The sequence below is a fragment of the Paenibacillus sp. NPDC093718 genome, assembly GCF_050279985.1.
In the GTDB taxonomy this organism is placed as follows: Bacteria; Bacillota; Bacilli; order Paenibacillales; family Paenibacillaceae; genus Paenibacillus_AQ.
The window spans coordinates 746,623-803,233 of sequence record NZ_JBNNUS010000001.1; the positions used below are offsets into that span (position 1 = coordinate 746,623).

Here is a 56,611-nt window from a genome sequence, read left to right on the forward strand (position 1 = left end):
ATTCCCTTTAACACCGGTTTCAGTTTTTATGGGAAAACTTAAATATACATTATTTTGTACTATAATATGACTAGATTTGTTATGCAGTTTTAGTGTGAACATGGTTCCATTGGATTCTTCTTTTTGTTCTTTTAGTTCTATACTTATTTTACCAATGTCTTCAGAAGTAACTTCATGGTTATTACTACAACCTACGCTAATTAGTAAGCATAAGATGACGGAAATAATGAATAATGGTTTTCTATCCACTTCCTGAATCCCTCCCAAATGTATATTCTTACGGTTCATATCACATCGAAATTATTTCACTTTGTAAAAATATGGACCACACATGTCTTCGTGAGTATTTACATACGTCCAAGTAAAGATTTTATCAAAAATATAGATATCTTGTTGAGAATCGAAATCCTCCGCCACTATTGCATTTGCATTACTGTATAGAAGTACTCTGGGAGAGTTTTGGTACATAATATATAACTCATCTTTACTTTCAGAATTAAAAGCATTTCTTGCTTCATGTTCTTTCAAACAATCTTGTATTTCATAACTAAAATATGCCACTTATATTGATCGTAATAAATGCTTTCTTTTACATGTCAATTAATTTTTCTTTATATAAATATTCCTTTTGAATAAATTTAATAGGCCAATATATTTTTTGCAGTTCTATTTCCGGTAAGCTATCTAAAATTAATTGAATCTCTTTTCTAATCAAGTGTTCTCCCCCTCGTTCCTATCATCTGTTCAACTTTTACTATCCATTCATGCTCTTTATCTGCTAACAGGGTCTTCCATCCCAATTCGTTAACTGGCTTTAGGTTCTTTTCCTGATCATCAATATAAACAACCGTTTGGCCTAAATCTTCAAATTGTTTGCTGACATGTTGATAAATTCGTATATCAGGTTTGCTTAAACCTACTTGATTTGAAATCGTTATGCTCTTTGTATGTGGTTCTACTCTTTCTAAAATCGGTTCCAACCATTCCTTGCAATGGTTACTTAAGATGTGGATATCTGCAATTTCACTCCACTCCGCCAAATAATTTAATCCAGGAAGCGGTTCCAGTGATTGAATTAATAACGCTCTGGCTTGCTCTTTGTCAATTTGCTTTACTCTCAGACTCATCCATTCCCAAAAGTCATCTTCTTTGATCTTTCCAGTCCATAGATCTTTTCGAATCTCATCAAATTGTTCTCGGATGTCTTGAAATGAGATTTCGGTACCCTTAGATAATTGGAGCCAAAATGTAGATGAAAAATTGCTTACTAATACACCAGCTAAATCTAATACCAGTTGTGGCTTTGCAGTCATCGAATCGTCTCCCTTATCTTATATACAAGCTTTACCGAGGGTTTAAGCGAAGTGGAGGGGCATCATTGAAATACTAAGAAGCATCGCTATTCTTTATGTCAATTGAAATTTGTTTCTTAAATCAGTAATGTATGCGTATGCATCATTAATTTCAGTAATTCCTTCAACAACATTCCACCTTAATTCCTCAATAAAAATTGAAATTCACTCTCTCGTGAATCTATGTCCTTCAAATAATTCTCGTTATAATCCTTGATAAAATCTGATTGGCCCTTATAATATTCAAAACGTTCTAGAACATAAATTTCCTTAAGGGTGATGAATAAAGCTAGAAAATCCCTAAGGTTTCTCGCAACCAAATGTACTGTTTTTTCAAACATAGGTTGTATAAAAATAATCGGGGCCTCTTCTAAATCTTTTAGAGATTGATTAAACGTGTAAAAAGCGAAGTGGTCCGCACCAACTCCTGTTCTGCCAAAAACTACAGCGTCCTCTGGCGTACATTCATACCTGTCATCATCATTATTAAAGCTAATATAAAAGCCTATATAATCATTGACAGTTTGCCCATGTAGTTGATGAAGTTCCTGATCCAATTGAACAAGCTTTTCTAATGTTTTTGGCCTTTTATAATTTAACGGCATCAAAAGGTTCCCCTACCATATATTATTTGTTGTATTTCGCATAACATTCTTTTTGTATTCACGAGCTACCTATTTTAGTTTTATTCATTTGTCTTATTAAATTCTTGATTTAACCTATCAATTTTATCTTCTATTCTTCTTAAGCTTTTTTTCGTATTTTTTGTATGTAGCATTACTCTATTTACAAATCGAAATAATGCTACAATAAACAGTAAAACTAATACAACAAAGACTATTTGAGATAGCGCCACCATCCAAAAAAAATCCACGATATTAGCCCCCTTATTAAACTAAAAACTAAATTATGGTCCATTGTCCCTTGCATCAATTGTTATTATTACTATTTTCAGGTGTTTCATATAAATCTCAGGTAACACCTTCCATTATTATACATCTGAATAACTAGCGGTGGTAGTCCAATAGTTTGAATACTGTGTTATAGGATGCTATTCCTTCTCAAATCAACTATCGCTCCTCACTAGTCAATCTTTTATCTACCCTTCGACGATTCTAGACCCGAGGGTACCACATATTCAATATCGTTCGATATACACGTTTCAGCCCATTGCTAACTGGGTAATAGAATTAAACATATTATTGCATGAGCAGTTATACGGTCCTACTCTAAGGGAATCGTTGCTTGCTTACGTATTTTGCATATATCCATTTGGGCCGAGGGAAGCAGTGAAACAATGACATTGCTGCTTGATTCGCGCAGGTATAACAGGGATTCATGTATGAGAACGCATATTTTCCTGAATACGAGCAGGGGCATACAGGCTTGGAATACTTCTTCGGATGGATGTAACAAGGGATTGCACCGTTTGGAAAGCTACATTGCATATAAAGGTGGAATTTTGGGTATGTAAGTCAAATCCATAACGAAGATTTTTAACTTAAATTGTTAGTACCCTCAGGGCTTCCCTCTTAGATCTTTCTCCACCCCTTAATCATGCGCTTATTCCTATTCCATTTTGATTTCTTTTAATGCTAACTTGCTTAGCTATTTTCCATTTCTACATAACAAGGCTGAAGCCTTCTCATATCTCTGGCACCGCGCTTTCCCCCTCAACAGTTTTTTTGGGTCCCCGATGGATGATATGCCAAATGCTCCTATAATATGGATACTGCTTGCAAAGGGGCGATTGAATGATAGTACTGGAGCATGTGAACAAGGTTTACGATAATGGCTTTCACGCGCTGAAAGACATTAATCTGGAATTCAAAAAAGGGGAAATTACCGTCCTCATCGGACCGAGCGGCTGCGGCAAATCGACTACCATGAAGCTGATCAACGCGCTCAATACGCCATCCTCGGGCAAAGTTCTGATTGACGGTAAGGATATCTCGAGATTGAATCCGGTTGAACTTCGACGCAATATCGGCTATGTCATTCAAAGCGTTGGTTTATTTCCGCATATGAATATCTCCAAGAACGCGGGCGTGGTTCCGCGTCTAAAGAAGTGGGATAAAGACAAAACAGATCAAAAAGTAAATGAATTGTTGGACATGGTCGGACTGGACCACACCATATATGGTTCGCGCTATCCATCCGAGCTTAGCGGAGGGCAACAGCAGCGTGTAGGCGTAGTGCGCGCGCTGGCAGCTGAACCCGATATCATCCTGATGGACGAGCCGTTCTCCGCACTGGATCCCATCAGCCGGGAGCAGCTTCAGGATGAGCTGATCCGGCTTCAACAGGAGCTCAATAAAACCATTATTTTTGTTACACATGATATGGATGAAGCTATTAAAATTGCGGATACCATCGTTCTGATGAAAGATGGAGAAGTAATTCAAACAGGCAGACCGGACAGCATTTTACGGCATCCCGCAAACGATTTTGTGCGTGACTTTATCGGTTCCAAACGTCTGCAGAATGAAAATGAAAGCGCCTATGAAATTCCGCTTGTGGATGAAGTGATGATTACGAATCCGGTCACGGCATTCCCGAGCCGGGGATTAGCCGAAGCCATCAAGATGATGGAAATGAAGCGCGTCGATTCGCTGCTGATTGTGGACCGTAACCGTCAGCTTCAAGGCGCGGTTTCGATCTACCGGGTACTCGACCAATACGGCGAGGAAGGCAAGACCGTGGCAGACGTTATGCATCCGATCCGTTTTTCCGTGGCATCGGGAAGCACGCTTCCACAGGCCATCGAGATCATGGACAGCCACCAGCTCAGCAACCTCCCTGTCGTAGACAGCAATAACCGGTTCCTCGGATTAATCACAAGAGGCAGCGTGGTTAAACATTTGGCCGAAGTCTATCCTACGATGGTTCCTCCGGTGCTGATCGGAGAGGATGAGTGATATGAGCGCATTTTGGAGTTTTATCACGGATCGTTATCCGGATATGCTAAGGGCATTGCAGGAGCATCTGGTCCTCTCATTCTCTGCCGTGCTTTTGGGGACTGTTGTTGCCATACCGATCGGTATCCTGCTCGTATACAACCGGGTAGGCTGGATTAACAGCATCGTATTTTTCATTACGAACCTGTTTCAGACAGTTCCGAGCCTGGCTCTTCTGGCAATTCTGATTCCGCTGCTCGGCATCGGCATGAAGCCGGCCATACTGGCACTGTTTCTGTACTCCCTGATGCCCATCCTGCGGAATACCTATGACGGTTTTCATTCCGTGGATAAAGGCGTGCTCAATTCGGCCAGGGGGATGGGATACAGCACCGCCCAAACGATTTTAAGAATTCAGCTTCCTTTATCTCTTCCTTACATCATGTCCGGTGTCCGCATTACGACCGTTTACATCATCAGCTGGGCAACACTGGCTTCCCTGATTGGTGCTGGCGGGTTGGGCCAGCTTATTGTATCTGGACTTGGTGTCAACAAGCCCGAGATGATCTTCATCGGTGGTATTGGTGCTATTCTCCTGGCACTTGTAGCTGACGGTCTGCTTGGCCTGCTTGAGGGCTGGCTAAGCAAACACTACCATCAGACACAGACCCGGGACGCTGCGATATGAGTAACCTCAAACGTAAACAGCGGGCCGGACGGAACAAGGAAGGCGTGATGAAACTGAAAAAGCTGAAGAGGATGCCGATGTTAGTCTGCATGCTGGCACTTATCGCTTTTACCTCCGCATGCGGAATTCAAAGCGACATGACCATCGGGACTCAAACCTATACCGAAACCAAGATTATTGCCGAAATGTATAAAGCATTGATTGAAGACCAAACGGATCTGAAGGTGGATATTATCCCGGATTTGGCCTCAAGTTCATTGGTCATCAATGCGATGAAACGAGACGACGTTCAGATGGCGACACTATATACCGGTGAGATTTTCAACAACCATTTCCCGATCAGCGGCACCAAAGACCGCGATAAAGTCTTGAAGGAAGCGCAGGATGGATTCCAGGAACACTTCGGGTTCACCTGGATGAACCCTTTGGGTTTTGAGAATACCTACGCGTTCACGGTAAGAAAGGATCTTGCCGAAGCCAACGGGTATACCAAAATCTCCGATGTCAAAAAAGACATGGACAACATGAAGCTCGGGGTGGATACAACATGGCTGGAGAGAAGCACGGATGGATATCCGGCATTCTCCAAAGCGTACGACATCAAATTCGGTCAGGTCTTCCCCATGGAAATCAGTCTGGTATACAGCGCGGTAGCCAATGAGCAGGTGGATATCGTATTAGCCTATTCTACGGATTCCCGGCTGAAAGCCTACCAATTGCAGACGCTTCAGGATGACCAGCAATTCTTCCCTCCGTATGATGCAAGTCCGGTATTGCGTTCGGACCTTTTGAAGAAGCATCCTGAAATTCAGGATACGATAGCGCCTTTAATCGGCCATCTGGATGCAGATACGATGATATCGCTTAATTATCAGGTGGACATTGAGAAGAAAAGCGAGCGGGAGGTCGCAATCGCGTATTTGAAAGAGCAGGGCCTCTTGAAAAGCTAAAGGAGGGTAAGCATGGAAAGTGAACATTTAACATTTGCCGACTTTTTGTCGTATATATCGCGAAATCAGGGATTGCTCTGGGAGTATTTCATCCAGCATATTACGATGGTCGTTATCGGTCTGGGCCTGGCATTCATCGTCGGAGTGCCGCTTGGCATCCTCTGCTCTAAGAGCAAATGGGCGGCCAAGGTCATTTTGTTTATCACCAACATCCTGCAGGTGGTACCAAGCTTGGCCATGCTTGTGGTTCTCATGTTATGGATGGGACTCGGAACGACAACGGTCATGGTGGGACTCTTCCTGTATTCACTGAATCCAATCGCACGGAATACGTACGTTGGGTTAAAACAGGTGGATCCCAGCTATCTTGAATCTGGAAAAGGAATCGGGATGAGCCCCTTCCAAATGCTCGTTAAAGTGCGTTTTCCGCTTGCGCTGACGTATATCATGTCGGGCCTGCGTATTGCGGCCGTTATCGCCATCGGTGTGGTAACGATTGCCCCTCTCGTAGGAGGAGGCGGGCTGGGAAGGGAAATCTATGCCGGACTGAACAGCAATAACTCCCTTCGGATCTTTGCAGGGGCTATTCCAGCCGCGGTGCTGGCAATCGTTGCGGATATCGTGCTCGGCATGCTGCAGCGTAAGATGGATCTAGCCAAACGAAAGTCAGGTACGGCTCCATCGCCTGCGAAAATGCAAAATATCAACTGAGGCTGGTAGAGGGTAAATTTTAAAGGGGCATCCCAAAAGATCAAAGATCTTTCGGGATGCCCCGATTACTTATTTAGAAATTCCATATATATCCTTACAAGCTTCCTTAATATCTCAATACTTTCCTCAACCTTATTGGTCTCAAAAGCATGATTTGCATTAGGAATTTCAATGACCTCTCTGACTTTGTCTATATTAATTTGGTTTGCAAGTTCCTTATTAAACACTTCATCTTCTGTTCCATAAACCACAAGTCCATTAAACTTGTTGATATAGTGAATGGTGTCTTTAATTGGTGTCAAAAATAAATGTTTTATAGGAATTCCAAGTTTCCCATGAACTTCTCCAGCCACGATTGTTCCTAAGCTCTTACTAATAAAAACAACTTGTTTATACTTGCCAATGATTCGTTGAACCGATTCGCGGCTTTCATCTATTACTCTTTGCAGATCATTAACATCCAAATTCGTTCTCGCAGCTTGATATCCATACTCCAGTACCATTAAGTCAAAACCACTTTGAAGTGCGGAAGTTCCAGCAAAATGTAGACTTGGTTTATCACAAGGATAGTTTTTTCCGGGAAACAGAACAACCAACTTGCTGTTTTTCTCATAAAGTTGAATATATTTTTGTTTCATTTCCGTTTTCCAATACGAGGGCACCGTTATAATCTCTAATTTCATTCTCTCCCATCCTTTCCTGTTTCAGACTCTATATAACCTTTGTTATAGGATCTCAGCGCCTACTGTGAAACATACAAATTGTTTTAACAACCTTGATGAGCTTTATAATAATTCTCCATCTTCCATTTGCTTTTCAATAAATTCATCCTTCGTTAAGCCAAACAAGATAAAGTCTAAATACTTTCCGTTTATATATACTACTTGGCGACGAACGCCTTCTTGCACACAACCGAGTTTTCTCATCATCTTCGCTGAACCTTCATTTCCTTCAAGAACACAGTCATTGAACTTATTAAGTCTTCGTTCTAGGAAGGCATATTTTAGTAGGATTTTCATAGCACTTGTGCCATACCCCTTAGCTCGGTGCTCCTTATCAATTACAATACCTATACTAAATGTCCCATTTCTCTCATCAATACTGTTTAAATTAATGCCGCCTATACTATCGCCATCCAGGTTTTCAATCGTGAACATGATTCGTCCATTTGTAGAAGAAAAGTGAGCATTTTCTTCTACGAACTTTTTTGCCCCTAATATGGTCGGCGGTAACTCAATCGCACATTCTAATAAAAGTCGAGCAGGAGTATCAAAATTACTTCTGTAACAACCTTCCCAGTCCTCATCCTGTATTGCTCGTAATCTAACTTTATCATCTTGCCAAAAATAATGTGTGTAATCTATTTCTCTCATGATAACCTCCAGATTTAATTATGTTTTTACGCTGCCGCTCATAAACTCTTAATATAGATCCCATTCATTAAACTTCTCAGAGAACCCAATGAATACCTCTATTTCACCAGGTATATATTCACTATTTATAAAATAAGCTGTCAATCGGGCATGACCTTCAAGTACAACTACTCTTGAGTTCTCATTCATCGATACAAATATGAGTCTTGGAAATACTCTGCCATTCTTGATTGCTAAAGAAATATCAAGAAATCCCTGGTTATTAACTCCATAAACTTCAATTTGATTCATAATATTTTTGGATGCATGGATAGGAAGTCTAATACGACTTGATAATTCATTCCAATAACTATAATTGATATACATTACTTCGCTTAGGTCTTCCTTCTGAAAACCTGCTTTATACCATTTAACTTCTGTAGGGAAATTCTCAAACAAATCCGTATTGCAGCCAAATCCCCTTGTCTTACCGAGAATATCTCTTCTTAATTGGTTCTCGGTTTGATCATTCAAATTAGGTTTAGTGCGACTATTCGTCTGATAACCAAGAGATCATTATGTAAAATTCGAAAATACGTTGTTATATGAATAAAGTCTTGATAAGACCCTCATTTTCATATAATATAAACGTCGCTCTCCCTTAGCTAGCTCCAATCTAAGAGAGAGCGACATTTATTGTACAGTATATCCCCATCTTAGTTCACATTGATTATTCTTTTACTCGATGATAATTTCCCCTTCACCAGTAGGTACTTCAAAACCCTTGAGGAAGGAAGATAATATTTCTTCTGTTATTGTAAATGCAGCATTAGCATCGAATCTCTGGCTCCGAATGCGAAGTCGTTCACGTAAATCACTAGGATGAACTTTCAAATAAATAAGCTTCCACTCTCCTCCTCCATCTTCAATTAGCTTCTTATAATCATTTCGTTTCTTACGTTGCCAGAAACTGAAATCAATAACCACATTGCGCTTTTCCTTTAACAGATTTACTAGTTCCTTATACAGCTTTAACTCGGCTTCAACTTTAAGTTGCTCATACATTTCAACTGGATAATCAATTCCGTATCGACCATTTGTAGACCATATTTCTTCATTTCTTCATCTATGGAGAGACGTACAAAGCCCCTCTGCTCTAGCCGTTGAGCAAATGTTGTTTTTCCTGATCCAGCGACACCACACATCATCACTACCGCTCACCCCACGGCCTGCAGAATGCCATCGCCAACAGGATGCCGGCCGCGGCGAGAACCATGGTGACCGCGTTGGCAATGCGCCAACTGGGGTCGCCCATTTGATCGGTCGGCATGAAGAGACCAAAGGTCCAGGCGATTTTAATCAGCAGATACGGCGACACCGCTACGGCGGCACCATACCCCCAAATTCTTCGCATCTTCGTCAATCGCGAGGCTTGATCCTCTGTTGTTCCTATCATGTCGTCATTCCTTACCTTTTTATTTTTTCGTTAACGTTTCATGGCACAGTTTCCTTAATCTTGTACGTTTCCAACATTTGAAAAGTTGCGTTAAGCTGCCTTCTCTAATGTTTATTCAGCTATCGTTCTCAGTTAGCACAATGATGTAATGTTCATTAAAGACAAAAGGAAACTTGAAAAATTTTAACTTAATCTTATCGTGGTGGAAAAATCTTCATTCGACAACCTAAACCCGGGTAAGCTTATCCGGGTTTCGTACGATGTAGATTCTGGCAAGCTTTCCGCATCGGCGTTGTATAAATATAGCTCCCACGGTTTCGGCCCCCGAGCGGGCTACTATACTGATCTCGCCGTTCAGACGGGCAACCTCGAAATGAAGATTTCCCTGATAATAGGGCTTTATGCCTTCGTACGCGGCGGCAAGGATTCGGGCCACGCTATCGCGCGTTTGTATCGGAACCGTAGCCGCGATTACTTTTCCGCCACCGTCGGAGACGAGCATGACATCTTCGGTCAGCAGGGACAGCATCTGATCGACGTTACCTTGCTCGAGGGATGTGAGGAACCGGCTAACCCATTCCAGTTCGACCGCTTCGGCCGCGACCGGCTCCTCCTCGGATATTCCCATCTTGCTTCTTGCCCGGCTCATCAACTTGCGGCAATTCGCCTCTTTCTTGCCGAGCAGTTCAGCTATTTCGGGATAATCGAAGCCCATCGCCTCACGCAGGACGAAAACCGCCCGCTCTGTGGGAGTCAACCTCTCGAGAAGTACGAGCATGGCATAAGACAGCAGATCGCGCCGGACTACCGTCGTCTCAAGCGTATCCGCCTCCGGCGTCCGAATCGGTTCGGGGAGCCACGGACCGACGTACACTTCCCTGCTCTTCCGCGCAGACTTCTGCAGATCGAGACAGCGATTGGTTACCATTTTGCACAAATACGCCTTCGGCTCCTCCAAACGTTCAGGATGTACATCAAACGCCTTAAAGAAAACGTCCTGCACCGCATCTTCCGCGTCTGCCGCAGAGCCTGTCAACTGATAAGCCAGTGTGAACAGCAGCGCTCTATATTGATCGTACAGTTCCTCCATTCGCCGTCTCACCTTCTCCGGGTTGTTAGAAATATTGCAATCTTGGTCTCTTTGTTTTCTATCGAAGCATACTCGCGTAATCCCATACCTGCTTCTTCATTTTCCAAAAAACCCGCCTTTACGTCAAGAATAAAGGCGGGTTTTCATGTTTTTCTTTAGCACGCGCATATCTTCATTCATTTGACTGTACTTATTGTTCTCCATCGGCGACCGCCGAACATCTTGTCCGGTCAATAAGAAGGGGCTGCCCCTCGGTCGTTTATGATGACTTTTGGGACAACCCCTTCTCTCATAATCCGAGACTGCACGATGCTACCTATCTTTCATGCTTCTCTTAGAGCTTCTTCAATTGATCGATGATTTCCTGTGGCTCCATCCGTTTCATGAAGTCCGGATTGACGTGTGCGCGGCGGATTATCCCTTCTTTATCTATAATAAACGTTGCCGTAACCGGCAAAATCCAGCGATCGGTTTTGTTGAACTCGGTGAGATCCAAACCGAAATTTATGATGGTGTCCTGTAAATAATCGGGCACTTCATACAGGATTCGGTAGCTTTCAGCGATACGGCCGTTCAAATCGCTCAGCACCTGGAAAGTCAGTTCCTCCTTCTCCTTATGGGACAGCGAGTTGTCGGGGCTTTGCAGAGTAACGGCAATCAGTTGGCCGCCAAGCTTCTCAATATCCGGCAGCAATTGTTGGTAAGCCCGAAGCTGGATATTGCAGAACGGACACCAGCTGCCACGGTAGAAGGTTAGAACAACCGTTCCTTTCGCAATCTCGTCATATAGGTTCACTTGCTCACCGAGCGGATTTGCCAGCGTAAAATTCGGAGCTTTGTCCCCTTCCTTTAAACCGAAAACAATACCGGACTCCTGTTGCTCCTTAATGTGCCGAAAAACCTGCGATTGCACTTCTTCAGGCGCTTTGGCGATAAAACCTTCCTTCGCTTGATCCAATAATTCTTTAACCGCCATGGTACAACACTCCTTTTAAATAAATTATCGGAGTAAATACTCCAGTTTAATACGAACCATCATATCGGCTGGAACAACAACTTTGCGCACATGACCGAGCTACTTGTCGAACAGAACAAACCGAATCCGCCCGTTCGCCATGCCCGGGGTCGTTTCCTTTATTGCTTTGAGCGCGGCAAGCCCTGCACGGACGCCTCCGATAATTATGAATGTCAAGTCGTTCATCATTCCTCAGCTCCTTTTACGTTTTGCACATATATAACGATGTAAGGCCCTGATTTGTGACATCGGAAACGAACGAATAACCTTGCATAGCCTCGTTTAATGCAGCCGTTGTGTTTGTTTTTATAACCGTCTAAAAATTGCCTGAGCACCTGTTGGAACACCTTTTCCGCGTCTGCCGCAGAGCCTGTCAATTGATACGCCAACGTAAACAGCAGCGTTTTATATTGATCATACAGTTCCTTCATTCGCCGTTTCACCTTTTCTAGGCTGTAACCTATTGCGATCTTGGTCTCAATGTTTCTATCGGAGCCTGCTGGCTGAATCCCATCCCAGCTTTCTGGCTTTCCATCCCAGCTTTCCTGTAATGATCATATCAAGTCCCCATTGGCGCGTCCACACCAACCCGCGATTTTCCCCTAGGCCGATGCAGAAGATATCCTTATAAGAATTGTGAACCGGTGCGGGACGACCCTCGAGATCGGCCAACACGATTTTCCCTAGTCGATCCGCCTGTATCCCACCTTCTTTGCAAGTCATCTGATCCGCCTTGCCGGTTCTCGGATCAACGATTCTTGCACAGTCGCCAATGCTGTATACGTCCGGCGTCCCTTTGACGCGATAGCTTTCATCTACCAGCACTTGACCTTCAGGAGTAAGCGGCAAGCCCATGCTGCGAAGTGCCGGATTCGGTATCAGACCAATCGTCCATATACATAGGCCAACCGGCAGACGATCGCCATTGCTGAGCGTCACCACTCCTGCTTCCTCCCGAATCGCCTTACGATTATGAACTACTGTCACTCCACATTCGCTGAGCGTCAGATACAACTTCCGTCCAACTTTCTTCGGCCCTCCCGGGAACAGACGCTCCTGCGCATTCAGCAAATAGACGGATATATCGGACGAATTCAGTCCTAGTGCTGCTGCTTCCTTCCGCATGGCGAGCACCAGCTCAGCGGACGTCTCGATGCCACTGATGCCCGCCCCTGTAACCGCTATTGTCATCAGTCGCTTTCGTTCCTCAGGGTTCGTCTCGTCAGCAGCTTTCCGTAGATTGGCGCGCCAGCGCTCCCGGATGTCTGCCGCGGTTTGCGGGTCGGTCAAGGCGATGCCTCCCTGATCGGGATCCGGTTGCCGAACGATGCTACCTACTGCCACGACTAAGAGGTCATAACGAATTCGGGCATCATTTCCTTGCGCATCCTTATATCGAATCTGTTTTTCCCCGCTATCCACGGACGTAACCGTACCTTGCACGAATTCGACTCCTTCTGGAAACCAATGCGTCCAGGGAATCATAATCTCTTCCTCGCCCACAGCAGGCCGGAACAACAACACTTTGCGTACATGACCGGACTGCTTGTCGAACAGAACAAACCGAATCCGCCGTCCGTTCGCCAAGCCCCGGGTCTCATCCTTTATCGCTTTGAGCGCGGCAAGCCCTGCATGACCGCCTCCGATGATAATGCATGTCAGGTCGTTCATTTTTCCTCAGCTCCTTTACGTTTTGCACATATAACAAGATAAGGCTCTGATTTGTGACAATCGGAAACGAACGAATAACCAAAGCACACCGGGAGCGTCACAGAGCATCGTGCATTGTGATCGGTCAGCCGGTGAAGGACTCGGGTCCGAAACGGCCCCACGCTATGAATGCTGCCAGTGCGAGATAAATCAGGTTCCCCACCACTGGTTTGACGTCGCCGTAGCGGAGGTGGATGATGATCGCGCCGATCATCACCAACACCCAGCAGACAGCAGTCACCGGCACCAGGACCGGTGCGATGCCGATTACGGCGGGTAGGATCAGGCCTACCGCAGCTAGGATCTCGAGGACCCCTATAGTCTTGAGGAAGCCGACGCTAAAATCTTCGACCCATCCCCCGAAAGGGTACTTGGCTAGTTTTTCCTTGGGTAAGAACGTCTTGTTAATGCCGCTGGACAGGGCTACTACGGTGAGCAGTCCGGTTGCGATCCACAGTGCGAGGTTCATTTTTCCTCAGCTCCTTTACGTTTTGCACATATAACAAGATGAGGCTCTGATTTGTGACATCGGAAACGAACGAATAAGAAACCTTGCATGAGCCCGCTTAATCAGCCGTTCTTTCGTGCCAGTTTGTTGAGTAATTCTGCCCGTTAGCGGAGAAGGCTGCGGATCCATTTTTGGTCTGCAGCCTTCTCCTGTTGTTTATTCAGCTATAATTTTCCGATAGTGTAGTTATCTTCGACATCAAAATGGTTATACCTGCCAAAAGACCCACTCCCCGCCACGATCAGACAATATTTTTCTTTCTCTATAGGCACATAGACATGCATTGTTATTAAACAAATGACAAATGTTTATCTTTTAACTTTTTTACCTCGCCATTCCTTGCTTAGTATCTCTTCCATCGGATCATAGCTTCTTGCACTATATAGGAAATAAACACCTCCCTTGCCGATCTCGTCCTTACAAGTGCAACATGCTTCTCCAATTCCTCGGCATAATCACGGAGTATTGAGCCAAAAATCAGTTTTCCATTTGATGCTTCTAATACAAACACTGCATACGACATTTGACTCAAAATATTGAGCAGCTAACGGAGAAAAAACAGAGCGGAGGCCATTCCAGACACAGCAACTTCTTTGACTTTTATAAAAGTTGTTTAACCTATACGCTTAATCAAAATGGTTATGGCAACTTGGTTATCGTGATGTGAGGGTTTTTAGAAGACCTCTGGATATGAAAGAGTTAAAACTGCTAGTCCGACCAATAGGACTGTTAACCGGTAGGTCGTGTTAATTTTACTGACTCAAAATCTTCCAACGATAGGAAGTAAAGTCACTGTAGATTAGAACTTAACTTTTATAACACCGACGAATGATTTACTAGAATTGTATTGAATATAGATGTTCTTAGTGTTTCAATGACCTTAATGAAGTGTCAGAAAAGGACCCAACCAATTAAATTGAAGTGCACCCCTTAGCGTGAGACAAATTAAAACACCTTCAAGAGACCTTGGAGGTGTTTTTGAGTTGGCAACAGGAGTCAGCAATGGCGAAAAATCGTTTTTTGAAGCAACAATTCTTAAAAAGGGAGAACTAAGATCGTGGAAGCCAAAGATTTCTCCACGCATGTTGTTAAACTCAATTGTAGCGTTCTCTGCTTTGTCCCGTTAACGTGAAATGAGGCCCTTTTGCATTAATAATTAACTGTCCCCTTCCCCGCCTTCGACATGGGCAACATACCTATAGCAAGTATTTCGGCAGGATAGTCTATCGTTGCTGAAAAATGTTCCTCTCCGACGACAGCACAAACGGGATCGAACCATTTCTGGAAAGCAGATGGAGTTATAAACTGTTTAATGTATGAATTCAGATATTTTTAGGACAAGAACATATATTTTTTCCAAAGCTATCTACAATGTAGCCACATTTATGTCATAATCCTATAATGTGGCCATTTTTGTGCATTTTATGATGACACAATATGGCTACAAAATAATAAAAAGCTTGACAAATCAAGCTTTTCTCAACAAATATATGTAGACAATTTTGTGTCATTAGACATTTTTTCTTTAGTTATCCAAGGACCAGATCCATCCACTTTTTAGTAGTGATGGTGAGCTGTACCAATAGAAAGGAAGCTGAAATACGATACGGTCGTGGCACGAGTAAGAGTTCCTGTTCCCTTCTTACATGAATTCGTTCATCCGGATATTGCTCATAAAGATCATGAACCGTTATATAATCCTTACCTTCCAGTTCTTGTTTTCCAACGTTTGTTGATTTTTGATTGCTGAATATAGGGATGAGCAATAAGTACAAGAATTTTCATTTGAATACCCTTCTTTCCTCATGATACATGCTAACTAGCCATTACTCCCATAAGAAACAATCTGTCTTACTTAGCATTTTGCTGAATATGTTTCACAACATACTTTGCATCCGGACCAACCCCCCGGAGGGTCGCTGAAGCAAAGGATCGCTGCCCGGATAGCCCCACATAATATAGACCAGGTACAACCGTACTTACACCTCGGTCTTGTAATGGATCTCCCTTAGCATCAAGTCCTCCTAGATCTTTGATAAAGGAAAGATTGGAACGAAACCCAGTTGCAAAAATAACAATATCCACCTTCTCTTTTGAACCATCTGGCCAGATCACTCCATCTTCATAAAACGATGTAAACATGATCTTTTGCTTTGGATTGCCATCCTTCAACCTTTGTTTATACCCATCCAGGTCCATGACGGAAGATGCGTTGGCTAATGACTTCCCTATCCGCCAATGAGAATCGATACCGGTGATAATAAACCAAAAGTGAATATCTTTTCCTAAAAAACGCTGCGGGACAAGCGAGACCGGCTCACGAACAGCTAATGTTGTATTAGCTATATCTGCTAACTCCATCGCGATTTGTACGGCTGAGTTTCCCCTGCCAACGACGATGACAGAATGATCTCTATAGGGATCCGGTGTCTTATACAATGCGGAATGTGTAATTGTACCGTTGAAATCTTCCTGACCCGGGATCGATGGGATATATGGCTTGTTAAAAGAACCAGTAGCGCAGATCACGTTGCGTGCAGTATAGGTTTCTCCCGTAGTCGTACGAACTTGAAAAACACCTGATTTTTTAGAAACTTGCTCAACACGTTGATGAAAGGCAATTGGCAATTGAAAGTGAGACGCATAGTTTTTTAGGTACTGAACAACCTCATCTCGATTGGGGTATCGGTCACCTGGAGACGGGATGGATAGTCCCGGTAAGGATGAATATTTAGCCGGCGAAAACAGCTTTAAACTATCGTAGTAATTCGGCCACGAACCTGCAGCTTCCCCACTCGCTTCCAAAATTAAAAAGGATAAACCTCTTTGTTTCAAGTGATACCCTGATGCTAATCCCGATTGCCCGCCACCAATGACTAGGACATCTAAAACTTGATTCATTGTCATTCTCTCCTCTCACGTTATGTATGGTTATCGATATCATTTAGGACTTCATTTTTTCGATCCCTTTTCTTTACTCGAAGCAATATGAATGCACACAAAACTAACAATAGAGCAGCACTGACATTCAAGGCGGTGTCTCCAATGACAGAGAGCAGTGTGAAACCCAGAAATGGACCTAACGCAGCACCTATATCAACCGTCATGGAATACGAAGATACAACGTAATGTTTATTGGACGAATCAGCTGCATATTGAGCAGCATCAGCATCTAATAATGTAGTTACGATTGAAGAAACGAGAAGTAATAGGATCAGTGTCGAGAGCCACAAAACAGTATGGAGATTGAATGCGATGATGACAAAAAGAATACCCACTGCCACGATACTTCCCGTTAACCATTCTGTTCTCGACTGCCTGATATCACTAACCCTTCCAACCCAATAACCAAGGAAAGGATCCGCAGCTAATTTGAGGGTGAGTAATATCCCTGTTAACGTTGCAGCACTAATCGAACTTAATAAAGATAAGGCACTAAAATCCCGCATTTCTATCCAGTAGCTAAGTGTCGATTTCACGTACCCTTGGAATAATAAAGAAATCACAAATCCGGTTAGAAGTAGAACGATGAAACGTTGATCCTTAAACATAAGCATGAGTGCTTTCGAATTTTTGTTTTTCTCTACATGCTGCACTACACCTCGACTGCTTATTTTGATAGGTAACAAAATCGGAAAAGTTAAAGCACTGAGGATGGCAAAACCGATTAACACCGACGAAGTATCAAAGCTTTCAGATAATAAGGAACCTACAACCATTCCGATAACGACACCAGCACCGGCAATCCCATTAAACAAACCTGTTAGTTTTCCTGGCTGCTTGCTCTCCGTAACAGCTTCAACCACTAATAACTGCCCGGCTTGTTTAATGAAAGCCCATGCCACTCCCCACACACATCTAGCGATCAAGAGCGCGATAAATTGATCAAAGTAACCATAAGAAAATGTAGAAACGATCGTTAAGCAAATGGCGATGAATAGACCATTTCGCACTGGATATCGTGTATAGAACCAACCAATGAGTGGATGTATCGGTATACGAACAAACCGATTGATCGACAATAAAGCTCCAATTTGCCAAAGGGCGGTTAGCCCGAATTCCTCACTGTTTATCGGCAACACGGCATATAACATGGCGTCTCCAAATAAACATACTGCTGTGATGAAGGCGGCAATGATCATGTTTTTCTCAGCTGTGCTCCGCTTCACCATCCTCCCTCTTTGATTTTGATCCGTGGGACAAATGCATTTGCCGCTACCATCAAAAATCAACCTCCAAATTATTTGTAAACTGCAAGTAATAACTCATAGAATATGCCCCTTAGTCCACTTTAAGGTGCATAAAAATTAAAACCCACTCACATTGTATGCATCTAACCTTAGATCAGTTATAACTCAGATATTTGTATTTTGCAAGTTTTTATTTTAAAATGAGTCCATTTAAATAGCCGCCTGTAGAACAGGTGGCTATCATAAGACTATGCTTCAAATATCTTTTCGAGGGATTCCCTTTGGGTCGGCTTTATTGAATAATATTGCGAATGCTCTTGGCCTTTTCCTCAGCTTCGGCAATGGTTTGGGCCTCTCCTAGGGCTAGCAAAGTTCCAATAGCAACGGTTCCTGTTCTGCCTTTACCTCCCCAACAATGAAAAGCAACTTTTTGGCCATTGTGATAGGCACTTACTACTTCATCGATCGCCTTTTTAAATAAAACTTCCTCGCTCTCTGTTGCATTGTCGCCCAGGGGGATCTTAATCCATTTCACGTTGGCATCTGTTGATGCGCACTCCGTGGCTTCTTCTCGAAGATCCACCACAACTTGGACACCTTCTTGTTTTACCATTTCTTCGACATCAGCGGCTCCGCCCATATAGATCTTATCTTCATGTAGTGCATGGTATTTCTTCTCCATGTTCTTCGTTGCCTCCTATTTTGGTGAGCCCACATATGCCTGTAGAACAGCACATGGCCGGATCATAAATTTCAATGGATATCATGTCGTTTCCCTCTAATAATAAAGGAAGCCGAGAAAAGTTCCCGGCTCCTCCATTCTATTTTATTACTCGCCGGTTTCAGCGAACTTTTGAATACGCTCGCCGATTTGATCGCGAACGCGCTGAAAAACAGCCCATTTTTCTTCGTCGGTACCCTGAGCCTTGGCAGGATCGTCAAATCCCCAGTGCTCGCGGCGAACATGAGGAGGTGTCATCGGACAACGATCGGCAGCATCACCGCATAGGGTGACCACCAAATCGGATTGATTCAACAACACCGGATCAATGATGTCCGAAGTTTGGTTCGAAATATCGATCCCCACCTCGTTCATTGCTTTGACCGCATTCGGGTTTAACCCATGTGCTTCGATGCCGGCGCTGTAGACATTCCAATCATCACCCAGATGTTTTTTGGCCCATCCTTCAGCCATTTGGCTGCGGCAAGAGTTGCCTGTGCACAAGAAGTACAATGTCTTTTTTTCCATCATCGTTTCTCTCCCTTATCACTTGAATTAAAGTATGGTTAGCCAGATATATAATCCTAAAAGGGTTATAAATAACGTTGGGATGGTCAATATAATCCCTGTCTTAAAGTAAGTCCCCCAGCTGATCTTCACACCTTTAGTCGAAAGGACATGCAGCCAAAGCAAGGTAGCCAGTGAACCAATTGGTGTAATTTTGGGACCTAAATCGGAACCAATCACATTCGCATAAATTATAGGCCTCTTTAATGGCAGCCGACGTGTTTGTCGCATCGATTGCGAGTGCATCAATCATGACGGTCGGCATATTGTTCATGATCGAAGAAATAATCGCCGCAATGAAGCCCATCCCCATTGTTGCCGCAAACAGTCCTTGATCCGCTACGCCCTGTATGACACTTGCCAGAAGGTCTGTGAGACCGGCGTTACGTAAGCCATTCATCATCATCTTGTTTCAATCACTATTTGCTCATTCATTTGTTCAGCCAGTGACACGTTCCCAGATGGAATCAACTTACATCGCCGCAATCGAACTACCCAAATAATAAATCCAGAATCTTGTCATTTGCCTTTCTGTTCTTTCCGATATAAGGGTAGCAGTGGATATGGATCGCTGGATTGAAGTTGATTTCTATAATGCTGTAATTGGTATCGGTTGCTTCTTCCTCTAAAGAATCAATCATCATATCCACACCACATATGGTCGCTCCTGCAGCTTTAGCTGATTGAATGGCAAGATTCTTATAGCTGTTTGGCATTTCATCCGTAAAATCGATACTATCTCCTCCCGTACTAATATTCGAATTTTCCCTCAGATAGATGACGTCCCCTAATTGGGGTATATCGTTCCAACCCATAGCATGGTTCTTCAAAAACATCTCTTCTGCTTCCCCTAACTGAATTTTCTCAAGGGGAGTCTTATACCCTTTACCTCTAAGTGGGTTTTTATTCTTCTCATGAACAAGCTGTTCGATCGTGTGGACACCGTCACCGACGACATTTGCAGGGACACGATGCAGCACCCCTACAACCTGATCCCCCATGACCAGAAAGCGATATTCCTTCCCTGTCATAAATTCCTCAAGTAGAACCGTCTTATCGTGCGAAAAGGCTATTTCAAACGCTTTTTTCATATCCTCTCTCGAATAATCTTGATTGAAGATCGTAATGCCGAGTCCAAAATTGGTTGATTTGGGCTTTATCACAATTGGAGTACCGCGATATGTTTCATAGGTGGACATTGCTTCATCCATGCTCTGAAACGCTTCCCCTGACGGTACACGAATTCCATGTTGTTTGAGAACTTCTTTCGTAACCACCTTATTTTCCATAATTAATACCGTACTATAGGAGTCCAAGGAAGTTTTCGTAGCTTGCTTCACATACTCTTTATGATTACCTTTTGAAAGCAGTACAAAATTCTCATCCCGATCCATCCACTTAAAGCGTATGCCTCGTTTCACCGCTGCCTTTAGGAGCAGTTGAGTTGATAATTCGAGATCCTCATACCCTGCAAAACGGTATCCTTTTTGAATACTGTCCTGAGCGTATGTTTTCGCTTTTTCCAAATGGTAGGCCAGATAGGATGATTTTTGAATGTCGGACTTCACCCTGGATGCAACATTCAGCTCAATATGTAGAATCTTTTGCTTTTCACCGTCCAGAATGTCCTGATAATCCCCATGCTTAGGAAACAAGAGCTGCACCATATCCTTCATCTCATCGATAACAGCGAGTGCCATTTCCTCCATCGTGAACTGACTATATTCAGGCTCGTTTAAATAGCCTTTGATACCTTTCATTATCAACTGATCTTGGTTTACATCAGCTATCCTTTGGTCTTCCTCATGGAAGGATTCATCTACTTTAAGCAGCATAAAGAGAATAAACAAATGTATAAAGTGCATCATTTCTTTACTTATTCCAATCTTATGAAGTGGATTAATATCCATAAATCGAAGCTCTAAGTATGCTACTCCATCTTCCACAAGCTCTTGGCACGGATTGAGCCCCTTAGCGGTTTTTAAGCGAACGGGGCTGTAAAATTCCTTTACGCTCAGTAATTCATTCTGTTGAATCAGCCTGTTTAAGTCATGAACATACTCTTTGGCCGAATTAAAAGAAACATAATACGACTTTTCGTTCCGATAGCCACACATACTGTTCCGAAGTGAGTTCATAATCGGAAAATAATAACTTTTATTATCATGGGAATCCGCCAAGCTAACACATTGCTCAATATAGGTATTATCAAAAACAGGACTTGCTCCTGTTAGATAGATGAGCAACCATCGATACCTCATCAAGTTACGGGCTACTTTAAAATAAATCGCATCTTTGAACTCCTTAAAGTCTTTGTGCCGCACCTGTGTATCATATAGTTTTGCAAGAAATTTCTCATCAAACGAGAAATTATAATGAATTCCGCTTAACAATTGTCTTTTACGACCATACTTATCCGCCAATTCATTTCGATAGTCGTCCGCAATGGGATCGCTCATTTTGGCAATAGGTATTTCATTCTCTTCGGGAAGCATGGGAGGATTGCTACTAGGCCACAAATACTCTCCTTCCAATTCCACAGAAACGATGTCTTGCAAGGCTTCCATGAAATGATAAGTCTCTTCAATCGACTCAAAGGCGGGAGTTATCATCTCGATTTGGCTTTCTGAGAAATCAGTTTGAATATAAGGGTTGCCCGTCTTGCTTCCAAAAGCCTTCGGGTGGGGTGTCAGTGCAAGCTTTCCATCTTGATCGACCCGTACATTTTCTTTTTCTAATCCGAAATGACCTCGAAGTAGATCATTTTGAAGTGCATGGTCTATTACAATCTGTATAAGTTCACGATTCAACAAATTCATGTTTATGACCGTCCTTTATCCTTGAACATTTAAGAAATTGCAAGCTATTTATGAATACTGCGTAAAGATTTTCTGAACCAGATGACCAAAATGATCCCCTTAAAAACACTACTTAGCGCAATCGCCATCCACACCCCATTTAAACCAAACGGTTCAGATAAGAGCAAAGCAAAGGGGATTCTTAACGCGGTAAATAAAATACTGAAGATCGGCGGAATATGTGTTTTACCAATACCGTTAAACGCACCTACGGTCATCAGTTCCAAACACATGAACAGTTGGGAGAAGCCGATAATTCGCATATAGTCCGTTCCGAGCTTTATACTCGTATCATCAGAAAGAAACAGCGAAAAGAGCTGCTGAGGAAATAAAATGAATACGAGCGAAGCGAAAATGCCAAATATGGAGGTCAACAGCAACGCTTTTCGATAACCCTGCCGAATTCGATCCAATCGACGTGCTCCGTAATTTTGTCCAAAAAAGGCTGCGATAGCCCCTTGTAGGCCACCGATCGTCATATAGGAGATCGATTCAATTTGAATGCCAACCTTTTGAACCGCAATGGCATCAGCCCCCCACCTTACAATAATCTTAGCAATAATGATCGAAATGATCGTAAAGGTGACCCGTTGAATCGTGATCGGAACGCCCAATCGGATAACTTCTTTCATTAGACGGCTATTCCATACCGATTGCTTAGAGATCATTTCTAAGTTTTTCGTTTTAATGATAAACAGCAAAGTCACAAGTACATTAGCCGTTAGTGTAGCAATAGCGGCCCCTGCAACTCCCCAACCTTCAAAACTGCCCACTCCATAGATTAAAAATGGATCAAGAATAATATTTAAAATGAGACCCATTGAAAAAATATAAAATGGTTGTTTACTGTTTCCCATTGCATTCAAAATGGTTGCATATAAGGTGTTCAGAATTGAAAATAGGGTACCTACTATCGAAATCAATAGAAATTGCTTCGCCATCTGCTCAACTGTTTCACTTCCCAGATCGAAAAAACTAATAAGCTGGTCCTGGGTTAATATGATAAAAACCATGTAGAGCAGCCCTAATACAATAGACATGATAAATCCGTTCTTCACATAAGACTTGGCTTGTTCTCCCTGGCAGGCCCCCATACAATGTGAGACCTTGATGCCAGTACCAATCGTTATCATGGTCGATAAAGCAATCGCTAAATTAATGAAGAAGCTTGCTGTGCCAATTGCAGCAACCGGACCACTTCCTAGTCCTCCAACCCAAATCATATCCACAAGACCGTAGGTTGTAGATATAAAATTGGTTGCAATGATGGGAATCGTCAATTTCATTAAAGTAGACATAATAGGACCTTGTGTCAAATCATTCGTGCCCTTCATGATCTAGTTGCTCCTTCTTGCTCTCATGTTAATGTAACACCCGACCACAAGGGTCGAGGCAGAAAACGCCTGTTACTGAATCAAGTTGTGCTGTATCGTTTTCTTTTCGAATTAGCTTTGTTGTCTTTTTTAGTGAAATCTAATTCATACATAAGCATACGCTTATACTTTAGCCAAATCTGTGACTGATTTTATAAACGCGGATTCTGCTTCTAAAAATCGTTCGCTGTCTAGCGCCGCCATACATCCTGTACCTGCTGCTGTAATCGCCTGACGGTACTTCGGATCTTGTACGTCTCCGCAAGCAAAAACCCCTGGAATGTTCGTTTCGGTCGTACCAGGTTTCACACGAATATATCCAACTGGATCGGTATCAATCTGTCCCTTTAAAAATGCCGTATTAGGCGTATGACCCGTCGCAATAAAAATTCCGTTAGTCTCGATGATTTCTTCATTTCCTGTTTTTAGATCCTTGACGCGCAGCCCGGTAACACCGCGATCATCGGCGATAATTTCAGTGGATTCTTTGCTAAGTGCCCAGCTTATCTTAGGGTTTTGTCTTGCACGTTCCTGCATAATCTTCGAAGCACGCAGTTCATCACGACGATGAACAATCGTTACCTTGGATGCGAACTTCGTAAGGAAATTGGCTTCTTCCATGGCGGAATCTCCTCCGCCCACGACCAGCACTTCTTTATTTCGGAAAAAGAAACCATCACATGTCGCGCATGTGCTTACGCCGCGGCCGATATTCTCCTTCTCGCCTGGTATGCCGCCAAGTAAATTCGCCGATGCTCCCGTGGAGAGAATGATCGTTTCAGCTTCCAATTGACCCAGCCCCTCAACGGACAATCGAAACGGACGTGAAGAGAAATCCACTTCATGCACCCAACCATTCTTAAACTCAGCACCGAATCGAATCGCTTGTTTTCTCATATTATCCATGAGCTCAGGTCCCATGATTCCATCAACAAATCCAGGGAAATTCTCAACTTCTGTAGTTAATGTCAATTGGCCTCCTGGTTGTGGTCCCTCAATAACAAGCGGATTCAAATTAGCTCTAGCTAAATAAATGGCTGCCGTTAAACCTGCTGGACCCGTTCCTATAATGATGGATTTGTACATGATTCTTCACTCCTTCGTTTGTTTTGCATGGAGAACCTTGTCTTCCGATTCTCCCCCTTTGCACCGATAATCGCTACGGCAGTTTATCGTTGTGCGGCACATACTCCTCCTTCACTGATCTTTAGTGATTGTCGGATCTTTAGGTGTACAACAAGAAGATGAGGCAACCTTATATTCAATGTTCTTCATATAGAAACCCTCCTTATGTTTTCAATTCATCAACCTTTTTTGATGTATAAGTTAAAAAAATTATGTTTTTGTATTAGGATAGAAAACACAACATAACTTTTCGGATAATAATCCTTTGATTTCTTCATCGTTTAATTGATAGTAGTTCCATTTTCCGATGCGTTCCATCAATATAATATTTGCATCTAGCAACATTTTTAGATGGTAAGACAGTTTTGATTGAGGCAGTTCCAGCATGTTGGTTAGGTCACATACACATACTTTACCTCGTTGATTTAGTTCATAAATGATTCTCAGCCGGTTTTTATCAGATAGTGCTTTGAACTTTTGTTCATATAGGCTCAAAACGTCTTCTTGTATAAGGGAGACCTTCATGTTGTCACCTCATCTTTCCATCAAATTATTTTGATGTGGCCATTGTAGCAAGTCGCAATGAACACGTCAAGCATCGTTTTATTTTGATTTATATAGGAGTATAATTCAAAATCAAAATCCAATTTACAAAAGAACTGATCACAAGCCATAGATTTTATTACTTGCATGTTGCAAATATATATTGTATAACTATGACTAGAGGTGATTCAAATATGGAACATGCACGTGAATTGTTTCAAATCATGACACGAAGATTTGGTCTTCTGAATAAAAACTGCTGCAGTATTGGGGGAAACGATGTCTCTTTAGTTCAAAGCCACATTTTGTATGAGATTGACCGGCAGCACAACCCTTCGATGCAACAAATCGCTGAGACTTTGGGAACTGATATTACGACGTTTAGCAGACAGGTCCAATCCTTAATCAAAATGAATTTAGTGAAAAAAACACCAGATCCGCAAGACCGAAGAGTTCACACACTTGCCCTTACGACGGAAGGTAAATTTGTAGCAACAACCATTGATATGCAGATGAATGACTATCTTAACGAAGTATTCTCTTATATGACCGAGTTCGAAAAAGAAACTGTACTTCATTCCGTTAAGATTTTTAACGACGCGATGGCGAAATCCAATAAATGCTGTGGCCCATTATCTGAATAATAAAATTGATCTATAGGAGATGAATTATTATGTTACTTCATTCTTACGTTGCAGAGTATTTAATGAAAAATGACCTCCACATTCAAAAAAGCCGAGAGATAACCAATGAAGAACTCAATAGAAAAAAATCTCGTATATCGTTCTCATTTTCAAGGCAACCTCGCATGAACATCTGCTGTGTCTCCTGCTGCTAAGCTTATATTTCCTACATAGGAGGAACTAACAATGAAAGCCACTTCAATTAGACCAGCAGTCCCTGGCGACGTGGAACGAATACTGCACATTTATAATCAAGGAATTGAGGATCGAATTGCAACACTAGAAGTTGATCAAAAAGATATTGCATATATGAATGACTGGTTCCAACAACACCAAGAACGTTACGCTGTCATTGTAGCTCAGTACGATAATGCAGTAATCGGTTGGGCTTCCCTCAACCCTTACTCGCAACGATGTGCTTATGACGGTGTTGCCGACCTATCCATTTACATAGATCGAGCTTTCAGGGGCAAAGGAATTGGAAGCATACTTCTTCAGCGTCTGGAGGAGATAGCTATGAAAAAAGACTTTTATAAAATCGTGTTGTTTACCTTTCCGTTTAATCAAAATGGTCAAGGCTTATATCATAAACTTGGTTACCGTGATGTGGGGTTTTTTGAAAAGCAAGGGATCTTGGATGGTGAATATGTGGATGTGAAGATCATGGAGAAGTTGTTGTGAATTGGTTGCCTGATTGAACGATATCCATTTCATTTTTACAACCACGAACATTTTCTACAAATCTGAACAACCTTAGTCCGGTTGAGTACCGAACTAAGGTTGCTTAAGGCACCTTTTATAAGGCTCTTAACTTGACAGGGGTAAGTTCATTGTAGTGACTTCTTACTCTATATGTTTTTGAGCAAGCGCTATTATTTTGTTGTTGAATTTTCGTTTATCTGATTTTCTAACTCGCTCAATTCTAGTTTCATATTGCCAGCGTTATTAATAGGATTTATAGTACTATTCGTATCGTTGTCTAATTTAAATTTTCCTTGATATATTCCAGCAATCATATATAGGTTCTCCCCAATAGGACCCTCGTATTTTTTCAAAAACACGACTGCCTGCTCGTTATTTCTGAAAACCTCATGGCCATTAGCAGAAAATTGAATGTTATTAATTAACCCACCTGTTTCAAGTATTTGTATGCTTTTATCTAGTACGGTCCCTTTATATGTCTTTTTAACATCGGCTTCAGAAATAGTAAACGGAACATCAAGATAAGTCATAGGACTGGTCTCTCTGATGATAACTTGGGCAATTACTTCAGAATCATTTGCTAACTCATCTATATTTTCATATGCCTTTGCAATAGACAACGATATATCCACTTTAGTTTCTGATTTCCCCTGAATAACTGTGAAATAACAAAGAACAGAAATTATAAGTAAAATAAATAAAGTTATATTGATTTTCTTTATCATTATTTAAACCTCCTAGTAAAGGTAATTTATACCATCTATTTCATCTTGAGTTGGCGTATAAACCATTCTTGAATCATTTTCATGCATCAAAACATTTAGATTTACAGTATCATCCAATCCTAGCCCGTGTCCAATTTCATGTGCCATAACAGCATTTCTTGCGTATGTGGTGTAGTCCCAAAATCATTACAAGAAAAATACCATGAATAGCTGCTGCTTTCTCTAAAACTAATTTCTGGTTCTAAATATGGAGTGTTTTCCCACATACTGATCCCGGAACTAACAGTGGATCTACATGTACTATCCACATTACTGCCTATTTGATATCCCATACTAGACAAATCGATACGTTTCCATCCATCAAGCCTGTAAGCGTTAACATTTTGAAAAACTGTAAAGAACAGTAGTGCTGTGAGCATTGCAGTCATCCATTTTTTCACTTTAAACCCTCCAAGTCTTCAATGTTTTTTTCGAGTAATAAATAAACTTTATCTCCTGACTTAACGGTAATGGCTTTGCTTTCATCGATGTCTACTATGGAGTAGATTTCCGTGCCTACATTAAACTTATTAGAATACGTACCATCATAGGAATAAGCCTCAGAATCGGTCCTCGTTTCTACTTCACCGATTTTGTCACCGATTTTATCAACTTTATAATCGGTTACTTTATATGTTGCATTTCCGAAGAAGCAAGAAGATTTGGGGACATAAAACGTACTTTTCCAGATATTACACAATCGATGCTAACGAAGCAACTCAGAGAGCTAGAAAGTGATGGACTATTACATCGTGAGGTTTATAAGGAAGTTCCACCAAGAGTAGAATATTCTTTAACATGTCTTGGCAAGGGGTTTTTACCAATCCTTCATAGTATGTCTGAATGTGGAGAGTATAATTTAGGATAAGAATCAATCTTTATTATGAGTAAATTTTTTTGAATAACTAACAAAAGTATGTTGTCTTATAGACAGTAAAACAGCCGGCTCGTGACCGGCTGTTTTTACATTGCATACAAATAAGACTAGTTTATAGGGGAATAGATTAAACAAGTAAAAGGAGGGTTCCGGCATGACGTTCAACCGCCAACTTGTTTAAGAAGGGATCACCGTAAGGAAAATCAGAGCTAAATACAGTTTTCTCTGGAAGTTCCTTTATAGCCAAAAATAATGAATAAGTTGTATAAAACGCTGATATATCTAGATAAGCGTTCTTTGTTTCTTTTATCAATGGAATGGTTTGCAGCCAATGGATTCCTCCTAGATGGCCATAGATGACAGGTACATTCGGATATTTACGAGTTAGGATGAATAACTCTTGAATATCATTTGAGTTTAATGGATGGAACGTATGTACCCAAATCGGTAAGGAGCTATAATCATTAGCCGCCTGGAATACAGGTTCAAGTAATTTTATTTGACCTATGCCAAGAGTGAATTCTCCAAGGCCCTTCATCTTATAGTCGTTTACAATCTTCGCAACCCAATGGTTCAGTTGTTCAGAGGAACTTGAAAGGGGAACTGACCCGAACCCAATAAACCGGTCTGGAAATGTTGTGACAGCATCTTTTAATTCCTCCATAGCTCGTAGACGTGCATCTCGGGGATTTATTTCGTTATTTAAAACTTGATTCAATACATTCATTTCCTGAATAAATTCTTCGTAAGTTTCACTTTTTTCTGGGTGAACAAGCGTAGAACATAGAATCGTTTTATCTATCCCACTTGAATCCATCATCTCAATTTGTTTTTCTAGAGGTAGAACTACGTGGGCATGACTATCAATAATCATCTTACTCTTTCCCTCCACATTCATTGGCTGACAACTGATTTTTTCTATTAGAAAATACTTCGGTAGCTACTGTTAAAATGGTATTTAATGCAACAGGGAAGCCTGCATAAATTAACATTTGCATCATAACTTCTATAATTTCTTCCTCAGACCATCCAACATTTAAAGCCCCATTAATATAAAACTTCAATTGTTCGGTATTTCCTAGAGCAGTTAGACCAGCAACCGTCGCAAGAAGACGAGATTTTAAATCTAATCCTGGTCTAGAAAAGATTTGACCGTAATTAAACTCGACGGCCAAAGTTCCTAAATCAGGTGATACTGATTCTTTAAAACCATTCACAATATTTTGATAGTTATCTGGATCGATTTTTGCTAATACTTCCAATCCTTTTTTATAGTTTTCTGTAGTCACTGACATTAGACATTACTTCCTTTCTTGGAATCCTATATTTTTTCAATTCTTTCTTGTTTAGGCAAGCTGATTAAGGAACCAAAACCAATCCCTATCATTAGCATTCCAACGATACATACTCCATACCAATGCCATTTACTCCAAGCAAAGACACCTAAGTACGATCCTAAAGCTCCACCTAAGAATGTAGATACCATGTATAATCCATTTAATCTGCTTCTCTTTTCAGGAGATAACTGAAAAATAGTAGCTTGACAAGCAACTTGATTTGCTTGTGTCCCAACTGTCACTAAAAGTGCACCAAGGATTAGTCCTGGTAACCAATATCCTAAAAATATGGAGATTAGAAAAGCGAGTAAAGAAATCAACATACATAATGCATTAGCGAATTTAGGCCCTTTTTTATCTATTACTCGACCGATAATAGGAGTTGCAAAGGCTCCTGCGATTCCCACTAAACCTATTAAACCTGCCATGGCACTTCCGTAAGAGTACGGAGAAGTACTTAATAAAAAGACAAGTGTTGTCCAGAAGACACTAAAGGAACCAAACATCATTCCTTGACTAAGACAAGCTTTTTGCAGAGCTTTTTCTCTTATAAATAGTGGGCCTAAAGATGCAAGCAATTTTTTGTACTGAATCACCTGATTTCCTTTGCTTTTTGGAAGATACATTGCAATGAATATAATAATTACAATTGTGCTGGCAAAAGAAACCCAATACATTGATCTCCACCCATAATGGGAATCTACAAAACCGCTAATAAATCTGGCTCCTAAAATCCCGCATACTAAACCAATGGCTACATTGCCTAATACTTTACCTCTGTTTCCCTCCGCAGCTAAATTTGCCGCAAGAGGAACAATGATTTGAGGAACAACTGTAACAAATCCAAGAAGGAAATTTGCTGCAATCAGCCACGTTACATTTATTGATAAAGCAGTTGCGGCCAAAATAACACATACAGCAGATAATAAACATAGAATTAATTTTCTTTGTTCAAAAATGTCGCCTAGTGGTACCAATAAAAGATTTCCAAAAGCATATCCTACTTGTGTTAAAGTAGCTACGATTCCTATACTAGTTGCAGAAACATGAAAGGTATTTCCCATACTGACTAAAAGTGTTTGATTTAAATACACGTTAGCTACTGTAAAGCCACATGCTGCAGCCATTAGGAGAATTAATCCTTTTGTAAGTACGGGAAAATCCTCAGCTCTACTGTTGAAAACCATTAAACTCACCTCCTTTATTTATTAGAATAGATGAAGGTTTATACTGGGAATAGGAGTGTATTTACACTATTATTACGACTACCACCTATTGAGGAGAGGGATTGAATGTTAAGTGATAAAGAAAGAAGAAAAGAACTGGGAGATTTCTTAAAAACACGACGGGCACGGTTATCACCTGAGGATTTTGGTTTACCTGTTGGGCGGCGGAGGAAAACGATAGGACTACGTCGCGAAGAAGTGGCTCAGCTGGCAGGGATAGGAATAACCTGGTATACATGGTTAGAGCAAGGACGTGATATCCAAGTTTCTGCAGAAGTATTGGAGGCCATTTCGCGTGTATTCAGGCTTATTGAAGAGGAAAAAGAGCATCTGTTTTTATTAGCAAACCAACCGTTGCTAGCTAAGACCGGAAACCCACTTATTGAAGGTGTAAATAGCAACATACAAAACTTACTGATTCAACTAGAGCACTGCCCTACCTATGTAACAGATGAAAAAATGAACATAGTAAACTGGAACAAAGCCGCTGCTGTGATTTTTGGCGACTTTAATAAAATGGATGATCGAAATCGCAATGCAGTTTGGCGTTGTTTTACATCTAAAGAATATCGAGAGCTATTTGTTAATTGGGAAGATCATGCACAACGCTTAATTGCTCAATTTCGTTTAGCATATACACGTTTTGTCGGTGATGAGTGGTTTAAAGGTATTATTCAAGAACTTACAGATAAGAGCCCTGAGTTTCGGACTTGGTGGACAAAGCATGAAGTTCTAGGTACCCCATGCGGCAAAAAAACAATTCTGCATCCTAAAGTTGGAGAATTGTTGATGGACCATATTACGCTCCAGGTGTACGATGCACCCGAACTAAAACTAACCATTTACCAACCTCGACAAGAAGGAGAAACTGACAAGAAAATAAAGCGTTTGTTGAACAATTCGTATTGAATAGACTGATATAACCGAATATCAAAAAGGAAAGTCCGGTCATTTAACTTGACCGGACTTTTCTCCTATCTCTTCTAGTGCATTTATGGTTTAGTCTCGATATGTGAAATTGAAATGTTTATTTTCCTCCCCCGTAAGGGGTTCTTCTCTCTGAATGTGTGGTGCCGATATCCAACTTCAGCAGCTTCATTGTTCTTGGGAGCAAATGGATCGTGTCTTCGACCGCATTTCCGTCCAGCAGGTTGACCGCCTGTTCTACCATTAAGAGCAGCGTGAACGCTTTTTTTGCGGTTATTTCCATTTGATATATTACCCCTCTCTTTTCAAGTGTTTATTTGATAACGCTTTCAAATTTAGCTGGATAAAGGCATTTCTGCCTGCTTATCCGCGTTGTACCGTACTTCTAAACCCAATTTCCCTCCTCTATACTTTGATAGAATGCCGAACCTTAAATTCTTTGGGTGTAAGACCTGTTTGCTTCTTGAACACTTCGCTGAAGTAAGACCTGTCTTCATAACCCAGCGCTTCCGCCACCTCCTGTATGGAATAATGCTGCACCAACAGCTCCTTCGCTTTTTCCATCCGTTCATTAACAACGAACTGCATCACGGACATGCCTGTCATCTTTTTGAACAGGTTAGCAAAATAGCTGTTGCTCAGGTGCACCTGCCTTGCATAATCACTGACGGTTTGATTTAAATGTAAATGATCTTTAATGTAAAAAATGGCTTGATCGATTATCTTCTCCGCTTGCTGCCGCTGCTCTGATTCCACGATACGGCAGCCAATCAGGCAAATTTCTTTAATAAGCTGCTGCATATCCTTAATGTTGGAAGACCTGTACGCCAGCTCCTTCATCTTTTCTTCGAATAGGGGCTGGTCGGACTCATCGATGAGTCTGATTAAGGATTTATGGATAGACATGGCCAATTCCACATAGAGCACCTTGATTCTCTCCGGGCTCGGAAGATGCTGTATATACTCCCATTCTAAAAAGATCGTGTCCACATCCTGCATCGTTTTCTCTATGTTTCCCGTACGAATATGGAACAGAAGCTCTTTTTCCTTCTCTATAGGGTAATTTGGAGACATCTGCTTCCTGACCATGATGTTCCTGTAATCGAATACACTGCCGCCTCCAGTGTAGAAGTTATAAGACAGTGCCTCCATTGCCTGTCTGTAAGCACGCGGAATTTCGTATTTCTCCTGGACTGTCAAGCCAACTCCGACCGAAATTGTACACTTAGAGTACCTAACCACATTTTCCAGGCATTTCTCCGCAATCGCGACGGGCCGGTCCACATCCGCAGCGGTAAAGATGCCTATAAACCGGCTTACCCCATCCCGAAAAACAATCCCCTTCGTAAAATTACGGATGGTTTCCTCCAAAATATTTTGTACGGAAAAGCGGTTGAGCTCGATTTCGCGGATCGTCTGCCCCCCGTGCTCGGTGTCTTGTTGGTCATCCAGCTCCGCCGCCAGGACGGCGTAGGGTCCATCTTCCATATCGATCTCAAGAAACTCCCATCGCCTCTCGATGGTTTCTGGATCTGAGGAGTACCGGACAAGCATGCCTAAATATTCCTGCCTTAATAAAGGCATGCTTTCCCGTAATTTGATCTCCATTTCCGTCACCCGGCGGCTGTGCTCACGTTCCCTGACAATGGCATCCCTGGCTTTTAATACGGTCTCAAGAAACTGCTTGGACGTAAACGGCTTTAAAACGTAATCGAACACGCCGATCTCAATCGCTTGACGAGCATTGTCAAAATCGCTGTAACCACTGATAAAAATAATTTTACTGTGCGGCAGTAGCTCCAGGATCTCTCGTGTCATTTCGATACCGCTCAGCTTTGGCATGCGGATATCCGTCACAATGATATCTGGCTTCTTGTCCTGCAAAAGCTTTAATCCACTTTCGCCGTCCAGGGCCGTGCCCGCAATCTCAATGCCGTATTCCTTCCATTCCAATTGGTTCACAATACCGTTGACCACCGTCTTGATATCGTCAATCACAATCATCGAATAAAGCTCCCGCACTCCCATACCTTTCATCCTCCTCTCCTAAAAAGTATCCATCTCGCCGAACAACGGAATGACCAATGAGACGACCGTTCGTTCCATTGGCTGGCTTTCCATCGACATCGAGGCTCCCTTGCCGTAATAAAGTGTTAAACGGTTGTATACATTGCGCAAAGCGTAACCGTTTGACTTGCCGGCCTCCCCCATTGTCAAAAATTGCTGTATGGCATCCGTATCAAATCCTTTGCCGTTATCTTCGACCGTGCATAGAAGCTGTCTCTCCTCCACCTCGATTGTAATTTGGATCCTTCCGTTATCTGCACCATCTTTAAAGCCATGAAGAATGGAGTTTTCAACGAGAGGCTGAAGAAGAAGCTTCAGCATCGGTTGATCCAATATCGATTCATCCTCCACGTGGATGGAATAATCAAACAGATCCTCATAGCACTGCTGCTGAATTCGCAAATATTGGGTAACGTGCTCCAGCTCCTTTCGGACGGTGGTGATTTCGTTTCCGTTATTAAGTCCCAGTCTGAATAACTTGGACAACGATACAATCATCTCTCTGACGTCTTCATGCTCGCCCGATTCCGATTTCCATAGAATCGTATTCAATGTGTTGTACAAAAAATGAGGCTCGATCTGCGACTGTAACGTCTTCATTTCCGCTTTCCGCTTGTTCGTCTCCGCTTCCTTCACATCAACGATCAGGGTCTCGATTTCCTCAAGCATACGATTGAACCTTTGACCTACTTGGGCGAATTCGTCCTGAAAATGGCTCTCATAGCGTACTGCCAGATCATTATGCTCTACCCTTTTCATCAATTGCTGCAGTTTGCTTAGTGGACGCAGCAAGAGCCCCGTTATTTTTTTCGCGAAAAAAGAAGTGAATAAACCGAATACCAGTACGGTTCCTGCCGTAATCCATTTGATTAGACTGATTTCCTTTTGCAACCTCTCCAAAGATTGAATATTTACAATCATCCAATTATCGGGAAAGGAAACCTCGGCGTAGTTAATCATATAGGAGATGCCGTTATACTCATATTCGAAATGTCCTCTCTCCAACATCATCCGTGCACGAAAATCCGGCTGCAGGGCAATCTCCTTTAAGGAAGAGCTCATATCTAACGCAAGAGTTCCGCTCTCGTTGTATACAATCATTTCACCGCTGTCAGGGCCGATATTATCCATCATATACGTACGTAGTACTTCTTCTTTTACATTGACAAGCAGGTAGATCCCTTTCGGCGCCGACGAGGAAACAGGTTTGGAAAGAAGAGTCAGCACTCTAGCTCCACCTTCAAAATAGTGATCTTCGTGGGTTTCCATCCAAATAGGCATCCTTCTGTTGTCTGTCAGTCTAGAAAATAAATCCAGATCCGGCCTTACCTCCGTAATTCTTTTATCGGACTCCAGATAAAACTCACCGACCGGCGTTTCCAGCAGGACCGACGAAATAGACGGCTCGATCAATTTCATTTGAAACATGGCATTTTGCATTGCATCAGTGAGCGAGTATCGCTCATATTCAGATAGTTCCGTTTGATTCTGAATGACATCTGTCAATTTGTTAAATGGTTCATTCATCGTGAAGGTTAACGCTGACAGCCTGACCTTACGCAGTTTCTCCTCCAGAGCTTGAGCCGATTTGTTAATCATATTTTGGCTCAACTCCATCGCTTTTCGCTCCAATATGTTGGACGCGACATAGTGGGAGATTAATCCGGATATGGTAAGAGAAACGGTAACCAGTATAATAAAAGATAACCAGATCCTTGTTTTGAACGAAGTAGCGTATAACCAAGATTTCATGTCAGCTCACCTTATGGGGGATTTTTAAAGTATCGTATAATAAGTGAGCGGGTAAAGGAAGAGGGAAGACGCTTGTCATCCCTCTATATTCCTATGAAACCGGCATCATTACTGAATGAATCGGTCAAATGCCGCTTGATAAATGCTCAAAACTTCATCCATTCCCATTTGTTTTAATTGTGCGCAATACGTGTCAAAGCCGGACTCTACCTCTTCGCCGCCCATCACCCATCGCTGGGAGATTTCACTGACATAGGTTTGTATCGGTGGATATATTTCTTTCAGACGGTTCTTCTCTTCCTGCGTAAAGTTCAGAGGCGGCAGCTGGAACTCCGTATTGATATAGTTGTTGTCCTGATACATCTTGATCCCTTCAAGTGCAATCTTGCTGGACCACTGTTCCTCGTAGGAGAAATCCTGCCATGCCCCGATATTAAGCTGTGCTCCATATTTCGAGATCAGATGATCTACGACTGAAGGCTGCTTCAACACTTCCTCCGTAAATTTCGGGTTTCCGTCGACCAATGTGTATGTTTCTCTCTCAATACCAAAGTTGAACAATCTTCTTCCCTCTTCCGACCACCAGAAATCGAGATATTTGATGAGCATCACATGATCCTTGGCCTTTGTTGATAGTGCCCATCCGGAGCCGTTCAATTTATCGCGCTTCGTTAACTCTTGTACCTTGCCGGATACGCTTGCCGGCGGCGGAACCGGACGTAGATCGAAGCCCGATACCTTGTCGGAGATGGACGTATTATAATTCGAAGTGCTTGCAAACCAGTCATGTGTAGAACCGCCCGTATTATTTGCGAACAGCACATCACGAGCCTTGTTGCCGCGGGTGAAGATCTCCTTGTCAATCAGACCTTCCTCATACCATTTTGCGATATTCGATAGCCCTTCTTTGTAAGCAGGTTCGTAGGGACCGTAATGAACCTTTCCTTCCGCCACATAGAAATCATTAAAGGAATCCCACAGTGGAAGCAAGCTATACACGCCAATCAAGGCATTGCGGTGGAAAAACGGAATTTCGTCCTGCTTGTTATTACCATTCGGATCCTTCTCTTTGAACGCTTTCAGAACCTGATAATAATCATTGACTGTTTTGGGCTCTGGCAAGCCAAGTTTATCTAACCAGTCCTTGCGGATAAACCAACCTTCCTTGGCCGTACCGTCACTGACAAAAGGAATAGTATATATTTTGCCGTCTGATGCCTCAAGAGCCTTTCTAATATCCGGTTGATCATCCAAAAATTCACTCAAATTCGGCGCATGCTCAGCGATTAGATCATCCAACGGCTGAAGTGCTCCTTCGAGTGCAATTGAGTTCAAATCGGCTGTCCGGTAGGCGATAATATCTGGCAACTCCCCAGACGCAAGCATCAAATTGTATGCCTGCTCTGCTTCGCCGCCAGTAGGGGCGACGTTCTGAAGGCTCACATTCGTCATTTCGGCAGCTTTCCTAAGAACGGGCATGTCGCCGGAGATCTGAAACACTTCATCATAATAAAATAAGGTGGCCGTTACCGGCTTATCGCTTGCTTTTCCTTCCCCTCCCTGAACGCCGGCAGTTACACCGTCATTGGGTTTCGGCTGGTCGACTGGAGATGAAATGCTTTGTCCTCCGCCGTTGTTCGTGCAGCCAGCAACGATGAATGCGAAGCTTAGAGCTAGCGCCAGCAACGGTGTTTTAAATTTCTTTGTCACCTGTTCTTCCCCCTTTGATCACTCATTGTTATATGTCATCAGCGGGCTAATCCGGATGGTTCGCCTCTATGCTGAAAACAACGACAGAACCGACAACTATCCTTTTAATGAGCCGATCATGACTCCTTTTACAAAATATTTCTGAATAAAAGGATAGACGATGACAATCGGTATAACGGCTACGATGATAGTTGCATAAATAATCGTTTCCCCGATACTGAAGGCAGAGTCCATCAGCATCGTATCGCTCGGCTTCATCTGCACAACCAGTCTGTTCAGCAACACCTGCAGCGGGATTTTATCTGTGTCCTTCAGCAGGATCATCGCCCAAAAATAGCCGTTCCATCTGGAAACCGCGTAAAAAAGCGTGATGGTCGCGATGGCCGCCTTGGACAAAGGGAGCACCACCCGGAAGAGAACTCCTGCCTCGCTCGCACCGTCAATCCGAGCGGCCTCTTCAATCTCTTCCGGAATGGATTGAAAGAAGGCACGCAGGATAATCACATTGTAGGTCGTGATGGCAAATCCCAGAATGATACCTGTCCGGGTGTCAAGCAGGTCCAAGTCTCTGAAGTTCAGATAGGTCGGGATCATGCCGGCCTGAAACACCATTGTAAATGAGATCAGCAAATTAAAGAAGGTTCGCCCGAACAGCCTTTTTTTCGACAATGCGTATGCGCCACAGATCGTAAATGCCATGCTGGTCAGTGTCCCGACCACGGTATAGAAAATAGTATTGGCATATCCGGACCACATCTCTTTTTCGGCAAATACAGCCTGGTATGCCTCTATCGTTAAATTTTTGGGAAACAGGAGAACCTCTCCGGTTACCACCGCTTCAGGCGAGCTTATGGACGCGGACAGTACATAAAGAAAAGGATACAGTGTAGCTAATGCAATGAGCGATAACAAAACATAATTGCAACCATAAAATATTTTCTCTCCCCGGCTTTCTATCATAATTCTTCACCTACCATAAACCGTTACCGGTTAATTTTTTGCTGAGCCGATTACTGAGAATGATCAGAAGTACACCAACAACGGAATTGAATAAACCGACCGCGGTAGCCATATCGTATCTGCCGTTCAGGATACCTTCGCGGTAAACATATGTGCTGATCACGTCTGCCGTTCCGTAGGTGGCTGGCTGGTACAGAAGTATGATTGCCTCGTAGCCGACTTCCAGCAACTTTCCGATTTCCAGAATCAGCATGATCATGACGGTAGGAAGAATTCCGGGCAGCGTTACATGGAGAGTTCTCTTCCATTTATTCGCCCCATCGATGACGGCCGCTTCATATAATTCCGGATTTACTCCAGCAAGTGCTGCGATATAGATGATAGCTGCAAACCCGGCTTCCTTCCATATGTTCATTGAAATAAAAATCGACCGAAAATATTCGGGGACCGCTAGAAAATAGATTTTCTCCATTCCCAACTTCTCAAGGATTAGATTAACCACTCCGCTAGAGGGAGATAAAAAATTGGTTACAATCCCGCAGACCACAACGATGGATATAAAGTGAGGCAGATACGTAAAGGTCTGGACCGTTTTTTTAAAAAAGCTGTTCTTCACCTCATGCAGAAGCAGGGCGAGTATAATTGGCACAGGGAAAGCAAAAAGCAAGCTGTATGCGCTAATGAACAGTGTGTTCTGCAGCACACGGATAAAGTATTCGCTCTGCAGAAAAACTTCAAAGTGATACCATCCTACCCATGGGCTGCCTTCAATGCCTTTGAACACACTGTACTGCTTAAATGCGATTTGCAGCCCGTACATCGGCTTGAAGACAAATATCGCATACCAAATCAGAAACGGAGTCAGTATAAGATATAAAAATTTGTCCCTTTTAAGCCGTCTCCATATCGGCAGGAAATATTTTTGAAGCTGCATGAATAATGAAGTTCTCCTAGATTTGTCTAATTGCGTACCGCTTAATGTTTCCGTTTTCATAACACACCCCCGTATATCATGGACTTCATTCTTGGCTGTAACCTCATTGTAGAAGAATCCTTCCAGCAAAAATATCCGAAATCCTAGGATTTAAGGGGGAAGATTCTACTATATTGATTCCACGCCTGACTGCCATAAAAGGGCCGTGCATCAGCTTTTTCGCTGATGCACGGCCCGGCGAAGTGAGTTATACGTGGCGGTAACCTGTTGTCATCGGCTGTACCAATAACCGGGGATTCCTTTCTCAAGTCGCATAAGCGACTCCAGATAATAATAGTCGCCCCAAATGGTATAATCGTCAGGCGATGCCCCGCTGCGCACAGAATAGGAGCCGCGTCGGATGAAGCCTTGCTCATCCGACGCAGGATCCGGAGTATAATTTTGAGAAAGTGAAGTCATCGTGTTGACAACCGCATCACTCAATTGCTTCTTCAAAGGATCATGAGGCTCGAGATGTTGCATCAACTCCAGCATACCCGCAGAGGCAATGGCGGAAGCAGAGCTGTCCCGCTTCGTTTCCGGAATTTGGGGCGCGTCAAAGTCCCAATAGACAACGTAGTCCGCTGGAAGACGGTCGGCAAAATACTTCGCCATCCGCTTGGAAGTTTCCAGAAACTCCGAATTTTTCAGAGCCCGGTAAGCGAGAACAAAGCCATATATGCCCCAAGCCTGTCCCCGTGTCCAAGTCGATCCGTCACGGTAGCCTTGGTGCGTTCCTCCACGTACAGCGTCTCCGGTAACAGGGTCGAAATAAAACGTATGGTAGGAAGAATCGTCCCCCCTAACCAGAAAACGTCGGCTCTTTTCGGCATGAATCCGAGCAGCCTCCGCGTATTTCACTTCCCCGGTTTGTTCGTAGGCCCAGTATAAGAGAGGTAAATTCATCAGGCAGTCGATTATAATCCGACCGCCGTTCTCCGGATCATTCTCTCGTCCCCACGCTTGTATAAGCTGCGGGCCCTCCCGCCACCGGTTCATCAATATGTCCGCCGACTCGAGGGCGGTGTGCCTTGCTTCCTCGTTCTGCTCTACGATCCATCCAGCTTTGGCAGACAAAGAATACAGAAATCCGATGTCATGGTGATCGAGGCTCGGCTTGTCTTGCAGCCGCTGGCGGAAGCTCTCCACCGTTCGAATGGCTGTATCCTGGAATACGTCCTCCCCCGTATATTCATAGCATAGCCATAAAATGCCTGACCAAAATCCGTCCGTCCAATCGGAATTTGAGTTCAATTCATAATAACGTCCGTTTTTGCTCACATGGGGAAATTGCTCTCCGAAACGTCCGATATTTCTTCTCGTCTGCTCAACGGCTTGCTCAATTGCTTTTGCCCACACTTGTGTTCCCTCCTATAAATCGTTTTGATATAAATTATAGTGGGAAGGAATTACGTTTAGTTGTGTCGTTATATAGCTGTATTGCGAATTATCAAATGAACGGTCTGCTGTATCAAATAAACAACCAGGATCTTATGCTATGATATATAACAATATTGCGATTGTTGGAGGTTAACAGTATGAACTACCGTGAATCCCTGGATCTGGGGCCGGCTGGTTATGTATTCAATTATCGGGATGAGACGAAAGAGAAACACTGGAAAAAGGTACATGCCCATCAAGGGATTGAGGTACTTTATATCCACCAGGGGCTAGGGGAAATTTCACTTGAGGGCTCTCATTTTCCTTTGCAAAACGGAACACTGGTCATTTTTCAGCCCTACCAGCTGCACCGAGTTGAAGTGCCGGTTCATCATACAATTTCCTACATTCGGACGAATCTGACCTTTAACCCTCATCTGGTCGAACCTTGGCTTGCGCCTTTTCCAAGGATCGGTTTCTTTTTCCGGAAATTGTGGCGGGGCGTTCTGAAGCAGCAGGTGTTCCAGATGAATGAGGATCCGTGGCTGCCGAACCTATTAGAAGATTTCCGGCAGCCGTTATCGCACCCAGCCGCCCGAGAAGAAGATCTCGGACTGTTCTTACTAACGCTGCTAAGGCAACTCGAGCGGCATGTATTTACGAACGAAACAGCGGCCGGTCCCTTCGGTCTGGGCAGAGCTACACAGCATGTGGAGAACATCATGGAATGGGTTGAGGAGCACTTCAGAGAGCCCTTTGAACTGCAGCGGATTGCAGAAGATCTCCATCTGTCTCCCTACCACCTGTCCCATCTGTTCAAGCAGTACACGGGACAGACCATCTCCGACTATATTGCGGCTAGGCGAATCAGAGAGGCCTGCGCCCTGCTTATGCTGACCGAGAAGCCGGTTAAGGTGATCAGCAGAGAAGTGGGCGGACTCAGCGATCCTTATTTCTGCCAGCTGTTCAAAAAAAAGAAGGGAATCACGCCTCAGGCCTACCGTGATACCGTTCGTCCGTTTATTTGAGTTATTTGAGTATCTCAGTTAATGATTTCAAATGGACTTCTCCGTTTGTTGTATCGGCTAGACGCTTGCCTGATTTGACCCGACGGGCTCCAGGAGAGTTCTGTATTTTGCACTGACGGTAAATTGTAGGTAGGGAAGCCATGCTGAGAAAGTGCGACAATCCTTCTAAAATGTGGGCTCATGAAGCAAAAAGCGCAAGTGAAGGTGCGAGTTTCCTCCTGCACTTGCGCTTTTTTATCCAGCTTTATCAGATAACTGTTCTCTTCTCATGAAGAGTTTAATTTTAGGATGGTCCATTTTGATGACGGTCACCAATCTTATTTGCCTGCCGCTTCGCGGATTTGGCGCTCGATTTCGTCACCTCCGCCCTCCTTGAACCGCTTCACATAATCATCGAATGCGTTGATCGGTAGGTCACCGGTAATGATATTGAAGTACGTTTCCAGAGTTAGTTTGTGCAACGAGGGCAGATGTTTGGGGTACGCCTCCACCGGCGGAACGAAGACCGGCGGATAGCCTTTGTACGTATAGACTCGATCGGCATACTCGTAATTGAACTTGCCGGTGATTGTTTTATAGAAATCATCTCTGGCAATCAGCATATGAAATACATTGATTCCACGGGATTCCTTCGAATTGTTGGGGTCGTCGATAAGACTGATGTACCTGCCGTTATCGACCATGTAATCTTTTCCTTCCTCGCCCATACGCATGGCCAGATGAAATTCGAAGTCCGTCGCGTTCACTTCTACCATTTTGAGCAGCGTCTCTACTTTCTTCGGATCTTTGGCCGCTTTGGTCGTAATACCGAGCGGTGTACTGGCGATATCCCATTGTGGAACGCCCGATTTCCCTTGTGGACCTACAGCGGGCACTCCAATTACCACCGATCCGTTCGGTTGACTTTGTTTGAACTGGTTGTATACGCTACCTCCCTTGTCCTCTGGGTTCGTGGGATCGATTTCCGTTCGCCAATGATAGTGGGCACCCTTCCCCGTCAACCCATGCGACCGTTAAAGAATGCTTGGCTGTTAGGCCAGTAGCCGGTCGTATTTTCGGAGGTCAAAAATTCCGGATCGATCAGCCCCTTGTTAATCGAATTCATCGTATTCGAAATAAAGGAATCCATAGTTAACAAGATCATCAACACCAAGTCCTACACCTAAAATGTCTTGTGCATCCAAATATCTTACCCATCGTCTATTAAAAACCTTTTTTTTAAAACTTTCTGCACTATCTTTTTTTACAAATATCATCGTTCCGGAAGTATTAGTGGTTAAATTCCCGTCTATTATCTTGTTTTGAATTAATCGAACCAACTTATCCCGACTTATATTCAAAAACCTTGCTGCATTGTTTCCTGTTAGGAGTAATTCTTCAAAGCGATTTACGACATTCGCCAGATTGGGAGACGCATATCTGTCTATATTTTTTAAGATATAGTTAATAAATTCCTTCCTAATAATACTATAGGTGTCCTTTCTATCTTCAAAAATTTCAAGATAAAGCTCTCCAAAATCGCCCATAACCTTTTTATATTTACGATTTTGTTGTCTCGTTCTTTGTTGATCCAAGACTCATAAAAACCTTGAGGCCATGCTTTAAAAAGATCAAAAACCTGCTTTTGTAATATTGCAAAATCTTTTATAAGTGAGTTGATTCCAGATAATTGGGAAAGATTTTTAAAATCTCCGATATGCTTCGCAAAAAAGAGAATGACGTTATTCATTGTATTTAGATTTATTAAATCTATAGGTAAACTCAAATTCTTACTTAATAACCCACATTCTTGATATACATATTCGGAGATGCTTATACATGCTTCGCCAGCAATTTCTACTTTACTATTTTTATGCGAATGACCACATGAACACATAAAAATATTACTCTGGGTCCATAAAATTTTCTTAGAACAATTTTGACATTGATCCACCATCATTACTTTGTGATACGGACACGCTGTAACATTTACAAGACCCCATATTTTTCTGATATATTCATTTTCTTTCAAACACAATGGGCATAATTTAGCTTTTAATGTGCAAATTGCAGTTAATGAAAAAACAGACTTATTATACACATACATCTGATTGGCTTTATCGACTTCACAGAACATAAGATTTCTAAGTATATCTAATGAAGAGCCTGCCAGTGCTGACAATTTGGCTAAGTCACAATCGTCTAACATTAACGTATCGAGATAATAACTAAATATTCTTTTATTTTGAAAAACACTTAATTCGTCATAAATATATTTCAAACTTGGATAATAATTTGCAATTGACAATCTTAGTATATAGCCAGTCAAACTCTCATCCTCATACGGCAGAGGTTGATTCATAATCGTCATCTCCTTACCTCTGAACTCTATATATAATCCAAAACATTGTTCAATAGCTCTATGCAAGTTTTATTAACAACGGCCTAACAAGTTTTCCATCCCGTTATTTATTTATTCACTTTTTCAAATAATCATTTATTTCTAACGGATTATGGAACAATCCGTCTAACGAATTTTGGAACGTTTCTAAAATATTATGGAATTTCACATATCAAAGTCGATATCAAACAGAACGGCTTCCTCACGAACACTTACTATACCCGCAGTTCCCGCACGTCTTGCATCCCTCGATATTGATCAAGGATGCCCCGCCGCAGGATGGGCACAGATCCAGCGACATGGAGCTGCCGCCTGCGTGGGAGCCATGTCCGCCATACCCCGCGGCTGTCGCCACGGCCTCGCCAGCATCGACAGGTGCCATCGTGGCTGCGACCGGTGCCGGATCATGGTCATGATCCACCCCGGCGTTGTTCGCCACGTGCGTTTCGAGCGCCTTCGCTACAGCGTCGGCGATGGACTCTACGCGGTTTGCGCCGAAGCCGATCGCGCCGGTGCCGCCAATGCCCTTGAGGTGCTTGATCAGCAGCTCCACCTTATTGCCGTGGTCCCCGTAACGCAGGAACAAGGAGCAGACACGGCCCAAGGCTTCCGCCATTGCGAACACATCCGAACCGGCTTTGCCGACGTTCAGGAAGATTTCGCTTGGGATACCGTCCAGATCGTTGATGGTAATGTACGCCATGCCGAACGGTGTGTTCATTTTATAGGTTGCGCCGCGCAGCACTTGCGGACGCTTCTTGTATTGTTTATCCAGCCCGCTCTTGCTCGCTGGGGCTGTCACGGCCACGCTTGCAGCCGCCGGCTCCACGTTCGCCGCATCCTCTGCGGCTTGGCCTGCCGCACTTTGCTCCAGTGCTGTTTCAGCAGAAGAAGCTGTGGTCGCTTCTGCAGCCTTATCTTCTTTTTTCTCCGTCTGCAGCACCTGCACGTCGCGGCTGCCGTCGCGGTAGATCGTTACGCCTTTGCAGCCCAGATCGAATGCCAGCTCATATAGGCGCTTCGTATCTTCAACCGTGAAGTCCGACGGACAGTTGGCCGTCTTCGAGATCGAGCTGTCCACCCAGCGCTGAATCGCTGCCTGCACCCGGATGTGATCCTCGGCGGAGAGACTCATCGCCGTGACGTAATAATCCGGAAGCTCTTCGCCCGGATGGCTGTCCAGCCAATCCTGGGCAATCGGCACGAACTGCTCGTCGAAGCCGAGTCGGCTCTGACGGAAGTATTTGAAGGCAAAGTACGGCTCGATGCCTGTCGACGTTCCGACCATCGTGCCCGTGCTGCCCGTTGGCGCTTGAGTAATGACGGTGACGTTACGTGCACCTTTTTCACGCACCGCTTCAGCAACTTCAGGATACACCTCGGCCATATTTTTCATGAAACCGCTTTGCAGGTACAGTTCAGCATCGAATGCCTGGAAAGAACCCTTCTCTTCGGCAATATCCGCAGAAGCGAGATACGCTTCCCGGGCGATGAAGCCATACAGCTTATCCAGGAACTCCAGCGATTCCGGGCTGCCGTAACGAATGTTCAGCTTGATCATCAGCTCCGCCAGACCCATCGTTCCGAGACCGACGCGGCGCTCTTTTTTCTGGTTCAATTCGTTTTCTTCAAAATGGTACGGCGTCCGGTCAATGACATTATCCAGGAAACGCACCGAGTACCGTGTCGTTGTAGCCAGCGCATCCCAGGCAACGTCATGGTTCGCTTCATCATAGAACTTCGACAGATTCATTGCGGACAGGTTGCATACGCCCCAGCCCGGAAGTCCCTGCTCGCCGCAAGGGTTCGTACAGATAATCGGGTTGAAATACCAGCTGTTGGACATTTGGTTATAGTATTCCATGAATACGACGCCCGGCTCTGCGGATTTCCATGCGGATTCGATAATGGTGTGCCATACTTCGCGTGCTTTAACCGTTTTATATGGAATGATGCTGCGTCCGGCTTTCTTCCATTTATCTAAATCGCCGTCCCACAGCTCATCATAATCAGGATCCGTAGTATCCGGGAACACCAGCTCCCAGTCCAGATCTTCCTTCACGGCCTTCATGAAATCATTGCTGACGCATACCGACAGGTTCGCATTCGTGACTTGTCCCATCGTCTGCTTCACGGTAATGAAATCCTCCACGTCCGGGTGCCAATCATTAATCATCAGCATGAGCGCGCCCCGGCGGCTTCCGCCCTGCTCGATCAATCCCGTCGTATAACTGAACAAGCCGCCCCACGATACCGCACCGCTGGAAGAACCGTTCACGCCTCTTACGATCGCGCGCCGAGGACGCAGGGAAGACAAGTTAATGCCGACTCCGCCGCCGCGTGCCATGATCTCGGTCATCTCACTCAGGGTTTCCATGATGCCGCCCCGGCTGTCCTTCGGTGAAGGAATCACGTAACAGTTGAACAGCGTCAACTCATCGCTTGCACCCGCTCCAGCCGCAATCCGTCCGCCCGGCACCAGCTTCCAATCATCCAGAATCTCGCGGAACTTCCCGCGCCACTCTTCCTGCAGTTCCGGCGTTGCCTCAACCGATGACATGGCAGCCGCGAGTCGATCCCACATTTCTTCCGGCGTTTTCTCGATGGTTAACGTCAGCTTCTCCACATCCGATTCCACAAGCTCGCCCTTCCGTGTCTTCACCGTGACCTTGCGGCCTTCGCGCTTCACGATTTCGCCAACTTCCTTAGTCGGAAATTTAGGATCATCCTTCGTCAAAACGAGCACCACATCGCCTACCTTAGCGTTGTTGGTGTCCGCATCCTTCCAGGCATACCGGTCCAAAAAGATCTTCTCGCTTAAACCTTCCAGCCGCTGATTCTGCATCGTACTCAAGAGCAACTACCTCCTATATAAGATATAAAATTAAAAAGTTTTCGCAGTTATGCGCTCACCAACAACATAACCTGTTATGTAGCCGGTCAAACATTCAAAACCACTATATACACCATATATAGTGCTACCAATTCATTATACTACACTATATATAGGTTAACTATGCCGATAATGTGAAAATTAAGCCAACAGATCCAAGCTCCCGCTCGCAAGCTTCCGCTTTCTTCCTCTCGCTCTCTTTTTCGCCCTTCCCTATGAAAAAAAAGGATGAAAATATCCAATTCCAGCAGCCGCGCGCCCTTTGGGTTATTCCACGCCTTCCGAATCCGTGCAAGGTTATGAAGACTTCTTTTTTCGTCCATACTACATATACACCGCTGGCCCGGAATCTTTCACAACAGGAGGAGATCGACATGTTTCATCAGCCATCTGCCGACTCAGGCAAGATTTTCGACCCGCGTCTTCCCGTTCCATTGCAGATCCACCGTTCCTGGTTTGACGATCTCGCCGGTCGACTGGACAAGGGCGGACCTTGGGGTGACTATCGTCTGGCCCAGCTTGCCGTGGAGGGCGAGAAATCGCGTCTCGTTACAAGCTTTGAAGAATTGCAATGCCTCAAGCACCTAGGCGGCTTATCCCCGCTCCCCCATCAGACCGATACCGCCAGACGCGTATTGTTCGAGATGTCGGGCCGAGCCATTCTCGCCGATGAGGTGGGACTTGGAAAGACGATTGAAGCCGGCCTTATTTTAAAAGAATACATCGTGCGCGGCCTGGTATCCAAGGTGTTGATTCTCGTTCCGGCTTCCCTTGTGCTGCAATGGGTTCGCGAGCTGAACTCCAAGTTCGGCATTCCCGCGATTGCGCAGAAAAAAGCGTACTCCTGGGGCAATGATATCGTTGTCGCCTCCATGGACACAGCCAAACGCGATCCGCATCAGGAGATTCTGCTGAACGAGGAGTACGACATGCTCATTATCGATGAGGCGCACAAGCTCAAGAACAAGAAAACATCCAATTATCAATTCATTCAAAAGCTGCGCAAAAAATACTGCCTCTTGCTGACGGCTACGCCGGTGCAAAACGATCTCAGCGAGCTCTTCAATCTGATCACCCTGCTGAAGCCGGGCCAGCTTGGAGGCCAAGGACAGTTTGCCGCTAATTTTGTTGTCGATAAACGAAGACCCAAGAACCAGGAGCAGCTCAAGGATGAGCTGTCCAAGGTCATGATCCGTAACCGCCGCGGCGAAGGCGAAGTGAAATTCACCAAGCGATCCGTCCGCAATGTAGGGCTTAGCCTCTCGCCCGAAGAACAGTCATTATACGACGGGGTCACGTCCTTCGTCAAAGATCAGTATCAGGCAGCAGGGGGAAATTTAAGCAGTATGCTGTCCCTTGTTACCCTCCAGCGTGAAGTGTGCAGCAGCCGCGATGCCGTTTTCGTGACTCTTGTTAATCTGTCCAAGAAGCTGCCCGAGGACTCTCCGCTGCGCGATAAAATCTGGGAGCTGGTCTATCTCATCAAGGCCATCAAAGCCAACACCAAGGCGGAAAAAACCATTGAGCTGATCCAGCAAATGAACGAGAAGGTCATCGTATTTACGGAATACCGCGCCACGCAGGAGTACTTGCTCAATTATTTCCGCGATCACGGACTGATCTCCGTACCGTACCGGGGCGGAATGAACCGCGGCAAGAAGGACTGGATGATGGATCTCTTCCGCGGCAAGGCGCAGGTTATGATCGCGACGGAAGCCGGCGGCGAAGGCATCAATCTGCAATTCTGCCACCATATGATCAACTTCGATCTGCCCTGGAATCCCATGCGGGTCGAGCAGCGGATCGGACGCGTGCATCGTCTCGGCCAGACCAATGACGTAAAGATCTACAACCTATCCACGTCAGGAACGATTGAAGAGCACATCCTGAACCTGCTGCACGAGAAGATTAACATGTTCGAGATGGTCATCGGGGGTCTTGATGTCATTCTGGAGCGGTTCGAGAAGAAGGAATCCATCGAGAAGAGCCTGTACAAAATCATGCTGGAGTCCGGCAACGATGATGAAATCCGCCAGCGCATCAGCACATTGGGCGACTCGATTCACCATATCAAGCAGGATATCGAGCAGGGAAGCACCGTCGAAGATAATCTAAGAGAGGAAGAAGCCTAATATGACCATGACGCCGCAGGAGGTGCAGCAGCACTTCATGGCCTATTTGGAAGCCACCGAATGCACCGTCATTGAAAAATCGCCTGAGCATGTCACCGTGAAATTATCGCCGCAAGCCGACAAAATGCTCACCAACCGCCCGTATTACTGGGGCTTCGTGGAACGTACCGGCGCTCCCGCCGAAACGTTGTCGTTCAATTTCGTGTTTGATCCCGAAAAATACGACGAACGGCTTGCAAAAACCAAGGAAACCGAAGCCAAAGCGCAGCTTGCCACGCCTACGCAGGATCCGCTCCTGGCCCGCTTTTACGGAAATGCCCCGGTTCTGCCTATCCTCGGTCCCGGCCGCATTCAGCGGGAGAACATTGGCTACGGCAGCAGCCGGCTTGCCCAAATATGGAATGCTTCCCGGGAGGAAGGCAAATGCGTCTATCTGTTCCAGCAGCGCGATACCGAGCCGCGTCCAAGAGCGCGTTCCACGCCGTATGAGCAGTGGCTGGGCGTCTGCTTCAAGGTGGAGTTCAGCTGTGATCTGAAGCGGGAGGAATTGTTTTTTCTCGGAATCTCGCTATCTAGCCGTGCGATCGCCCAAGACTTCCCGGCGATCCTGGATGGACGCGAGCTGACGCCCCGCTTGCCGGAGAGCGTTCACGTCCGCCCCGCTGCTCTTACCTTGCAGCAGGCCGTAGATGCGCTGGAGAATTATCTCATCGATAAGCTAAGCAAGCTCGACTATGACTGGGCCACAAAAGCAAGAGAACGTCTTGAAGATGAACTGCTGGTGATCGACAGCTATTACGAGGACCTGCTCAAGGAGCAGGACGAAGAGAAAAAAGTGCTCATCGAGGAGCAATATAAGAACCGCCGGTCCGAAATGCAATGGCAGTACGAGCCGAAAGTGAGCTTGTCCGTCATAACCTGCGGGCTATTTCATCTGTGTTCGCCTGTGGGTGCGTCATCATGACGCCCCTCTACAAAAGCAGGCAAAAAAAGAACCATTCTCCCTTCTCCTACCGCGACAGCTTGCAACAGCCTTTGCAGAGCTTGTCCGATATGATGATTCCAACACATCCACGGCGCGTAGGGCCAAGGAAAGGCGGTTAATGATTTGAAGCGTTGGAACATGAAACTTCATAACCATGATGGCAAGGATTGCAATAATTTCAAGCCCCAATCACCCGATAACAAGCAGAACAGCCGATATCGAATGTTGTCTGTTTCCATCATCGTAACGACTATCCTCTGGTTCAGTGCGGTCCAGCCGCAGGCAAGCTTGGCTGCCACAAGCCGGGCCGACGTTTCCATTTCTGCTAACAGCCTTAGTCTGAATGGCACTCCGTTTACAGCGGATCATCACACATCAGGCGTTTCAGGTGTTAGTCAGAACAAGGCTGAGGCTCGGGTTCCTGAGAGTTTGACGGACTTTGCTGAGGAGACTGTCGCTCAATTATCGGCCCATGCGCCATTTACGACCTGGGACGAAGCAGCACTCGAGTTCATCCCGCTCGGTCCGGGCACGCACGGCTGGTTAGTCACGATTTCCGATGATGGACTGCCGCAAGGATACATGATTATCAGTGCAGGAGAAGACGGTGGATATATCCTGAGTGAATACGGAATCGGCTCGACCCTTCCCTACAGCCAAGCGCCGCTGAAAGAGCGGCTCGCTGCGGAAGGCCTTGTGAAGGCCGGAGGGGCATTGCCTCAAGGCAGCATCGTGCGCAAGCTGTATGACGTGTCCCCCGTCTGGCAGGTCCAGCTGCCTGGCAAGAAGCCGGTCTATTTTAATGCATTAAATAGTGAAGCTCTACCGGATGAGCCCCAGCAGACGGATTCAACGACGAAGCTGGTATCCGTCGTATCTTTACCTGCAACAGCCAAAGGGCTCGTAACTTCATCCAAATCCAACCGTTGGTTTGCCGGAACGCCCTCCATCGCAACCGGCGACTCCATGGATCCTTACGATAATCTGCTGTGGCTGACCACTGGAAATCTAACAGCCCGAAGCAGCGCCGATCTGCGGAATTTACTTAAGGAGCACTCCACCCTGATATTTAAGTCCGCAAAAGGCAATGCCGCCTACGGCGCGCCTTTTAACTTAACGGGCTGGCATCGTTGGTCCTCGGAGAATCAGGAGAACCCGGCTGCGCTCTATGTTTCCGTTCCCTTGCGGAATACAGACACCCTCCGTTTCCTCCCGGCAACCCGGTTAATCGGACAAGGGCAATTTTATGCCCAGCCGGAATAATACGGGTTTCAGTAATTCGAGATTATGTTCAACAACAGCTCTTTTTCCATGCCATATGCCATGACTCACAAAAGGACGCTGCCCCTTTAGGGGCAGCGTCCTCAGGCTGTTGAGAAACCCCCTGTTTTTTGCAGGGGGTTAAAATTTACCTTAATAGTCTCAAAACTAGGGGTCTCAGATCGTTTTAAATCGATTTTTGGTTTAAAAGATGAGCCTCCCCATATAAAAAATAAAGTGTCGAAAAGTCCTCTGGACTTTCTCGACACTCTGAGGACGCTGCCCCTTTAGGGGCAGCGTCCTTTATTTCAAACGGTTTATAAGTGTGCACTCAGCACGCACAAAGGGCGATAACCATCAAGTAGCGATGCTCACTTCAAGCTGACATTGCGCGCACAGGAGGCAGTCCACACGATGTGCAAATGCGATTTGATGATTGAACATGCATTAGCTGTTACTTCGTCCCTTTTTTTTGCTCTTAGTGGTTACATCCTCTTTCCATAGCGACATGGAGAACGGAATCATGCCGAACCAGCGGGTGGTCCAGGATTCCTTCACCTTCGCCTGACGCCGAACGTCCTTTGGCGTATCTATAAAATGAACCACGCGCTCGGTAATGTACTTGATCAATTCGTCGCCGCTAGCCATACGAATCAACTCCTTTTGGTTTATCCACATCCCAGTATCAGTTTGCTCCATTTCGATCAATTCTAGACGCTCGCACTTGAATAGCATGATTTTTCCGCCATATGCACATTCTAAAAAAGCCGAAATTTTTACGTGAAAGAAGGGAACCATCATGATTAAGACAGCAGTTGTATGGATGCTTCTCTTTGCACTGGCACTCCCGGGTTCTGTTATGGAAGCATATCCGGTGAAGGTGCAAGCCATGACGCGTCCAGCGCATGCCGTTCATAAAAGTCCAATATCGACAATCCGGCTTCTGACCGAAACGCCCGAATCCACCCACTCTTCAGGTCAGGAAATCGACCAGTCCGAGCTAAGGCAGCTGCACCCTTTTGCCCATGATGTCATACTGATCGATGTGGGTCATGGCGGAATCGACGGAGGAACGTCGTATGGTGAAATTCTGGAAAAAGATATTAATCTGGCCATTTCACGGAGACTGTTCATGCTGCTTCGCAAGGAAGGCTATCATGCCGTCCTGAACCGCGATGCCGATTACGCGCTTAGCGATGACAATCGTTGGCATCGAAGCTCCTCGAGGCATCGCCGCGATCTGTCGCAGCGCAAGCAGCTCAGCAGCGAGATCCCGACCAAGCTGGTAGTCAGCATTCATGTGAATTGGGGGAAGAACTCGTCCAAGCGCGGAGGCATCGTGCTTCATCAATCCGAGGGACGCAGCACCCTACTTGCGGACACCATCCAAGAGCAGCTGAATCTGGTTTACCGCAGCAACAATCACATCATGGTAGGTAAACCATATTATCTGTTGAATCAAACCCAAGTACCCGCCGTCATTGTCGAAACCGGCTTTCTCAGCAATTTGGAGGACCGGAAATTATTAACCGGCCGCAACGGTCAAATGCAGATCGCCGAAGCCATTGCCGACGGGATTATCAATTATTTAACGGCCCTGTAATTTGGGGCTGTTTTTTTGCATATAAGCCATATCCATAAAGACGCCCAGCACTGATTCCCTTATCCGATAAATAAATGCAGCTTCCACATGTGAATAGCCTTCCATACAGGGATTGGAATCACCGGGTCCTTGTCTGGAAGGCTATTATTTTTTTATGGTATTCAAATAACCAACGCTAATTCGCAGGCAGCGGATTCGGCCGCCAGCTTGATCGTTCCCTAACCAGATCGCTGATACCCACAAACTCCACCTTGGTTTGCAGTTTCGGAATGGTTCCTTTCAGCGCTTCTGCCGTCCGGATTCCATATTTGCCGACATGGCCAATTGCAATGCAGGATGTTCTCTCTTCAGCATGCTGTACTGCAGTCAGGAGCTGTTTGCTCACGTGCTGAACGGTATGAACATCATCCAGGAATATATCGTTGGCGATGGACGGCATCCCCTTCTCCACTGCCAGTTTGCCAATGACGCTATGATAGTTTGTCTTGCTGTCGATAAAGAACAACCCTCTCTCCCTGCATACATCAAGCACAATGGACATGACCCGCTCATCCCCGGTAACCTTGGAGCCCATATGATTATTAATCCCAACGGCATAAGGAACCGAATCGATTGCCTCCTCCATCCGTTCACGAATCTCCTCATCGGTTAGTGAACTTAGAATGGCACCCGGTCCGAGCCAGGAAGATCGTCCTTGCTTTGGCTCCATGGGCATATGAATGATGACGTCATGCCCTTGCCGATGCGCAGCTTCGGCGTCCTTCACGCTTGTCGGCAAAAAAGGCATCACCGCCACCGTGATCTTAACAGGAAGACTTAATATTTCCTGAGTCCCTTTCTGATCATTGCCAAAATCATCAATGATGACAGCCAGCTTATTAACTTTCGCTTCCTGGCCAGGCCTGCCGCGTCCGGCTTCTTCGTGCTTTTCTTCTGTTTCCTGACTGGGAGGCTCACCAGTAGGGGTAGAGGCCACCCCTGCACCATATCCGATCTGTGTTCCGTTCACGATCATCCATATCGTACATAGCAAGATAACCGATTTTTTAAATGCCTTCCGCATGGTACTCCCCCTTCCATTCATGTTCATGCTAATCACACCTAACCGTATTGTTTGAGAAAAGGTATGTAAATATGTAAGAGTGGTTGTATTCAGCACAGCCAGGCACAAAAACTTCTTGCCGGCCATCGTTAGATCGTTGACTTTCTTACTCGCAGCCGTTTTCTCCGCAGTTCCGCGGTAATTTTGACCTGAGCGGCATTGCTGACGACTGCATCGCATTATTTTGATTAAAGCTTTCATCCCGTCTCATCTAAATTCTCAACACAAAAAGAAGCTCGTAAACTGCTAAAAAGCAAGTTTACGAGCTTCTTTATATAAGGATGCGGTCGAGAGGACTCGAACCTCCACGGGGGTTAGCCCACACGGACCTGAACCGTGCGCGTCTGCCAATTCCGCCACGACCGCGTATCATGTTCATCGCTATTAGGAGACAAGTCCTTATCAGCGGCGACAAGATATATGATATCACGCTACCCGAATTGAGTCAACACTTTTTTTGAACTTGATTAAAAACCTGTTTTTCGGTTAAAATAAGAACATAGGTTCTCATTCAATAACCATTTTCTATATAAAGGCGGTGATGTTGATGGCCATACCGGCTGTTACGATGGAAGAACGTGCATTGATCAAGAGTTACCTGCTGCTGATGTTCATTCATAAGGTGTTTGAAAGGGATTGCCGAATCATTCAGGAGAGCGGTGTTTTCAAGAGCCCTCAATTGTATGTAGAGGTTGTGGGGAACGGCGCCAAGCGTGCTGCTGTGCTTCTTCGTGAGGTGAAGCAGGAATTCACCAAGCGGGCGATCAAGGTGTATGATATTGGACAAAACCAGGATGGAATCCAGGCACGATATGCATGTCGGGGTTACATTGGTTCGATGAACATTCTATGGCCATCCTTCCGAGAGGAGATGATGGACCGGATGCGAGCCTATCTTGGGCTGGTTTCGCCCGAGGCCGAGTCCTCTGAGCAAGCCCATCCTCCTGCCGCTGTTTCCGCCCGCTAAATCGCTGCCCTTAAACAGAGAATAACCGTCTCCCCACTGAACATGAATGCTCCGGATGAGACGGTTATCGGTGACACGTGAATCAATGAAGAGTATGCTGCACGCGGGTCAATCCCTGCGAGAGGGCATGTCCCGCACTGGCGGCAGACGCCACGGCTACAGCCTCCATAATCTGAGCATCCGAGGCTCCCTTCGCACGGGCTTCTTCCATATGATAGAAGGTACACAGCTCATTATTGGCAAACAGTCCGATTCCGAGCGCGATCAGCTGCTTCGTTCGCTCATCCAGTTCGCCATCCTGAAAGCAAACGCCTGTGAACTGATGATACGCTTCTGCCATTTCCGGCATGCTCTGCTTCAAATTCAGAATTTCATTCTTATAAGCCGAAACCTTGTCATTGGACATTTCCATAACCTAAAGCACCTCTTCCACAAAAATTTGATGCGAGGTTAAGTTGTCCGACGAGTTCGAGATCTATGCCTACTCTTCGATCGGGCTTACTCTTGGATCCTTTTTAAGCTGGTAGCTGTAACGGCGATCCAGTTTAACGACCCGCCGGTTTCTGCGGCGTATAATGACCTGCTCCGGGTCCCAGGCTACGACAAAGCCTATAATATCATTGGTCTCCAAGCCGTCCCGCACAACCCGGACCAATTCGCCGGAGAGCCGCAGCTCATCGAGTCTTTCATCGCTAATCATCACCATACCTCCTTCATAAACTTTGTGCAAAAAAAGACCTAAATGAGATCATTTAGGTCTTTTGAATGCGTTGCGATATCGACAAACATCCCGACTAAGAGATGTTCTATATACCCATTAACGCTGTGCCGGCTCGATGCTGTCATTCTTCTCGTACCAAAAATCCAGAACGGTTGAAGACATGACGCGCTTCTCGATATACTCTACCTGCTGAGGCGTAAACTGTTCCTTCCATTCGAAGGAAACCTCCTCACACAATCCGGCAATCGTCAGCAGTTCTGACCAGGCAACGTAGCGTTTGTACCAGAAAAACTGAGGATGTTCAATCATATAGGGATATAGATCATCAAACTCCGTATGTTTACAATCCAAAGCACGTTCAAAATGTACCTTTGCTTCATTCAGCTTCTCAATCAAAAACGGCTCGGTTACAGGTTGTTTCCCCATGGTGCTGCCTCCTCTCTCTTGCCTACCTCTTTATTATAAGCGAAAATCACGGAGGCGAAAAGATTTTGTTGTGATTTTAGGCTGAAATGCATTTAAAATCGACTACGAATTTCCATGATTACGCACACCATAGGCCAGGGTACAAACGTTCATGACTTAAGGCCTACCTTTCAGCTCTATTCCTGACATGCCATTAAGCGTTTGGTATATTCCTATTCTAGCTGAACGTAATCTTGCCGTCCTCAAGGGACGATATGGTTACCAGCGATTCCACATGAACATTCTGTTCGCGCAGCGTTCTCGCTCCGGCCTGGAAGCTCTTTTCAATCACAACGCCAAGCCCGATTAATTCCGCCCCTGCCCGTTCAATAATCTTGATCAGGCCTCTGGCAGCGTCACCGTTCGCGATAATGTCATCAATGAAGAGCAATTTATCCTCTTCCCCGATAAACTGGCGCGATACCATGATGTCCGTGACAATGCCCTTGGTGAAAGACGGAACCCGCTCACACAAGGCGTCTGGATCGGCGAGCAGCGTTTTTTTGCGCCGGGCGAATACCATCGGAACTCCCAATTCAAGCGCCGCGGCAAATGCAACAGAAATGCCGGAGGATTCCAGCGTAACGACCTTGGTCACGCCGCTCTCTTTA

64 protein-coding genes, 1 tRNA gene and 2 pseudogenes (2 of these 67 running past the window's edge) are annotated in these 56,611 nt (G+C 44.5%); 14 read left to right on the top strand and 53 right to left on the bottom strand.

All coding sequences use genetic code 11. From position 1 onward, the window contains the following. The 6 genes from ACQKPA_RS03740 to ACQKPA_RS03765 all read right to left on the bottom strand — a co-directional run. Positions 1-249, bottom strand: the 5' portion of a protein-coding gene (locus tag ACQKPA_RS03740) for a hypothetical protein (RefSeq protein WP_427489495.1). Its footprint begins 222 nt before the window's first position; the window shows 249 of its 471 coding nt (coding positions 1-249); its start codon is at positions 247-249; its stop codon lies beyond the left edge, outside the window. A gap of 51 nt (positions 250-300) precedes the next feature. Next, positions 301-561 (bottom strand): DUF4275 family protein, encoded by a 261-nt coding sequence (locus tag ACQKPA_RS03745; protein WP_427489497.1) that lies wholly within the window; start codon positions 559-561, stop codon positions 301-303. Between the two features lie 28 nt (positions 562-589). After that, positions 590-715, bottom strand: a complete 126-nt coding sequence (locus ACQKPA_RS03750; RefSeq protein ID WP_427489499.1) for a hypothetical protein — start codon at positions 713-715, stop codon at positions 590-592. After that, positions 708-1,313 (bottom strand): HAD family hydrolase, encoded by a 606-nt coding sequence (locus ACQKPA_RS03755; RefSeq protein WP_427489501.1) that lies wholly within the window; start codon positions 1,311-1,313, stop codon positions 708-710. Before ACQKPA_RS03755 ends, ACQKPA_RS03750 begins: the two co-directional genes overlap by 8 nt. Before the next feature lie 179 nt (positions 1,314-1,492). Next, the gene (locus tag ACQKPA_RS03760) at positions 1,493-1,957 is read right to left on the bottom strand and encodes a hypothetical protein (RefSeq protein ID WP_427489503.1); all 465 of its coding nucleotides are present in this window, start codon (positions 1,955-1,957) and stop codon (positions 1,493-1,495) included. Between the two features lie 80 nt (positions 1,958-2,037). After that, positions 2,038-2,226, bottom strand: coding sequence for a hypothetical protein (locus ACQKPA_RS03765; RefSeq protein ID WP_427489505.1), 189 nt, complete (start codon positions 2,224-2,226; stop codon positions 2,038-2,040). An 880-nt stretch (positions 2,227-3,106) separates the two neighbouring features. On the opposite strand from ACQKPA_RS03765, the gene ACQKPA_RS03770 reads away from it, so the two are divergent. The 4 genes from ACQKPA_RS03770 to ACQKPA_RS03785 are packed head-to-tail and all read left to right on the top strand — an operon-like array spanning position 3,107 to position 6,598. Beyond that, positions 3,107-4,270, top strand: a complete 1,164-nt coding sequence (locus tag ACQKPA_RS03770; protein ID WP_427489507.1) for an ABC transporter ATP-binding protein — start codon at positions 3,107-3,109, stop codon at positions 4,268-4,270. 1 nt (position 4,271) lies between these two features. Beyond that, a complete protein-coding gene (locus ACQKPA_RS03775) occupies positions 4,272-4,937 on the top strand; it encodes an ABC transporter permease (protein ID WP_427489509.1) in 666 nt (221 codons plus the stop codon). Next, complete coding sequence (locus tag ACQKPA_RS03780; RefSeq protein ID WP_427489511.1) at positions 4,934-5,887, top strand: glycine betaine ABC transporter substrate-binding protein; 954 nt, start codon at positions 4,934-4,936, stop codon at positions 5,885-5,887. The genes ACQKPA_RS03775 and ACQKPA_RS03780 overlap by 4 nt, the downstream gene beginning before the upstream one ends. Before the next feature lie 12 nt (positions 5,888-5,899). Further along, on the top strand, positions 5,900-6,598 hold the full coding sequence (locus ACQKPA_RS03785; RefSeq protein WP_427489513.1) for an ABC transporter permease: 699 nt from the start codon (positions 5,900-5,902) through the stop codon (positions 6,596-6,598). Between the two features lie 65 nt (positions 6,599-6,663). Here the strand turns inward: ACQKPA_RS03785 and ACQKPA_RS03790 are convergent, their stop codons facing one another. The 23 genes and pseudogenes from ACQKPA_RS03790 to ACQKPA_RS03900 form a co-directional block, all read right to left on the bottom strand. Then, positions 6,664-7,281 carry an alpha/beta hydrolase gene (locus ACQKPA_RS03790; RefSeq protein WP_427489515.1) on the bottom strand — a complete coding sequence of 206 codons (618 nt, stop codon included), beginning with the start codon at positions 7,279-7,281 and terminating at the stop codon, positions 6,664-6,666. Positions 7,282-7,383: 102 nt separating this feature from the next. After that, on the bottom strand, positions 7,384-7,971 hold the full coding sequence (locus ACQKPA_RS03795) for a GNAT family N-acetyltransferase (RefSeq protein ID WP_427489517.1): 588 nt from the start codon (positions 7,969-7,971) through the stop codon (positions 7,384-7,386). A gap of 48 nt (positions 7,972-8,019) precedes the next feature. Beyond that, positions 8,020-8,484, bottom strand: a complete 465-nt coding sequence (locus ACQKPA_RS03800; RefSeq protein ID WP_427489519.1) for a hypothetical protein — start codon at positions 8,482-8,484, stop codon at positions 8,020-8,022. 204 nt (positions 8,485-8,688) lie between these two features. Then, on the bottom strand, positions 8,689-8,937 hold the full coding sequence (locus ACQKPA_RS03805; protein WP_427489521.1) for a hypothetical protein: 249 nt from the start codon (positions 8,935-8,937) through the stop codon (positions 8,689-8,691). Positions 8,938-8,981: 44 nt separating this feature from the next. Beyond that, positions 8,982-9,158: an AAA family ATPase gene (locus tag ACQKPA_RS03810; RefSeq protein ID WP_427489523.1), complete on the bottom strand. Its 177-nt coding sequence runs from the start codon at positions 9,156-9,158 to the stop codon at positions 8,982-8,984. A gap of 5 nt (positions 9,159-9,163) precedes the next feature. Further along, positions 9,164-9,406: pseudogene (locus ACQKPA_RS03815) on the bottom strand (hypothetical protein); the annotation flags it as partial. 226 nt (positions 9,407-9,632) lie between these two features. After that, positions 9,633-10,496, bottom strand: a complete 864-nt coding sequence (gene sigJ, locus ACQKPA_RS03820; RefSeq protein WP_427489525.1) for an RNA polymerase sigma factor SigJ — start codon at positions 10,494-10,496, stop codon at positions 9,633-9,635. A gap of 334 nt (positions 10,497-10,830) precedes the next feature. Next, entirely contained in the window at positions 10,831-11,472 is a 642-nt protein-coding gene (locus tag ACQKPA_RS03825; protein WP_427489527.1) for a peroxiredoxin-like family protein, read from the bottom strand. Positions 11,473-11,571: 99 nt separating this feature from the next. Further along, on the bottom strand, positions 11,572-11,700 hold the full coding sequence (locus ACQKPA_RS03830; RefSeq protein WP_427489529.1) for a hypothetical protein: 129 nt from the start codon (positions 11,698-11,700) through the stop codon (positions 11,572-11,574). Beyond that, entirely contained in the window at positions 11,697-11,942 is a 246-nt protein-coding gene (locus tag ACQKPA_RS03835; RefSeq protein WP_427489531.1) for a hypothetical protein, read from the bottom strand. Before ACQKPA_RS03835 ends, ACQKPA_RS03830 begins: the two co-directional genes overlap by 4 nt. Before the next feature lie 55 nt (positions 11,943-11,997). Beyond that, a complete protein-coding gene (locus ACQKPA_RS03840) occupies positions 11,998-13,182 on the bottom strand; it encodes an NAD(P)/FAD-dependent oxidoreductase (protein ID WP_427489533.1) in 1,185 nt (394 codons plus the stop codon). A 124-nt stretch (positions 13,183-13,306) separates the two neighbouring features. Beyond that, positions 13,307-13,690 (bottom strand): DoxX family protein, encoded by a 384-nt coding sequence (locus ACQKPA_RS03845; protein ID WP_427489535.1) that lies wholly within the window; start codon positions 13,688-13,690, stop codon positions 13,307-13,309. Positions 13,691-15,254: 1,564 nt separating this feature from the next. Then, on the bottom strand, positions 15,255-15,335 hold the full coding sequence (locus ACQKPA_RS03850; protein ID WP_427490260.1) for a hypothetical protein: 81 nt from the start codon (positions 15,333-15,335) through the stop codon (positions 15,255-15,257). 245 nt (positions 15,336-15,580) lie between these two features. Continuing rightward, the gene (locus ACQKPA_RS03855) at positions 15,581-16,630 is read right to left on the bottom strand and encodes a flavin-containing monooxygenase (protein WP_427489537.1); all 1,050 of its coding nucleotides are present in this window, start codon (positions 16,628-16,630) and stop codon (positions 15,581-15,583) included. A 20-nt stretch (positions 16,631-16,650) separates the two neighbouring features. Continuing rightward, a complete protein-coding gene (locus ACQKPA_RS03860; protein ID WP_427489539.1) occupies positions 16,651-17,901 on the bottom strand; it encodes an MFS transporter in 1,251 nt (416 codons plus the stop codon). A gap of 310 nt (positions 17,902-18,211) precedes the next feature. Continuing rightward, positions 18,212-18,601 carry a protein-tyrosine phosphatase family protein gene (locus tag ACQKPA_RS03865; protein WP_427489541.1) on the bottom strand — a complete coding sequence of 130 codons (390 nt, stop codon included), beginning with the start codon at positions 18,599-18,601 and terminating at the stop codon, positions 18,212-18,214. Next, a complete protein-coding gene (locus tag ACQKPA_RS03870) occupies positions 18,573-18,686 on the bottom strand; it encodes an arsenic metallochaperone ArsD family protein (RefSeq protein ID WP_427489543.1) in 114 nt (37 codons plus the stop codon). Before ACQKPA_RS03870 ends, ACQKPA_RS03865 begins: the two co-directional genes overlap by 29 nt. A gap of 62 nt (positions 18,687-18,748) precedes the next feature. Then, positions 18,749-19,168 carry an arsenate reductase (thioredoxin) gene (gene arsC, locus ACQKPA_RS03875; protein ID WP_028407113.1) on the bottom strand — a complete coding sequence of 140 codons (420 nt, stop codon included), beginning with the start codon at positions 19,166-19,168 and terminating at the stop codon, positions 18,749-18,751. A gap of 27 nt (positions 19,169-19,195) precedes the next feature. Further along, positions 19,196-19,613: pseudogene (locus ACQKPA_RS03880) on the bottom strand (ArsB/NhaD family transporter); the annotation flags it as partial. Between the two features lie 85 nt (positions 19,614-19,698). Continuing rightward, the gene (gshAB, locus tag ACQKPA_RS03885) at positions 19,699-22,026 is read right to left on the bottom strand and encodes a bifunctional glutamate--cysteine ligase GshA/glutathione synthetase GshB (protein ID WP_427489545.1); all 2,328 of its coding nucleotides are present in this window, start codon (positions 22,024-22,026) and stop codon (positions 19,699-19,701) included. Positions 22,027-22,070: 44 nt separating this feature from the next. Further along, entirely contained in the window at positions 22,071-23,399 is a 1,329-nt protein-coding gene (locus ACQKPA_RS03890) for an MATE family efflux transporter (protein WP_427489547.1), read from the bottom strand. Between the two features lie 162 nt (positions 23,400-23,561). Further along, a complete protein-coding gene (gene trxB / locus ACQKPA_RS03895; RefSeq protein WP_427489549.1) occupies positions 23,562-24,524 on the bottom strand; it encodes a thioredoxin-disulfide reductase in 963 nt (320 codons plus the stop codon). A gap of 249 nt (positions 24,525-24,773) precedes the next feature. Then, entirely contained in the window at positions 24,774-25,088 is a 315-nt protein-coding gene (locus ACQKPA_RS03900; protein WP_427489551.1) for an ArsR/SmtB family transcription factor, read from the bottom strand. A gap of 212 nt (positions 25,089-25,300) precedes the next feature. Here ACQKPA_RS03900 and ACQKPA_RS03905 point away from each other — a divergent pair, with 212 nt between their 5' ends. Beyond that, positions 25,301-25,750: a MarR family winged helix-turn-helix transcriptional regulator gene (locus tag ACQKPA_RS03905; RefSeq protein WP_427489553.1), complete on the top strand. Its 450-nt coding sequence runs from the start codon at positions 25,301-25,303 to the stop codon at positions 25,748-25,750. Positions 25,751-25,975: 225 nt separating this feature from the next. After that, entirely contained in the window at positions 25,976-26,470 is a 495-nt protein-coding gene (locus ACQKPA_RS03910) for an arsinothricin resistance N-acetyltransferase ArsN1 family A (RefSeq protein WP_427489555.1), read from the top strand. Positions 26,471-26,661: 191 nt separating this feature from the next. Here the strand turns inward: ACQKPA_RS03910 and ACQKPA_RS03915 are convergent, their stop codons facing one another. Genes ACQKPA_RS03915 through ACQKPA_RS03925 form a run of 3 tightly spaced genes read right to left on the bottom strand, consistent with a single transcriptional unit; the run spans position 26,662 to position 27,656 of the window. Further along, entirely contained in the window at positions 26,662-27,216 is a 555-nt protein-coding gene (locus ACQKPA_RS03915) for a hypothetical protein (protein WP_427489557.1), read from the bottom strand. 12 nt (positions 27,217-27,228) lie between these two features. Further along, entirely contained in the window at positions 27,229-27,363 is a 135-nt protein-coding gene (locus tag ACQKPA_RS03920) for a hypothetical protein (RefSeq protein ID WP_427489559.1), read from the bottom strand. Then, positions 27,336-27,656: a hypothetical protein gene (locus ACQKPA_RS03925; protein WP_427489561.1), complete on the bottom strand. Its 321-nt coding sequence runs from the start codon at positions 27,654-27,656 to the stop codon at positions 27,336-27,338. The genes ACQKPA_RS03920 and ACQKPA_RS03925 overlap by 28 nt, the downstream gene beginning before the upstream one ends. A gap of 239 nt (positions 27,657-27,895) precedes the next feature. Between ACQKPA_RS03925 and ACQKPA_RS03930 the strand changes: the two genes are divergently transcribed. Next, the gene (locus ACQKPA_RS03930) at positions 27,896-28,123 is read left to right on the top strand and encodes a winged helix-turn-helix transcriptional regulator (protein WP_427490262.1); all 228 of its coding nucleotides are present in this window, start codon (positions 27,896-27,898) and stop codon (positions 28,121-28,123) included. A 136-nt stretch (positions 28,124-28,259) separates the two neighbouring features. On the opposite strand, the gene ACQKPA_RS03935 is transcribed toward ACQKPA_RS03930, so the two are convergent. From ACQKPA_RS03935 to ACQKPA_RS03945, 3 genes are read right to left on the bottom strand one after another with little or no spacing between them, the layout of a single operon-like run. Continuing rightward, entirely contained in the window at positions 28,260-29,006 is a 747-nt protein-coding gene (locus ACQKPA_RS03935) for an amidohydrolase family protein (RefSeq protein ID WP_427489563.1), read from the bottom strand. A 1-nt stretch (position 29,007) separates the two neighbouring features. Then, complete coding sequence (locus tag ACQKPA_RS03940; protein ID WP_427489565.1) at positions 29,008-29,427, bottom strand: carboxymuconolactone decarboxylase family protein; 420 nt, start codon at positions 29,425-29,427, stop codon at positions 29,008-29,010. A 26-nt stretch (positions 29,428-29,453) separates the two neighbouring features. Beyond that, positions 29,454-30,656, bottom strand: a complete 1,203-nt coding sequence (locus tag ACQKPA_RS03945) for an MFS transporter (RefSeq protein ID WP_427489567.1) — start codon at positions 30,654-30,656, stop codon at positions 29,454-29,456. A gap of 105 nt (positions 30,657-30,761) precedes the next feature. Here ACQKPA_RS03945 and ACQKPA_RS03950 point away from each other — a divergent pair, with 105 nt between their 5' ends. Beyond that, positions 30,762-31,604 carry a helix-turn-helix transcriptional regulator gene (locus tag ACQKPA_RS03950; protein ID WP_427489569.1) on the top strand — a complete coding sequence of 281 codons (843 nt, stop codon included), beginning with the start codon at positions 30,762-30,764 and terminating at the stop codon, positions 31,602-31,604. A gap of 118 nt (positions 31,605-31,722) precedes the next feature. On the opposite strand, the gene ACQKPA_RS03955 is transcribed toward ACQKPA_RS03950, so the two are convergent. The 7 genes from ACQKPA_RS03955 to ACQKPA_RS03985 all read right to left on the bottom strand — a co-directional run bounded on the left by ACQKPA_RS03955 (position 31,723) and on the right by ACQKPA_RS03985 (position 40,443). Beyond that, a complete protein-coding gene (locus ACQKPA_RS03955) occupies positions 31,723-31,905 on the bottom strand; it encodes a hypothetical protein (RefSeq protein WP_427489571.1) in 183 nt (60 codons plus the stop codon). Between the two features lie 122 nt (positions 31,906-32,027). Continuing rightward, on the bottom strand, positions 32,028-33,650 hold the full coding sequence (locus tag ACQKPA_RS03960; protein WP_427489573.1) for a response regulator: 1,623 nt from the start codon (positions 33,648-33,650) through the stop codon (positions 32,028-32,030). A gap of 18 nt (positions 33,651-33,668) precedes the next feature. Next, positions 33,669-35,441, bottom strand: coding sequence for a sensor histidine kinase (locus tag ACQKPA_RS03965; RefSeq protein ID WP_427489575.1), 1,773 nt, complete (start codon positions 35,439-35,441; stop codon positions 33,669-33,671). A 108-nt stretch (positions 35,442-35,549) separates the two neighbouring features. After that, positions 35,550-37,151, bottom strand: coding sequence for an extracellular solute-binding protein (locus ACQKPA_RS03970; RefSeq protein WP_427489577.1), 1,602 nt, complete (start codon positions 37,149-37,151; stop codon positions 35,550-35,552). A gap of 96 nt (positions 37,152-37,247) precedes the next feature. Then, positions 37,248-38,111: a carbohydrate ABC transporter permease gene (locus tag ACQKPA_RS03975; RefSeq protein ID WP_427489579.1), complete on the bottom strand. Its 864-nt coding sequence runs from the start codon at positions 38,109-38,111 to the stop codon at positions 37,248-37,250. A 10-nt stretch (positions 38,112-38,121) separates the two neighbouring features. Then, positions 38,122-39,045 (bottom strand): ABC transporter permease, encoded by a 924-nt coding sequence (locus ACQKPA_RS03980; protein ID WP_427489581.1) that lies wholly within the window; start codon positions 39,043-39,045, stop codon positions 38,122-38,124. A 270-nt stretch (positions 39,046-39,315) separates the two neighbouring features. After that, on the bottom strand, positions 39,316-40,443 hold the full coding sequence (locus ACQKPA_RS03985) for a glycoside hydrolase family 88 protein (RefSeq protein WP_427489583.1): 1,128 nt from the start codon (positions 40,441-40,443) through the stop codon (positions 39,316-39,318). 179 nt (positions 40,444-40,622) lie between these two features. Here ACQKPA_RS03985 and ACQKPA_RS03990 point away from each other — a divergent pair, with 179 nt between their 5' ends. Beyond that, complete coding sequence (locus tag ACQKPA_RS03990; RefSeq protein WP_427489585.1) at positions 40,623-41,492, top strand: AraC family transcriptional regulator; 870 nt, start codon at positions 40,623-40,625, stop codon at positions 41,490-41,492. A gap of 317 nt (positions 41,493-41,809) precedes the next feature. Here ACQKPA_RS03990 and ACQKPA_RS03995 read toward each other — a convergent pair whose 3' ends face one another. The 4 genes from ACQKPA_RS03995 to ACQKPA_RS04010 all read right to left on the bottom strand — a co-directional run bounded on the left by ACQKPA_RS03995 (position 41,810) and on the right by ACQKPA_RS04010 (position 46,717). Further along, positions 41,810-42,367: a hypothetical protein gene (locus ACQKPA_RS03995; protein ID WP_427489587.1), complete on the bottom strand. Its 558-nt coding sequence runs from the start codon at positions 42,365-42,367 to the stop codon at positions 41,810-41,812. Positions 42,368-42,489: 122 nt separating this feature from the next. Further along, entirely contained in the window at positions 42,490-42,636 is a 147-nt protein-coding gene (locus ACQKPA_RS04000) for a hypothetical protein (RefSeq protein WP_427489589.1), read from the bottom strand. Between the two features lie 288 nt (positions 42,637-42,924). After that, entirely contained in the window at positions 42,925-43,833 is a 909-nt protein-coding gene (locus ACQKPA_RS04005; protein WP_427489591.1) for a TniQ family protein, read from the bottom strand. Positions 43,834-44,074: 241 nt separating this feature from the next. Continuing rightward, the gene (locus ACQKPA_RS04010) at positions 44,075-46,717 is read right to left on the bottom strand and encodes an adenosylcobalamin-dependent ribonucleoside-diphosphate reductase (RefSeq protein ID WP_427490264.1); all 2,643 of its coding nucleotides are present in this window, start codon (positions 46,715-46,717) and stop codon (positions 44,075-44,077) included. Positions 46,718-47,139: 422 nt separating this feature from the next. On the opposite strand from ACQKPA_RS04010, the gene ACQKPA_RS04015 reads away from it, so the two are divergent. The 3 genes from ACQKPA_RS04015 (at position 47,140) to ACQKPA_RS04025 (ending at position 51,145) form a co-directional block, all read left to right on the top strand. Continuing rightward, on the top strand, positions 47,140-48,897 hold the full coding sequence (locus ACQKPA_RS04015; protein WP_427489593.1) for a DEAD/DEAH box helicase: 1,758 nt from the start codon (positions 47,140-47,142) through the stop codon (positions 48,895-48,897). A gap of 1 nt (position 48,898) precedes the next feature. Then, positions 48,899-49,861, top strand: a complete 963-nt coding sequence (locus tag ACQKPA_RS04020; RefSeq protein ID WP_427489595.1) for a YqhG family protein — start codon at positions 48,899-48,901, stop codon at positions 49,859-49,861. 144 nt (positions 49,862-50,005) lie between these two features. Next, the gene (locus tag ACQKPA_RS04025; RefSeq protein WP_427489597.1) at positions 50,006-51,145 is read left to right on the top strand and encodes a hypothetical protein; all 1,140 of its coding nucleotides are present in this window, start codon (positions 50,006-50,008) and stop codon (positions 51,143-51,145) included. 444 nt (positions 51,146-51,589) lie between these two features. Here the strand turns inward: ACQKPA_RS04025 and ACQKPA_RS04030 are convergent, their stop codons facing one another. Next, complete coding sequence (locus ACQKPA_RS04030; RefSeq protein ID WP_427489599.1) at positions 51,590-51,790, bottom strand: YqzE family protein; 201 nt, start codon at positions 51,788-51,790, stop codon at positions 51,590-51,592. Between the two features lie 151 nt (positions 51,791-51,941). On the opposite strand from ACQKPA_RS04030, the gene ACQKPA_RS04035 reads away from it, so the two are divergent. Then, complete coding sequence (locus ACQKPA_RS04035; protein WP_427489601.1) at positions 51,942-52,745, top strand: N-acetylmuramoyl-L-alanine amidase; 804 nt, start codon at positions 51,942-51,944, stop codon at positions 52,743-52,745. A gap of 175 nt (positions 52,746-52,920) precedes the next feature. Here the strand turns inward: ACQKPA_RS04035 and ACQKPA_RS04040 are convergent, their stop codons facing one another. Continuing rightward, positions 52,921-53,808, bottom strand: coding sequence for a divergent polysaccharide deacetylase family protein (locus ACQKPA_RS04040; protein WP_427489603.1), 888 nt, complete (start codon positions 53,806-53,808; stop codon positions 52,921-52,923). A gap of 321 nt (positions 53,809-54,129) precedes the next feature. After that, positions 54,130-54,213, bottom strand: a tRNA-Leu gene (locus ACQKPA_RS04045). A gap of 181 nt (positions 54,214-54,394) precedes the next feature. On the opposite strand from ACQKPA_RS04045, the gene ACQKPA_RS04050 reads away from it, so the two are divergent. Next, positions 54,395-54,814 (top strand): hypothetical protein, encoded by a 420-nt coding sequence (locus ACQKPA_RS04050; RefSeq protein WP_427489605.1) that lies wholly within the window; start codon positions 54,395-54,397, stop codon positions 54,812-54,814. Positions 54,815-54,896: 82 nt separating this feature from the next. Here ACQKPA_RS04050 and ACQKPA_RS04055 read toward each other — a convergent pair whose 3' ends face one another. The 4 genes from ACQKPA_RS04055 to ACQKPA_RS04070 form a co-directional block, all read right to left on the bottom strand. Continuing rightward, positions 54,897-55,226 (bottom strand): carboxymuconolactone decarboxylase family protein, encoded by a 330-nt coding sequence (locus tag ACQKPA_RS04055; RefSeq protein ID WP_427489607.1) that lies wholly within the window; start codon positions 55,224-55,226, stop codon positions 54,897-54,899. A gap of 69 nt (positions 55,227-55,295) precedes the next feature. Then, positions 55,296-55,514, bottom strand: coding sequence for a hypothetical protein (locus tag ACQKPA_RS04060; protein WP_076325776.1), 219 nt, complete (start codon positions 55,512-55,514; stop codon positions 55,296-55,298). Between the two features lie 117 nt (positions 55,515-55,631). Further along, on the bottom strand, positions 55,632-55,961 hold the full coding sequence (locus tag ACQKPA_RS04065; RefSeq protein ID WP_071221736.1) for a hypothetical protein: 330 nt from the start codon (positions 55,959-55,961) through the stop codon (positions 55,632-55,634). A 217-nt stretch (positions 55,962-56,178) separates the two neighbouring features. After that, positions 56,179-56,611 carry the 3' portion of a xanthine phosphoribosyltransferase gene (locus ACQKPA_RS04070; protein WP_071221737.1) on the bottom strand. 137 nt of this gene lie beyond the right edge of the window, so only the last 433 of its 570 coding nucleotides appear in the window; its start codon lies off the right edge, out of view — the gene reads right to left on this strand; its stop codon occupies positions 56,179-56,181.

Excerpts from the sequence above, each read along its gene's own strand:
- ACQKPA_RS03990 (WP_427489585.1), top strand. The coding sequence starts at position 40,623 with ATGAACTACCGTGAATCCCTGGATCTGGGGCCGGCTGGTTATGTATTC.
- ACQKPA_RS03790 (WP_427489515.1), bottom strand. The coding sequence starts at position 7,281 with ATGAAATTAGAGATTATAACGGTGCCCTCGTATTGGAAAACGGAAATG.
- ACQKPA_RS03920 (WP_427489559.1), bottom strand. The coding sequence starts at position 27,363 with ATGGCACATGAAATTGGACACGGGCTAGGATTGGATGATACTGTAAAT.
- ACQKPA_RS03915 (WP_427489557.1), bottom strand. The coding sequence starts at position 27,216 with ATGATAAAGAAAATCAATATAACTTTATTTATTTTACTTATAATTTCT.
- ACQKPA_RS04060 (WP_076325776.1), bottom strand. The coding sequence starts at position 55,514 with ATGATTAGCGATGAAAGACTCGATGAGCTGCGGCTCTCCGGCGAATTG.
- ACQKPA_RS03775 (WP_427489509.1), top strand. The coding sequence starts at position 4,272 with ATGAGCGCATTTTGGAGTTTTATCACGGATCGTTATCCGGATATGCTA.
- ACQKPA_RS03825 (WP_427489527.1), bottom strand. The coding sequence starts at position 11,472 with ATGGCGGTTAAAGAATTATTGGATCAAGCGAAGGAAGGTTTTATCGCC.
- trxB (WP_427489549.1), bottom strand. The coding sequence starts at position 24,524 with ATGTACAAATCCATCATTATAGGAACGGGTCCAGCAGGTTTAACGGCA.
- ACQKPA_RS03840 (WP_427489533.1), bottom strand. The coding sequence starts at position 13,182 with ATGAACGACCTGACATGCATTATCATCGGAGGCGGTCATGCAGGGCTT.
- ACQKPA_RS04020 (WP_427489595.1), top strand. The coding sequence starts at position 48,899 with ATGACCATGACGCCGCAGGAGGTGCAGCAGCACTTCATGGCCTATTTG.
- ACQKPA_RS03890 (WP_427489547.1), bottom strand. The coding sequence starts at position 23,399 with ATGAAGGGCACGAATGATTTGACACAAGGTCCTATTATGTCTACTTTA.
- ACQKPA_RS04000 (WP_427489589.1), bottom strand. The coding sequence starts at position 42,636 with ATGATCTTGTTAACTATGGATTCCTTTATTTCGAATACGATGAATTCG.
- ACQKPA_RS04065 (WP_071221736.1), bottom strand. The coding sequence starts at position 55,961 with ATGGGGAAACAACCTGTAACCGAGCCGTTTTTGATTGAGAAGCTGAAT.
- ACQKPA_RS03905 (WP_427489553.1), top strand. The coding sequence starts at position 25,301 with ATGGAACATGCACGTGAATTGTTTCAAATCATGACACGAAGATTTGGT.
- ACQKPA_RS03845 (WP_427489535.1), bottom strand. The coding sequence starts at position 13,690 with ATGAACCTCGCACTGTGGATCGCAACCGGACTGCTCACCGTAGTAGCC.
- ACQKPA_RS03980 (WP_427489581.1), bottom strand. The coding sequence starts at position 39,045 with ATGCAGCTTCAAAAATATTTCCTGCCGATATGGAGACGGCTTAAAAGG.
- ACQKPA_RS03870 (WP_427489543.1), bottom strand. The coding sequence starts at position 18,686 with ATGATATCCATTGAAATTTATGATCCGGCCATGTGCTGTTCTACAGGC.
- ACQKPA_RS03960 (WP_427489573.1), bottom strand. The coding sequence starts at position 33,650 with ATGGGAGTGCGGGAGCTTTATTCGATGATTGTGATTGACGATATCAAG.
- ACQKPA_RS03950 (WP_427489569.1), top strand. The coding sequence starts at position 30,762 with ATGTTAAGTGATAAAGAAAGAAGAAAAGAACTGGGAGATTTCTTAAAA.
- ACQKPA_RS03910 (WP_427489555.1), top strand. The coding sequence starts at position 25,976 with ATGAAAGCCACTTCAATTAGACCAGCAGTCCCTGGCGACGTGGAACGA.
- ACQKPA_RS03785 (WP_427489513.1), top strand. The coding sequence starts at position 5,900 with ATGGAAAGTGAACATTTAACATTTGCCGACTTTTTGTCGTATATATCG.
- ACQKPA_RS04050 (WP_427489605.1), top strand. The coding sequence starts at position 54,395 with ATGGCCATACCGGCTGTTACGATGGAAGAACGTGCATTGATCAAGAGT.
- ACQKPA_RS04040 (WP_427489603.1), bottom strand. The coding sequence starts at position 53,808 with ATGCGGAAGGCATTTAAAAAATCGGTTATCTTGCTATGTACGATATGG.
- ACQKPA_RS03865 (WP_427489541.1), bottom strand. The coding sequence starts at position 18,601 with ATGGAGAAGAAATACCATGCACTACATGAAGATAAGATCTATATGGGC.
- ACQKPA_RS03935 (WP_427489563.1), bottom strand. The coding sequence starts at position 29,006 with ATGATTATTGATAGTCATGCCCACGTAGTTCTACCTCTAGAAAAACAA.
- ACQKPA_RS03860 (WP_427489539.1), bottom strand. The coding sequence starts at position 17,901 with ATGGTGAAGCGGAGCACAGCTGAGAAAAACATGATCATTGCCGCCTTC.
- ACQKPA_RS03900 (WP_427489551.1), bottom strand. The coding sequence starts at position 25,088 with ATGAAGGTCTCCCTTATACAAGAAGACGTTTTGAGCCTATATGAACAA.
- ACQKPA_RS03940 (WP_427489565.1), bottom strand. The coding sequence starts at position 29,427 with ATGTCAGTGACTACAGAAAACTATAAAAAAGGATTGGAAGTATTAGCA.
- sigJ (WP_427489525.1), bottom strand. The coding sequence starts at position 10,496 with ATGGAGGAACTGTACGATCAATATAGAGCGCTGCTGTTCACACTGGCT.
- ACQKPA_RS04005 (WP_427489591.1), bottom strand. The coding sequence starts at position 43,833 with ATGAATCAACCTCTGCCGTATGAGGATGAGAGTTTGACTGGCTATATA.
- ACQKPA_RS03760 (WP_427489503.1), bottom strand. The coding sequence starts at position 1,957 with ATGCCGTTAAATTATAAAAGGCCAAAAACATTAGAAAAGCTTGTTCAA.
- ACQKPA_RS03965 (WP_427489575.1), bottom strand. The coding sequence starts at position 35,441 with ATGAAATCTTGGTTATACGCTACTTCGTTCAAAACAAGGATCTGGTTA.
- ACQKPA_RS03830 (WP_427489529.1), bottom strand. The coding sequence starts at position 11,700 with ATGATGAACGACTTGACATTCATAATTATCGGAGGCGTCCGTGCAGGG.
- ACQKPA_RS03955 (WP_427489571.1), bottom strand. The coding sequence starts at position 31,905 with ATGGAAATAACCGCAAAAAAAGCGTTCACGCTGCTCTTAATGGTAGAA.
- ACQKPA_RS03795 (WP_427489517.1), bottom strand. The coding sequence starts at position 7,971 with ATGAGAGAAATAGATTACACACATTATTTTTGGCAAGATGATAAAGTT.
- ACQKPA_RS04055 (WP_427489607.1), bottom strand. The coding sequence starts at position 55,226 with ATGGAAATGTCCAATGACAAGGTTTCGGCTTATAAGAATGAAATTCTG.
- ACQKPA_RS03755 (WP_427489501.1), bottom strand. The coding sequence starts at position 1,313 with ATGACTGCAAAGCCACAACTGGTATTAGATTTAGCTGGTGTATTAGTA.
- ACQKPA_RS03835 (WP_427489531.1), bottom strand. The coding sequence starts at position 11,942 with ATGAAGGAACTGTATGATCAATATAAAACGCTGCTGTTTACGTTGGCG.
- ACQKPA_RS03810 (WP_427489523.1), bottom strand. The coding sequence starts at position 9,158 with ATGATGTGTGGTGTCGCTGGATCAGGAAAAACAACATTTGCTCAACGG.
- ACQKPA_RS03770 (WP_427489507.1), top strand. The coding sequence starts at position 3,107 with ATGATAGTACTGGAGCATGTGAACAAGGTTTACGATAATGGCTTTCAC.
- ACQKPA_RS04010 (WP_427490264.1), bottom strand. The coding sequence starts at position 46,717 with ATGCAGAATCAGCGGCTGGAAGGTTTAAGCGAGAAGATCTTTTTGGAC.
- arsC (WP_028407113.1), bottom strand. The coding sequence starts at position 19,168 with ATGGAAAAAAAGACATTGTACTTCTTGTGCACAGGCAACTCTTGCCGC.
- ACQKPA_RS03975 (WP_427489579.1), bottom strand. The coding sequence starts at position 38,111 with ATGATAGAAAGCCGGGGAGAGAAAATATTTTATGGTTGCAATTATGTT.
- ACQKPA_RS04015 (WP_427489593.1), top strand. The coding sequence starts at position 47,140 with ATGTTTCATCAGCCATCTGCCGACTCAGGCAAGATTTTCGACCCGCGT.
- ACQKPA_RS03780 (WP_427489511.1), top strand. The coding sequence starts at position 4,934 with ATGAGTAACCTCAAACGTAAACAGCGGGCCGGACGGAACAAGGAAGGC.
- gshAB (WP_427489545.1), bottom strand. The coding sequence starts at position 22,026 with ATGAATTTGTTGAATCGTGAACTTATACAGATTGTAATAGACCATGCA.
- ACQKPA_RS03855 (WP_427489537.1), bottom strand. The coding sequence starts at position 16,630 with ATGAATCAAGTTTTAGATGTCCTAGTCATTGGTGGCGGGCAATCGGGA.
- ACQKPA_RS04030 (WP_427489599.1), bottom strand. The coding sequence starts at position 51,790 with ATGGCTAGCGGCGACGAATTGATCAAGTACATTACCGAGCGCGTGGTT.
- ACQKPA_RS04035 (WP_427489601.1), top strand. The coding sequence starts at position 51,942 with ATGATTAAGACAGCAGTTGTATGGATGCTTCTCTTTGCACTGGCACTC.
- ACQKPA_RS03945 (WP_427489567.1), bottom strand. The coding sequence starts at position 30,656 with ATGGTTTTCAACAGTAGAGCTGAGGATTTTCCCGTACTTACAAAAGGA.